This is a genomic window from Vibrio sp. R15-SG3-ISO1A (assembly GCF_059833955.1).
This window is the reverse complement of sequence record NZ_JCBDGH010000096.1, coordinates 1-57,671: the sequence shown is the minus strand read 5'-3', so window position 1 is coordinate 57,671 and position 57,671 is coordinate 1. Positions and strand designations below refer to the sequence as shown.

Here is a 57,671-nt window from a genome sequence, read left to right as displayed (position 1 = left end):
CTGCGCCCCTTCAAACCGAGAGTTCTAGAGTCACTTCTCAGTGCCATGTAACTACTGGCGCACCTTTCAGATAAATATGCTCCGTTGCTCGCAGTGATTCTCAACACCACTATGCGGGATATAATCGGTCGCTATACTGCCTCTAACCTATTCATTTATCTTGAATTTGTCCTATAAAAAAACCCGAACAAGTTCGGGTTTTGGTTACAAAAACTGTTAGAAGTAAAAATAGTAAGGAATCTTGCTAACAGCCAGCTATGCGTAACGCCAGGACTGCTCTTCGCTTAACGGATCGGCGGCCAAACCAAGAATGTTAAGTGAAGAAACAAAATGGGCGACCTCGCGGTCGCCCTTATCGTTCTTATTAGCCTTTCACACCACCGGCGGTTAATCCTCCGACCAACCAGCGCTGCGCAAGTAAGAATACGATGGTTATTGGTAATGCGGACAACACTGCTGCCGCGGCAAAATCACCCCAGAGGTAGTTTTGCGGGTAGAGATATTGCTGCATACCAACCGCTAACGTGTAAGAGTTTACATCAGAAAGTAGTAACGACGCCACCGGAACTTCACCCACAACCATGATAAACGAGAGGATGAACACCACTGCAAGAATCGGCACAGACAATGGCAGTAGAACCAACCGGAACGCTTGCCATGGCGTTGCACCGTCAAGCGCTGCCGCTTCTTCTAGCGAGCCATCAATGGTTTCAAAGTAGCCTTTGATGGTCCAAACATGCAATGCGATACCACCGAGATAAGAGAAGATCAAACCACCGTGAGTATTCAAGCCCAAGAATGGGATGTACTGGCCGAGCTTATCAAACAGAGCGTAGAGTGCCACCAGCGCCAAAACAGCTGGGAACATTTGGAAGATCATCATCGCTTTCAAGATGGTGTTCTTACCTTTGAACTTCATTCGGGCAAAGGCGTACGCCGAAGTGGTCGATAGACACACAATCAAAATAGATGAAATGCCCGCCACTTTGACCGAGTTCCACAGCCAGGTTAACACTGGGAACGGTGGTGGTGTCACGCTACCATCTGCGTTGGTGACCGAGAAACCCAGTGCGAGTTTCCAGTGCTCCAACGATGGATTATCTGGAATAATGCTACCCGTTGCGAAGTTACCTTCACGGAATGAGATGGCAACGATCATCAACAGCGGGAAGATAATTAGCGATAGGAACGCCCACATTGCAATGTGTGTTGCCCAAACGCGGTATTTTAATGACTTACCTTGTACCATAGCCATAATAAGCCTCCTTAATCTTGAGCAACTTTCGTGACACGTAGGTTGAGTAGCGCAAGTGCACCCACCAATAGGAAAATAAGCGTCGCGATGGCACTCGCCAGACCGAAGTCTTGACCGCCTGCACCTTCAAACGCGATGCGGTACGTGTAGTTCACCAGTAGGTCGGTGTAGCCCGCCGGCTCGGAGGTACCAATCATGTTTGGCCCACCTTGCGTCAACAGCTGAATCAATACAAAGTTATTGAAGTTAAAAGCAAAACTTGCGATGAGCAGCGGTGTCAACGGCTTGATCATCAGTGGCAGGGTAATCTTGGTAAAGTTCGAGATGAAATTGGAACCATCAATCGCAGACGCTTCGTAAAGATCGTCTGGAATCGCTTTCAATAGACCCATACACAAGATCATCATGTAAGGGAAACCAAGCCAGGTGTTGACGATAAGAATCATCATCTTCGCCATAATCGGGTCTGAGAACCAAGATGGGCTGATGCCGAAGAAGGCTTCCAGAACCATGTTCACTTCACCAAAGCTTTGGTTAAACAAACCTTTGAAAATCAGGATAGAGATAAAGGCAGGCACCGCATAAGGCAAGATAAGCAGCACACGGTAAATCGCGCGGCCTCGCAATGCTTCCCACTGAACAATGCTGGCGAGGATCAAGCCGATGATGACGGTTAAGCCCACGCTCACCGCTGAAAAGACAACTGTCCAGATGAAAATACTGATAAACGGTTCTTTGATGCCGTCGTCTTTCCAGACACGCTCAAAGTTGTCAGTCCCTATGGTGACGATAAAGCCAGGCGAGACGGTATTACCGATAAACTGCCCCTGCTCATCCACCGGCTGATAGAAGCCGACATCCATGTTCGGGCGTAGCATTTCACCAGTGCGGTTGTTGTACAACGCCTCGCCATCCTCTTGCAGGGTGTATAGAGGAACCACGGCAGCAAACTTACGTAAACCGCTCATGCGGATGTCTTCACCGCTCGGTAAATGCAAGTCTAAGCCATTGAGCACCGGGCGGTTTTGAATAATGGTTTTGATCGCTTCAGGTTCGCCATCTACATTGGTGACAGGCGTGAGATCCATGTCCGTTGTGGTGACATTGGCCAAATCAAACTCTTGCGTCACGAGCAGCTGTTCGCCATCTTCAATCGCGATTTTATGCCCTGTTCCCGTGTTGTAGAGAGAGAAGGAGTAGCTCTGACCACTTTGGTAGGTTCGATCAAGCAGAACCGTTTGCGCACGGTCGAAGGACAATTGGTTTTTCGCACTGTAGTTTGTAAATGCAAGACCGATTGTGTACGCCAAAGGAAAAAGAATGAAAAGGATCATCCCCGCGATACCTGGATAGATATAACGGTGGGCGTAGGTCTTTTTACTACCAAAGATAAACAGTGCGAGCGCGGTAAGAATAACTGTGAGCAGCGCAAACGCCATCTCACCACGAGAATACATTAGAATGGTTGCGTATCCGTTAACGATACCGACACTGCCTAGCAACGCCCATTTGATGAATACGTTTTTACTTGTAGGCAAGCTCGTTGTGGGTGATGCCATGGCATCTGTACCTTGAACTGACTGCATATGAGAACCTGCTAGCGATAAACAAAAAAGAGAAATGAAGGAGGGGTTACCCCCTCCTCAAAAGGTCGAACAATTACTTAGTCATTTGTTTCTCTGCGTCTGCAAGTGCTGCATCCACAGTTTGACGGCCATCAACGATGTTGATGATCGCATTTTTCGCGCTGCCCCAGAAAGCGTTCATCTGAGGGATGTTTGGCATGATTTCGCCGTTCATTGCGTTGTCCATTGTCGCTGCAATGCGTTGGTCAGAATCAAGCTCACGTTGGAACGAGTTCAACGCTACCGCACCCAGTGGCTTGTCATCGTTCACTTTGCGTAGACCATCGTTGGTCAGTAAGTAGTTTTCAATGAACTCAACCGCAAGGTCTTTGTTTGGTGACGCTGTGCTGATACCTGCAGTCAATACACCAACGAATGGCTTAGACGATTGACCTTGGAATTTAGGTAGTGTGGCTACGCCGTAGTTGATGCCTGACTTCTCAACGTTACCCCATGCCCAAGGACCGTTGATGGTCATCGCAACATTACCTTGGTTAAACGCAGACTCAGACACAGAGTAATCCATATCAGAAGAGATCACGCCTTTGTCGACTAGGCCTTTAACAAAGTTCATCGCGTCTTTTACGCCTTCGTTCGCGATACCCGCGTCTTTCACGTCGTAACCCGCTGAACCGTATTTGAATGCGTAACCGCCATCAGCCGCCATAAGTGGCCATGTGAAGTACGGTTCTTTTAGGTTCCACATGATCGCTTTCTTGCCGTTTTTCTTCAGCTCAGCGTCTAGTGCTTCCACTTCTTCCCACGTTTTTGGAGGGTTAGGAACCAAATCTTTGTTGTAGATAAGAGACAAAGACTCAACGGCGATTGGGTAACCGATAAGTTTACCGTCGTACTTCACTGCATCCCACGCGAAATCAACGATGCCGTCTTTGATTGCTTGAGAAGGCTTGATTTCAGCAAGAAGACCCGCTTCTGCGTAACCACCAAAGCGGTCGTGCGCCCAGAACACAATATCAGGGCCATCGCCAGTAGAAGCCGTTTGAGGGAACTTGTCTTGCAGTGCATCTGGGTGAGCGACTGTCACCTTGATACCCGTATCCTCTTCAAACTTTTTACCAACTTCAGCAAGTCCGTTATAACCTTTATCGCCGTTGATCCAGATGGTAAGTTGACCTTCTTCGATAGCAGCACTTGCACCGAATGAGCCAAGAGCAACAAGAGTACCGAGTGCTACTGCGCTTAGGGCGTTTTTCATGTTCATATCCTTTTTATATTTGTGTTGTAGGGCGTCACCAGAGGATTCGCCGTATTTCGACATATATTTTTAGCCATCGTGACAAGTAACTCATCCTCCTGCTCCCTACGCCCTCCGTATTATGGCCTATTTTCGTGATCACCATCGACGAAGGTTGGCGACCCAAATCACAAAACCAATCAGTAATGTGATCAGATTCATGCTTACCGCAAGCAATAATTTGAACTCGATCTCGCTACGCCTTTTCCTCCCCCCTAAGCCTCCTCCCCCTCTACTCCCCCTACAATTAATTGTGTCGGGAGGATGTCGGCGTGATCGGTTTCTCGCAAACTACAGACATCCAAGAGTGGATGGTAAGAACCCTTTCCAGCGACGTGTTTTTACGCAATAGCTGGTTGCAATGCCGCAGGGTTTGCTGTGATGGTGCAAGCACGTGATTGTTCAGGAAACTGATTTGATACGGGGGAGACGCTTGTTTCACACGGGGGAAGCAAACCTTAATTGGCTTGATGGGTGATGTGAGCGACTCCGTCACCCATTTTTTCTTACACTCAAGTTCACCTTACCTGAATTCCTACTATTATTGCTTGCCAGATAATTCATATAATGTTGAGCAGTAAAACAAAAATATTGATCGAGGACGAGCTAGATGGCGAGTGTCACGTTAAAAAATGTATGTAAAGCTTACGGTGACGTACTTATTTCAAAGAACGTTGATTTGGAAATCCAAGAGGGCGAGTTTGTTGTCTTCGTGGGTCCATCAGGTTGTGGTAAATCCACCTTATTGCGTTGTATCGCCGGTTTAGAAGACATCACCTCCGGTGATCTGTACATCGGTGATGAGCGAATGAACGAGGTTGAGCCTTCTAAGCGCGGCGTGGGCATGGTATTCCAGTCTTACGCGCTCTACCCACACTTAAACCTTTACGACAACATGTCTTTTGGTCTCAAACTGGCAAAAGCGAACAAAGCAGAAATTGATAAGCGCGTCGAGCACGCAGCAGAGATCCTGCAATTGAGCCACCTGTTAGAGCGCCAACCGAAAGCGCTTTCCGGTGGTCAGCGCCAACGCGTGGCTATTGGTCGTACGCTGGTCTCTCAGCCTAACGTGTTCTTGCTTGATGAACCGCTGTCTAACCTTGATGCCGCGCTGCGTGTTCAGATGCGCTCTGAGATTACCAAGTTGCAACGTAAGCTTGGCTGCACCATGATCTATGTAACGCACGACCAAGTCGAAGCGATGACCATGGCCGACAAGATTGTGGTCCTCGATGGTGGTTATGTATCGCAAGTTGGTCAACCACTTGAGCTTTACCATTACCCACAAAACCGTTTTGTCGCTGGCTTTATCGGCTCACCAAAAATGAACTTCATGAGCGTCTTTATCGAAGAAGTGGAAAAAGAGCGCGTGATGGTTCAACTTGCTAACGGCACCACATTCTGGATTCCAGTCGATGGGACGACCGTCAATCGAGGTGAGCGTATGTCACTGGGGGTTCGCCCTGAGCACTTGTTGCCTGCCGGTGAGGGTGACGCCGTGATTGAAGGTGAAGTCAACATCGTTGAGAAACTGGGTAACGAAACCCAAGTCTACATGCACATCGACGCTGCGGATGCGGACATGATTTACCGTCAACCAGACACGTTGGATGTTGATCCGGGAGATACCATAGCGGTTGGCATCCCTGCGCATCGCTGCCATCTGTTCCACAGTGATGGCCGAGCCTGTCGCCGTCTTCACCAAGAAGCGGGCGTAGCGCTCCCTAGCGCTTAAAACCGAGATACCGTTTATTGTCCTTCTGCCCAGCCTTCATCGCTGGGCTTTTTTATGCCTGCCTCACAGCTTCTAACCCAATAATTTACATTATTGCAATTAATTTCATATATTCTTGGTGTGGGTATTATACTTACTCAGTTGTATGACTATACTGTTCAATAGTTGGCTAGTGAGAAGAATAAAATGGAAAAGCAAGTTTCCGACATCCGTCGGACTCTGTTGTGTATCATCGCGATTGCAATGGGGCTCAACCTATTGTTGGTCGCGTATGTCACCACACAATACGGCGCACTCAAACGTGTTGAAGCGATGGTGGTCGAACAGACGCCTCAGCATTTCGATATGGCCCGTAAGCTCACCGAGATAGAAAGCAGCATTGGTTACCTTGGCTTCATCCACCACTTTAAAAACTACGTCCTCAGACGCGATGACAGCTACTATCACGCGGCCATTGCCAGTTACGAGCAATCACATCAGTTGCTCAGTGAACTAGCGCAGATGCAAACTACCAATGACTTCTCAACCGAAATTCAGATCCTCTCCAACACTTTAAATGAATACAAAGCCAACCTTGACCTCGCCCGCTCGCTACCCTACACCCTAACCAGTGCGGAAGTGGATGAGATCGTGGCGGTGAATGATATCGCTGCGGCGACCGCGCTTAAATCAATGCAAGACTCGCTGGAACCACACTTAGAAAAATCCGCTGTCGAAGCAGAGAAGGATGTCTATCAATCCATTCGCTACACGTTAGCCTTCAATATGCTGATGATCCCCATCATATTGGGCGCAAGCTTGTATATCTTTAAGACTTCTCGACGCTCGTATCGTTTGGCTCATGAACTCAATGCGATCTTTGATGTGTCGCCTGATGGGATGCTCTACATTGAAGACAACGGTCAAATCCTCTACGCCAACAAGAAGGCTTGCCAGCTGTTTCAATACAGTTTTGAAGAGCTCACCCAACGTAAAGTCGAAGATTTGGTTTCGCCCGAGCTTAGAGAGAAACACAAGCAATACCGTATCGACTTTATGAACAAAGCCAAACATCGCCGCATGGAGCAGCACCGCTCAAACATTCAGGGGATGTCTAAGACGGGCAAGCAGCTAGATTTGGCAGTGGCGATTGCCTCTGGCAGTGACATCAACCACAACCGAGCCGTGTGTATCGTCCGAGACTTGCAACCAACGCTCGACCTCAAGCAGCGCGCCGAAAAAGATCACCTCACTCAACTCTACAACCGCAGTGTGATGGACGATATGTTGCGCAAAGAGCTACAAAGAAGTCACCGCACTTGCGACCCTCTCTCCGTGTTTCTGATTGATTTGGATAATTTCAAAGCGGTCAACGACCACAAGGGGCATGGGGTGGGCGATCAAGTCCTCAGACAAACCGCGCAATTTCTTCTCAATCATACTCGCGCCTATGACCATGTAGGCCGCTGGGGTGGCGATGAGTTTATTGTCCTTTGCCCGAACTTAACGCCGGCAGACGGTAAGCACTACGCTGAGAGACTACGTGACGCGTTTAACCAGCTTGAGTTCAGTCAGCACCATGACATTACGCTGAGTATCGGTATTGTCACGTCCGATGAGCAGACCCATTACAACTCGAAAAACCTGTTTACCGCAGCGGACAACGCGCTCTACCGTTCAAAAAACGAGGGCAAAAATCGCGTCTACCACATAGAAGATGCCGCGGGTTGGCTGGCAAAATGACAAACGAAAGGCGCCTAGTGGCGCCTTTCATCTTATATATCCTAGCTGCGTTTTACTCGCTATCGCGCGGCTCTATCGGTTCTTGAGACTTATCCACTGCCACATAGCCGTACTCTTCAATGCGTTTTTTCGCCGCGCTGCTGGTGAGATAGTCGACAAAGGCTTGGCTCTCGTCATCAATCGATTCCGTCTTGTACAAAATGATGAAAGGACGAGCCAGCTCATATTGGCCACTGGCAATATTGTCGTTGTTGGATTCAGTGCCTTCAAACTGAATCGCTTTGACCGAGTTATCAATCGATCCCGTCGAAATAAAACCAATCGCCTGTTTATTGTGGTTAACGATGGTTTTCACCATGCTGTTGCTGTTCACCACCAAATTGTTCGGGCTGATATTAGACACCAAGCGGCCTTTGATCACTTTGGTAAGGCCAAGCAGACTTTCAAAACTGTAACGCGAGCCTGACGAGTCTTCTCGGGTCACCACAGCGATACGTTGATCCGGGCCTCCGACTTCTTTCCAGTTGGTGATCTTGCCTTTGTAGATATCAAACAACTGATCGCGCGTGACGTTTTTCACTGGGTTCGCTTGGTTGACCACGACCGCTAAGCCGTCATAGGCGATGGTTAATACAGACAGCGACGCATCGAGCTCGCTTTCCGTCAAATAGCGCGAACTCATCCCCAAATCGGCGACGCCTTTTTTCACTAGCGTGATCCCAGCGGTCGAACCAACACCTTGCACCGCAATGTAAGTCTCGGGGTGGGCTTTGTTGTAATCCTCTGCCAAAACATCCATGACACGCGCGACAGAAGTCGAGCCAGAAATATTGACCTCAGCAGACCACGCAGAAAAGGCCACGACTGTTGACATCAAAGTGGTCAACGCAATGCGAAACATAACTTTCTCCAAACAATTAGGCAGATAACAGCCGCTATCATATTTCGATAAGATGACAATTTTGTGAAAATCGATTCAGGCGCACTGTATTCGTAATCGGTCTATGCTTAAGTACTTACTACACAGAGTGCGCATGCATGAGACTTCACGTCATGGAGTGAGAATGGGACTAGTCAGTTTGCTACAAAAACAAGCCCAAAGGCGCGCGGAAATGATCTGTAAGCATCGCAATCAAAGCTTACCCGCTGAATTTGGCAAAGCCAGCTATGAAATGGCTGGGCAAGGTGTGGTGTTCATCAAACAATTCTTTTTACTCGATTCCAACCACTGCGAATATATGTCACCGGTAGCGAAAGTGGATTGGAATGACGACCTCGGCGCTTGGCAGCTCTTTATGCTGTCAGAGGAAGACTCTGACCAAGAGAGTTGGACTCCCTACCCCTATCTTCCCCCTAGCCTCGACCTCACTGCCATCATGCGAGAAGTCGATAAAGATCCTAAAGCCGTATTTTGGGACTAAAAAAGGGAGCCGAGGCTCCCTTAACAACACGTATCGTGCTCTTTGAGTTTACGACGCCGGGCTCTCTTGCGTTTCAGGCGCGGCGACCACATCCGCAAAGACTTGAGTCGGTTTGGCAACTAGGCTTCGCGTCTCCTGATTTACCTCATTGAGCACCACTTCAAGCACATCGCCCAATCGATAAATCACCTCGTTGTCGATGCTCACTGTACCTTGTTCGCCATCGCACGCTAGACGCTCTTTGTTAGCCAGGATCAATGAGCCTGGAATAAACGCTGCTGCGCCATTTTCTAGCAGTCTCACGCGTAGCCCAGCGCGGGAAACATCGAAGATCTCTGCATGGAAAGGTGTCGCTTTTTCCACCTCTGACGCTAATGTGCGCGCATACAACCAATCACCCACATTACGCTCAGCAATTTTATGATGCTTACGGTGCAGCGCAAGCTCTTCACCCACGGTTTCGTCTGCCGTTTGTACCGGCGCTTTCCCAAGGATGTGAGCCTTAAGCATACGATGGTTAATCATGTCGCCGTACTTACGAATCGGTGAGGTCCACGTGGCGTATAAGTTTAAGCCCATCGCATAGTGCGGAAGAGGTTGATTGCCGATTTCGCTGTAAGCTTGGTATTTACGAATGCGGTTATCTAGGTAAGAGGTCTCTTGTGCCGCCAACCAGCGACGCAACTCAGCAAAACCTTCTAAGGTCGCAATAGACTCTGCCGTAAAGGGTAGCTCACCTTCTGGGTTAACCAAGTTTACCACGTCAGCGATCTTCTCTGGCTTGAAGCCGGCGTGGGTGTTGAATACACCTGAATCAAAGCTCGCTTGCAGCGTTCGACCCGCACAAATGTTGGCGGTGATCATCGCTTCTTCCACTAAACGGTTCGCGCAGCGGCGCATATCCGCATGAATGGCAACCACATCGTTGTCTTCACTCAACTCGAAGCGGTAGTCAGGACGGTCGGGGAACACAACCGCGTGCGTCTCACGCCATTGCGCACGTGCCAATGAGAACTGGTAGAGATCTTGAACCACTTGCGCAATGGTCTCATCCGGTTGCCAATTGTCGCAGTGGCCGGTCTCTAACCAATCAGATAGCTGGTCATACACCAAACGCGCATGAGACTGAATGTGCGCGGCAAAGAACTGAATGTCATCACAGATCACGCCATCTTTACTTACCGTCACACGGCAGCACAGCGCTGGGCGCTGCTCGCCTTCAATCAATGAGCAGAGATCATCGGCAAGATCACGCGGCAACATTGGGATGTTGCGCCCGGGCAGGTAAATGGTAAAACCACGCTCACGCGCGACTTTATCCATGTCACTATCTGGAGTGATGTACGCGGTAGGATCGGCAATCGCGATCGTCAATTCAAAATCGCCCGATTCCGTTTTCTTCGCGTACAACGCATCGTCCATATCTTTGGTCGACGCGCCATCAATCGTCACAAACGGAACGTCAGTCATATCGACACGTTCAAGGTCAGCGTCGTCTTTAAGTTCCCAGTGGTCGATACCCGCGGGCTCACTGTTTGGCAAGTCGTTTTGCGCCAACGTCACCCACCACGGCGCAATTTTGTCGTCTGCATCGGTGATTTTTTGTGAGATCTCAACAAAAAAGCCATTGTCACCCTTAAGCGGATGACGGATTAAATGAGCAACAACCCAGTCGCCCTCTTTCAAATCATCGCTTTTAATGCCTTTGCACGTTTTCGCTTTCAGAGACAGCTTTTTCAGCTGAGGATGATCCGGGGCAACGTTCAGTTTGCCTTTGAACCATTTCACACGGCCGATGAAGCGCGTTAAACCTTGCTCCAATAGCTCTTCCGGTTCAGCGACTTCGCGCTCCTTTTCAGTACGAATGATGGCTTTGACTTTATCCCCATGCAGACATTTTTTCATGTACGGTGGTGGAATAAAGAAGCTGGTCTTGCTGTCGACTTCGAGAAAGCCGAACCCTTTCTCGGTGGCTTTAATCGTGCCTTCTTTTTTCGGAAGGGTTTCTTGGATTTGCTGCTTTAGCTGAGCGAGTAGCGGATTGTCTTGGAACATGGATACATTTCTAAGCAAAAAAATTGCGCACACTATAACATTGCCGCCTCGACCAAACCACCTCACGCCGATGACAAGCGAGCAAAAGCCGCGCAAAGCGCTGAAAAAGGCAGCGATGATGACGCTTTCATGAACACCCAGTTCAGTTTTGAGAACTTTTTGTGATGAAACTCAAGTTTTTCTGGCTTTTGTTATGTTTTTCAGGAATAATTCGCACCCTTGTTTACGTCCCTAGTGGCTTGATGCGATTTACGACTCATCCGCATCTGAACGGAATCAGCTCTTTCTGGATTGATATTGGAATTGGTAGAGCTCATGGGACCTTTAGTTGAATTAATATAGTAGGATCCCAATGACAGATTCTGTAATCAAGTTTAGTGACTTGTCACTGAACGACGCCATCCTATCCGCTCTAGACGGAATGGGCTTTGTATCTCCAACTCCTATCCAAGCAGCAGCAATCCCTCACCTGATGGAAGGCTCTGACGCACTAGGTAAAGCACAAACCGGTACCGGTAAAACAGCCGCTTTCTCTCTACCTTTGTTGAACAAACTTGACCTTGCTCAGCGCAAGCCTCAAGCGATCGTTCTTGCTCCTACCCGTGAACTGGCTATCCAGGTTGCAGCGGAAGTGAAAAACCTCGGTAAAAACATCCAAGGTCTAAAGGTATTGGAAATCTACGGTGGTACGTCCATCGTTGACCAAATGCGAGCGCTTAAAAATGGCGCGCACATCATCGTCGGTACTCCAGGTCGTGTTCAAGATCTGATTAACCGCGACCGTCTGCACCTCGATGAAGTACACACCTTTGTCCTTGATGAAGCAGATGAAATGCTTAACATGGGCTTTGTTGACGATGTAACAGCTATCATGGAGCACGCGCCTTCATCTGCACAGCGCGTTCTTTTCTCTGCGACTATGCCTCCAATGTTGAAAAACATCGTTGAGCGTTTCCTTCGTGAACCTGTGATGATCGACGTCGCGGGTAAGAACCACACCGTTGATAAAGTAGAGCAGCAATTCTGGGTCGTGAAAGGCGTAGAAAAAGACGAAGCGATGTCTCGCATGCTTGAAACAGAAGAGACAGATGCCTCTATCGTGTTCGTTCGTACTCGTCAAGATACTGAGCGTTTGGCTGACTGGTTGTCTGCACGTGGCTTTAAAGCGGCGGCACTGCACGGTGACATCCCTCAATCATTGCGTGAGCGCACCGTAGATCACATCAAACAAGGTGTGATTGATATTCTGGTTGCGACAGACGTTGTCGCTCGTGGTCTTGATGTACCACGTATCACACACGTATTTAACTACGACATCCCATTCGATGTTGAGTCCTACATCCACCGTATCGGCCGTACTGGTCGTGCTGGACGTAAAGGTAAAGCGATCCTGCTTGTGCGCACTAACCAAATGCGCATGCTACGCACCATTGAGCGCGTGACTAAATCTTCTATGGAAGAGATTCAACTGCCACTGCGTGACCAAGTTGCCCAAGCGCGCCTTGTAAAACTTGGTGAAGAACTTGCTGGTGAGAAAGAGCACAAGTCTCTGGACAAATTTGCGGAACTGGTTGAACAGCTTCAAACCACGCTAGAGATTGACGCAAGCACGCTAGCGGCTATCTTACTGAAACGTCAGCAAGGCAAACGCCCGCTATTCTACATTGGTGAAGATCCAATGGTTGAAGCGATTGAGCGTGACAAGCAACGTCGTAAAGAGCGCCGTGAAGGTGGCCGTGATGGTCGTCGCGAAGGTGGTCGTGAGCGCAACTTTAACACCCAAGATTGGGATACTTACCAATTGCAAGTGGGTCGCGAGCAAGGCGTACAAGTGAAAGACATCGTTGGCGCATTGGCGAACGAGTTGGGTCTAACTAAAGGCTCTATCGGTGCGATCAAGCTGGCTCAAGGCGAAACGTACGTTCAGTTGCCAAAAGCGATGTCTTCTGACACGGCAAGCAAACTTCGCAAGCTGCGTATTCGTCAAAAGCAAGTGGATGCAGTGGTCTGTGATTTTGACGACTTCCGCGAGCCTCGTGGACGTCGTGACGGTGGTCGCCGTGAAGGCGGACGTCGCGAAGGTGGCTTTGGTGGTCACCGTGGTCGTGATGGCAACCGCGAAGGTGGTTACCGTGGCAACCGTGAAGGTGGTCGTGGTCATCGCGAAGGCGGCCGTGATGGTGAACGTCGCTTCGACCGTAACCGTGGTGGTGATCACCGTGGTAACTACCGTGGCGAACGCGGCCATGGTAAAGCACGCCACTCTGAAGCTTAATCTTCATTGGTTAAATAAGAAAAAGGTACGCATTGCGTACCTTTTTTTGTGTCTTTTGTTGTTAGGATTGGACCGTTTGACCTGGCAATCAGGCCGTTCGACCAAAAATGTATTTATCCATCATGGCCACCATTTTGCCAATTTCTGGTTTCGTAATGGTGTCATTCGCGCCAAGTGCCAGTGCTTTTGCTCGGTTGTCCTCACTCATCAAAGAAGAGAACATCACGATGGGGATCGATTGATACGCTTCGCTCTCTCGAAGGCGTTTAACTAAGTGCATGCCATCCATACGAGGCATCTCTACATCCGTCACCACACCATCGATCAACTCGTTGACCGGTAAGTTTTCCTCTTTCGCCACTTCAATCAAATTCATCAGCTTGTCGTGTGCTTCACCACCATCTTTACAAGCAATGATGTTGTAGCCAGATGAACTCAAGGTATCTTGGATTAGAGAGCGGATAAAAGCAGAGTCATCGACCACCATGATGGTTTTGCCATTACGTTTGGTGATCATCCGTTGGTTCATATCGACGCTCTTATCTTCTTTCACGTCGTATTTATCCATAGACAATTCTGGGTTAATGTCGGCAATGATTTTTTCAAAGTCGAGGATCATGATGAGGTTGCCATCTTTACGGACCACCGCAACAACGCAGTCTTGTTCGCCCGCTTCTAAAAACTGGCTTGGTGACTCAACGTCATTCCACGAAATACGGTGAATGCGACTGATACTGTCAATCAAAAACCCATTGGTCATATTGTTGAAGTCAGTGACAATAACAAACTTTCGAGCGAGATCTGGGTTGGTCGGGACACCGAGCCAGCCAGCCAAATCCACCAGCGGGGTCAAAATATCACGTGATGAAAATACGCCCACCATATGCGGCTGTGCGTTGGGGTAATCGGTGGTTTCCGGAACCTGAATCACTTCGCGTACTTTGGCGACGTTGATACCGTAATAACACGTTTTGGTTTTACCATTTGGGAGCTGTTTTTCTAAATGAAATTCAATGATTTCCAGCTCATTGGTACCGCTCTCAGTGAGTATCGTACTGCTAGATACGCTCATAATGACTTATTGCCTGCTCTCAACTTGAAGATATACGCCTTTTTAACCGCTATTCACGCTTTTGTAAATTGCCACCCCGTAGGTTCGACGTAGGAATAACCAAGTTTGCGTCGATTCCGTGACGAATAGCGAGGTCTGTGCGTTGTGGTACTTTTAGTGTAGACAGGATTGTCAGCATGATCACTGAAAAATCATCACGCTAATCAATCCGAATCTGCCTGAGTAAAAAGTCGGCACTATGAGAGCGACAACTTTTTCACTGTGTGACGCTCGACCAAGGTCGGCTCTAGTTGCACGACTTGGCTCTCCTCGACGCTGTGTTCAAGACGCTGCAATAGTGCCTCGACCGCCGCTTTGCCGAGTCGATACTTAGGTTGGTGGATAGTGGTTAAAGCGGGTGTCATAAAGCGCGCGATATGAATATCGTCATACCCGATGATAGAGAGCTGATCCGGAATTTTGATCCCTAATTCGGCTGCAGCGTTAATCACGCCAAGTGCCATCATGTCATTGCAGACAAAAATCGCACTGGGCAGCGGCCCTTTCTCGACCATCTTATGCAGAGCGTTGTAACCGCCTTCACACTCAAAGTCGCCTTCGATGATCCAGTTCGCTTTGAACTCATTGCCCGCTTCGTTCATCGCGCGTTTATACCCTTCGTAGCGCATCTGCGCTTGGTGTTTTGCCAGTGGCCCAGTAATACACCCCACCTGAGTGTGGCCACAATCAATCAAATATTTCGCCGCTAAATAGCCGCCGCGCAAAGAGTTGTCTTGAATCTTGTCGCTGGTAAACAGCATCGGGCCCCAATCCATGACGACAACGGGGATGTCTGGGTATTTGTCAAAGATATCGATGCGCTCGCCTTCAAGCGACGAGCACATCAAAATCAGCCCATCGACACGCTTTTGCAGCAGAGTATTGATGGATTGACGCATCCGCTCATGATCGCCTTCGGTGTTGCACAAGATCAGGTTATAGCCTTGATGATAACAGCTGCGCTCTACGCCCTTGACCACCTCACCAAAAAATGGGTTCGTCGAGGTCGTCACCAGCATACCGATGGTGTTCGTACGATTGACTTTAAGACTGCGCGCAAGCGCCGATGGCGTGTAATTGAGCTGAGAAGCGGCTTGATTCACGCGCTCGGAGATCGCCTCACTCACAAACCGCGATTGGTTGATCACATGGCTAACCGTAGAGGTTGAGACCCCTGCCAGTTTGGCAATATCTTTCATGGTCGCCATATCATCGTCTCCTTACTACAGCGATATTATGGCTGCCGACCCGGCAGCCATCTAAACAAGCTAGACTCGCTCAGCAAGAAACGCCTCCACTTCTTGACGACTAGGAATCGACGTTTGCGCGCCAAACCGTGTCACGGAGAGCGCCGCTGCTGCATGAGCGAACCTAATCGAAGATTCTAGAGGCAAATCCTCTAATAAGCCAGTGACCAAGGCACCATTAAAGGTATCCCCTGCGGCTGTGGTATCCACAGCCTCAACACGAAAACCTGGGATAAGTTCCCCCCGTCCATTTTGACTGAGCCATACACCCTTAGCACCCAGCGTAATGAGCACGATCTCAATGCCTTTCTGGTGCAAAGCATTCGCGGCTTGCTGCGCTGAGGCATCATCGGTCACCGTGATACCCGTCAGCACTTGCGCTTCGGTCTCATTTGGGGTGATGACATCCACACACGCCAGTAACTCATCGCTGAGCACCTGCGCAGGGGCTGGGTTTAAAATGACATTGGTACGCGCTTCTTTGGCAATGCGGGCGGCTTTCTCAATGCCGCACATTGGGGTTTCCAATTGCATTAATAGATAGTGAGCTTGACGAATCGCTTGGCAATCTTCGTTGTCTATCGCCTCTGCAATCAGCTTCGCGTTTGCTTCCGCTGAGATGCAAATGCTGTTTTCACCGCTGTCAGCCACTTGGATCATCGCAATCCCAGTCGGACAGTTAGGTTGCATTTTCACGCCAGAGATGGCGATTTTATCTAACTTAAAGCTCTCACGGATGTTAATTCCAAACGCATCATCGCCGACACACGCGATAAATCCGACATCTGCATTGAGCCGAGCGGCAGCCACCGCTTGGTTGGCGCCCTTGCCACCAGGAATGACTTGATAATGTCGACCGTGCAGCGTCTCACCTGGACGCGGGAAAGAAGGCACCTGAAGAACATGGTCAGCGTTAACACTACCCAATACCACTAACTTATTCATAGAAAATTCCTCGGTTCGAGTGAACCTTGTTTCGAGTTACGCTAAATACCTTTTCACTCACAAGGATGACTCTCGCTCGGTTTTATCAAGACTAAGCCTTGTGAGTGCAAAGATATTCGCCCTCCTACTCCCCTTCAGGCAAAGGAAGTAGGAAGGCACGCACGATAACCATGCGTTATTTCATGACGTGATTACTTAGTCACCACTTTCAACGGTACTGGGATGTAAGCTTCAACACTTTCCCCTTTCAGCACTTTCGCTGCGGTCTCGATGCCCAATGCACCAATCAGATCCGGTTGCTGAGCAATGGTTGCCGCCAATTTGCCACGGTTAACCGCTGCAATACCGTCGTCTGTGCCATCAAAACCAACGATCATCACCTCTTTACCCGATGCTTCGACCGCGCGCAGTGCACCCAGTGCCATCTCATCGTTTTGGGCGAAGACGGCTTGTACATCCGGGTTTGCTGCCAGCAAGTTTTCCATTACGTTCAAACCTTTAGTACGGTCGAAATCCGCTGGCTGACTGGCCAACAGTTCCATTTCGCTGCCTTTCACCGCGTTCATGAAACCCTCACCACGCTCGCGCGCTGCAGAAGTACCTGCGATACCTTCAAGCTGAATCACTTTGGCTTTCATGCCCACTTTTTCAACGATGTAGTTACCTGCAAGCTCGCCCCCTACAACGTTATCTGACGCAATGTGACTGACAACCTCACCACGGCTTGCACCGCGGTCAAGCGTCAGCACAGGGATATTGCTGCGGTTGGCCATACGAATCGCGTTCGATACAGCATCAGAATCGGTTGGGTTGATTAAGATCGCTTTGACGCCACGTACCGTAAGATCTTCCACGTTGGAGAGCTCTTTACTTGGGTCATTTTGCGAGTCCAGAACGATCAGCTCGTAACCCAACTCTTTCGCCTTCGCTTCCGCGCCATCTTTCATGGTGACAAAAAATGGGTTATTCAACGTTGAGAGGACAATCGCCATCGTGTCTTGCGCATGAGCGGTAACAGACACAGTGGATGACAGCAGAGCAGCAGAGATAAGAGTTGCTAGTTTTTTCATTGTTTTAGTCCTTTATGTAGGGGGAGACTCGAAGTGTGACCACGACGAGTCAGAGTTAACCTAATTACTTGTTTTTGTTATCGACCAGTACCGCAAGTAGAATCACTACGGCCTTAGCGATCATTTGGTAGTAAGAGGAGACATCGAGCAAGTTCAGCGCATTGTTCAAGAAACCAATGATCAGCGCGCCAATCAAGGTGCCCATGATTCGCCCTTTACCACCCATTAAGCTGGTACCACCCAATACCACCGCTGCGATGGCATCCAGCTCATAGCCCATACCTGCCGTCGGTTGCGCTGACGACAAGCGAGAAGTGATGATGATCCCTGCCAGTGCCGCCAACAGACCACAGATGGCGTACACTCCGATTTTCACGCGGTCGACGTTAATGCCCGATAAACGTGTGGCCGACTCATTACCGCCCAGCGCGTAGACGTAACGACCAAAACGAGTGTGATTGAGTAGATACCACGTCGCTGCAAATACCACGACCATTAACCAGACCGGAACAGGGATCCCTAAGGCGTAGCCCGTACCAAACCAAGCGAACGCATCGGCGGTATCGGTAAAGCCCGTTGAAATAGGACGACCATCGGTGTACACCATAGTGACACCACGCAGAAGGGTCATGGTGACTAAGGTTGCGATAAACGCCTGCACCTTACCTTTGGCAATGATGATCCCACTGATCGCGCCCAGCGCCGCCCCCGCCAGCAGTGCGGTTGGCACGGCGATCAGTACCGGAACTTCCAGTGCAATCATGCTCGCGGCAAAAGCACCACATAAGGCCAGCACAGAGCCGACGCTCAAATCGATGCCCGCGGTTAAAATCACCAGCGTCATCCCCACCGCAATGATCGCATTGACCGAGGTTTGGCGAAGAATATTTAAAATGTTATCAAGGGTGAAAAAGTTCGGGTTTAAGAACGACACCACGACAATCAAAAACAGCAGGGCAATCAAAGATTTCTGCTCGATTAACCACTCTTTGCTCAGCAGCTTTTTGCTGTGGCTAGGGTTCGCTTTAGTTAGGGTTTTGCTGCTCATGCTGCATCCTCAATACGCTTTTTACCGACGGCACACGCCAGTAGTGTTTCCTGGTCTGCCTCTTTGGCATCAAATTCGCCGCTAATTCGGCCCTCGTGCATCACTAAAATGCGATCACTCATTCCGAGCACTTCTGGCATTTCCGACGACACTAAGATGATGCTCATCCCATCGGCTTTAAATTTATTAATCAGTTGATAGATCTCTTTCTTGGCGCCGACATCCACGCCGCGTGTTGGCTCATCGAGAATCAGCACTTTAGGCTTGGTCATCAAGCCTTTCGCAATCGCTACTTTTTGCTGATTGCCCCCCGATAAGTTGCCAATAATCTGCTCTCGACTTGGCGTCTTGATGTTAAACAGATGAATAAAATCATCGACGGCAATCACTTCATCGCTATGTTGAATACGCCCGCCCTTGGTGAGCTTATCCAGTGAACAGAGCGACATGTTCTCTTTGACAGAAAGCCCAAGCACCAGTCCATCGCCTTTACGATCTTCAGAGATGTAGGCAATACCATTCGCCAGCGCATCTTGTGGGTTTTCTGGGTTCACCGTTTTGCCATTGAGATTGATCACGCCCCGCTCACTTGGCAGCGCACCGTAGATCACTTTCATCAGCTCGGTACGTCCAGCGCCCATCAGGCCAGAAACGCCCAAGATTTCACCTTGGTTTAAGGTAAAGCTGACATCTGAAACACCCGAACCGGTCAGGCCAATCACTTCCAAACAGACCTTGCCATGCGTGACTGCGATGCGTGGGTACTGCTCGTCCAATTTGCGTCCGACCATCATCTCAATCAGGCCATCTTCATCGGTATCAGACACCGGACATTCACCAATGAACTTGCCATCACGCAGCACGGTAATGTCATCACAAATCTGGAAAATTTCCTTGAGGCGATGGGAGATATAGACAATGCCGCAACCCTGATCGCGCAGTTCATTGATCACCGCAAACAGCGATTCCGTTTCGGTATCGGTCAAGGCATCGGTCGGCTCATCCATAATGATGACTTTGGATTCGAATGAGAGCGCTTTGGCGATTTCCACCATTTGCTGCTCACCCAAGCTCAACTCGCCCAACAACTGCTTCGAGCTGTGTTTCACGTTCAAGCGGCGCAACAATTTATCCGCTTCCGCGTACATGGTGTCCCACTGAATGCGCCCCAACGCAGAGGTAAATTCGCGGCCTAAGAAGATGTTTTCCGCAATCGTCAACTCAGGGATCAGGTTCAGCTCTTGGTGAATAATGCTGATACCTGCTTGTTGTGAGTCCCTTGGTCCTTTAAAAGCCGCGGGTTGGCCCTGATAGTGGATGGTTCCGCTATCTTTGGTGTAGATGCCGGTCAGGACTTTCATCAAGGTTGATTTACCTGCTCCGTTCTCCCCCATCAGCGCCATCACTCGGCCTGGGTACACATTGAGACTGGCGCTATCTAGGGCTTTGACCCCAGGAAACGCTTTGTCGATGTCACTCAGTTGTAAGATAGCTTGAGACATAATTGTTCCTGTCTTTGTGCAGCGTCACCGCGTCACACGATGTCGCCAACGTCATGATGGTTAAAACACGACGCCCGATTGGAAGATAACATTGGCATACGGTGTACATTCGCCCGTACGCACAATCGCACGACTGCGCTCGCTACGCTGTTTAAACGCTTCATGAGAGAGGGTGTGCACTTCGATTATCTTACCTGACGTGCAACGCTCCTCATCGATCAACGCCATCAATGCTCGATGATGCTCAGGGCTGACTTCGGCAAACTCTTGCGCCACAATCACTCCTTCAATCTGCGCTTCACTTAGCCAGACACGCACCGTATCTAAAAAGCTGGGCACGCCATAAGTCAGCGCCAAATCGATGCGCTGCACCGACTCTGGAATAGGCAAACCGGCATCACACACGGTGATTTCATCGGTATGGCCGAGTGTCGCCGCTAGGTGGGACAACTCCGCATTCAGTAGGGAACTTTTTTTCATGTAGGGAACCTTTTTCTCGTTCATCGTTTCGCTGGCCGTGGGCTTCTCTTACCGGAAACAGCGCGATCACATCGCGTTAATACCCCTGTCGCTGATTGAAGCGCTGTTTAAAACACCTAGCTTTAATCAACCTTGTAAATGCCATCGAAACGTTTCGATGAAATAATAGAACGCTCAGTGATGAATGCGATACCTCTGCGTTGAGAGTGTGAGAATGATCGATAGAAACGAGCAACACGCCGACAAAAAAGTGATCGCATTCACTTTCAAGACGGTCGGATCAGATACGTTTTATCGATGCGATGAATAGATAAGTATAAAAAGTGACCGAGAATAAAAGAGAAAAGGCACGACCCATCGTTGACTCACATCAATGACTGGCCGCGCCCTAATGAGAGGGGAATGCGTTTAAACGCGCTCCTCAAGTGCAATGTTGTTGTTTGCCCAAAGTAGCGCTTGCAAACGGTTTTTTGCGTTGATTTTCTTGAAGATATTGTGCAAGTGGGTCTTCACCGTGTTCTCACTGACGAACAATTCATCGGCGATCTGTAAGTTAGATGCCCCATGCCCAAGTAGCCGCATGATCTCTTTTTCTCGCTTGGTCAAACTGGCGTAGGATTGCGACGTGGTCACGGTGTTAGCACAGCGAAAGTGTTCGATGTAATCCTGGGCCAGTTTACGAGACAGCCACATCTCATCTTGCATGATCTTTTCCATGCCTTTGAGAAGCAGCGATAAATCGTCATCGTTATAAAATACGCCCACCAAGTTGCGCCACTTGAAGAGTTGCGTAGAAGGCACCTCTTGTGGGCAGTTAATCACGATCTCACGCGACACATGGTCATTGTTCGTTTTTGCTTGGCTGTACAGTTCAAACTTTTCTTCGTCGATGTACTGAAAATCGAAGAGTACAAAATCACCTAACAAGCTGCTATCGAAGTGCCCCGACTGCAAATCTTCCATGGTGACAATGTTCACTTTGAGGTGTAATCCCTGCTCAAGAGAATCTCGAAACAGTTTTGATTGCATACTTACGTCTGATAAAAGCGTAATTTGGTAGTGATGTCCATTTGTCATAGTAATAGTCCTAGCTCAACCCATTCACAATTTAAAACTATCGTTTAGCACAGATTAGTCAACGTGGATGATTGAGACATTCCTCAAGTTTTATACGCAATTACTCCAATATTCAGATGTTTATATTGATTATCTCATTTTTAAGAATCGAAACAGATCGATTTTAACCATGTGATCTTTCTCTCAAGTGCCATTTCAGCGTGCCAGAAAGTAGCAATAAAACCAAAAAGAGTAGACCTGAGCTCCCTCCACCACCGCCACTTGATGGAGAGGACGTCGTTTCAGTGCTGTAGACCAAACGACGCTGGCCATTGCTTGTCACCACATAGGTTTTTGGCGTTTCTTGCCCGTTAATGACCCGCTCGATCCAATCCTGATAATCGTACACATCGGTAAAAACCGAAGTCACACTCACCGATTGATCACCACACTGAGAAGGACCAAAACTGGTGATCCCCACCTGAACAAACTCGACGCCATTGTCCCAATAGACAGGGCCTCCGGAATCGCCACTGCACGTCGAGTTTCGGTAACCGGCTGAGATCTCACCACTGAAACAGAGTTGTTTGCTGGTAATATTACTGCCAAACTCGCTACGGCAAGTGGCGGTGGAGACGTAGTCCAGCGTCGTATCTCGCGCTAGCGTGCCGCCATCTGCACCGCCTTCGATCAAGCCATGCCCGACGGCTTTAAAGGTATCGCTTTCACCAAAGCTATTGTTGACTGTTGAATTGATAAGATAGGTGTAGTCACTTGCACTGACCGCCGTTTCGAGCTTAATGATGGCAATGTCATTTGGCCAAAGCGCCGCTTCACTGTTTTGGTAGTTATCGGGGTAATAGAACTCGCTTGCGCGCGCTTGTTCTGCGTTGAGAAAATCATCCTCATCATCAAGCCCCGGCGCGACGACGGTGTAGAGCATTAAATCATCATCACCATAAATGCAGTGCGCCGCCGTTAACACGTAACGACTGTTGATGAGCGTCGCGCCGCAAAATGAGGAAGGCTGATAGACGCTGTCCGTTTTATAAAACAAGCTGGCAAAGGTGGGGTAATCCGTTAAATCGGTCGTCGTGCCATTGACAATATACGGCGAGACTTCTGCGGCACTTACACAGGCGGTGGACGCCATGAGAGCCCACCCTGCTACTATCCATCGACCCATCATTCTCATCCCTCACGACACTCTACTCAATAAGTTTAGTTTACGAGTGTCACTTGTGAGAAGATCGGCGCCGTTTATGCGTGACGACGTTGACCAAGCAGAACAAGTGCCAATAAGGAGAAGAGGCCAAGGCTACCGCCGCCACCACTCGAGCTGGTCGTCGTGGAAATACCTAGCGCGCTGTTTCGGGCCTCATCGGTAATCGTCACCTTGGGTGTCTCATTACCATTTAACACCGAATCTATCCAATCAGCATGGTGAGACACTTCAGTGAACACCGAGTTAGGCTCAATACCTGTAAAGCCACAACCAGCCGCTGGTCCAAAACTGGTAATACCGACCTGTTTCGTGTTCCAAAACAGAGGGCCACCTGAGTCACCTTGGCATGTCGCGTTGTCATAAACAACCGTCGCGGCACCGGTCATACATAAGTTGTCACTGGTATCGACACCGGTATACACATTGCAATCTTCGTTCGCCACATAAGCCAATTGAGTCTCTTGCAATGAATCACTATCGTCGACGCCTGTCTCAGTGTTGCCGTGTCCGATCGCGAAAAACTGCTCTGACACATTGCGGTAAGTCAACTCGTCTGACACCGTTGCTCTGTCTGTGTAGTCAGAAACAATGGTGATGGGCGTAGCCAGCTTAAGTATCGCAATATCATTGGCCAATGTGTCATCGTTGTAGCTATCAGGATAGTAATACTCATTGACCATGACCCGATCAATCACATCGTCTGGAAAGTCACTTTCGTATTGGAGTTGCGGGACAACCGATGTGAATCGCTGACTATCGCTATCACCGTAGATACAGTGCGCTGCGGTAAGTACGTACTGACTACTTAGCAGTGTAGCCCCACAATAAGGACTGGTGCTGTAAGCACCATCATAATCAATCCGGTCATAAAACAGGCTGACGAAAGACGGATATTTCGTCACACTAATATCTGAACCATTAACGATATAAGGAGTAATGTCGGCGGCATAGAGCGGGGTCGCGAGCGTGACACCCAATAAGAGAAATACGTTTTTCATTCAATACATCCTTGAAACAGCAGCCTTGATTCTACCCAATTATTGATACAAAAAAACCTCTCCGCAGAGAGGCTTATGCACAATATCTATCATTTAACCATGATTAACCGCGATAGTATCTCTGAGGGACAAACGGCATTTTTTCAACGGTCATGGGCAGTTTTTTACCGCGAACCTCGGCAAACAGAGTGGTGCCGATGCTGGCCAGATCGGCGCGGACATACGCCATAGAGACGGGCTTGCCGGCATTCGGGCCTGCGGTGCCGCTGGTGACGATGCCGATTTTGTTGTCTGATTCATCAAATAACTCTGTGCCTTCACGAACTGGCGCTTTGGTTTGACCCACAAGACCGACGCGCTTGCGCGAGACATCTTTCGATTCAATTTGACCAAGAATAATGTCGGCCCCTGGGAAGCCCCCTTCTCGCTCACCGCCGATGCGACGCACTTTCTGGATGCCCCAAAGCAAACTAGCCTCAACCGGTGTCGTGGTCGGGTCAAGGTCATGGCCATATAGACATAGGCCACACTCTAAGCGCAGAGAATCGCGCGCGCCTAAGCCAATCCATTCTACCTCATCTTCCGCCGTTAAACGGGTCGCCAACTCTTCCGCGTGTGAGTTCGGCACCGAGATTTCAAATCCGTCTTCGCCAGTGTAGCCGCTTCGGCTGATCACGCACTCCACACCCAGTAAGTTGAGGCGTTTGACATCCATAAAGACCATATTCGCTACATCAGGGTTCAATCTTGCCAATACGTCCACCGCTTGCGGGCCTTGAATCGCAAGTAAGGCGCGATCTTCAATCACCTCCAGCTCCACACCCGATGGCAAATGTGATTGCAAGTGATCGATGTCTTGCTGTTTGCATGCTGCGTTAACCACGACAAACAAGTGATCGCCTAAATTGGCCACCATTAAGTCATCCATAATGCCGCCGTTGTCGTTGGTAAAAAACGCGTAGCGCTGATTGCCTACAGGCAAATCAATGATATCGACAGGAACCAAAGACTCAAGGAAGGCCGCTGCCCCTTCACCATGCAATCGCAATTGTCCCATGTGGGACACATCAAAAAGTCCGGCAGCGTCTCGGGTATGAAGATGCTCTTTCTTAACGCCGAGTTTGTATTGCACAGGCATATCATAGCCAGCGAACGGCACCATCTTTGCGCCCGCTTCAACATGCAGAGTATGAAGAGGGGTTTTCAGTAATTCTTGAGTCATTGTTGTCTCCATGTGATCCGGTCCGTTTTCCTTGAGAGGAAACCTTGTTTCCAATAATAAACACGACGATGGCGAGAATGCACCCTAAATAAGAGCGTGAGAAGTGAAAGTGTGACATTTAACATTAAATTCACAACAAGGCATCATCAATAAAAACGCCGCCTTGAGCAAGATTCGATCAAAGCGGCGTTATTCTACGCATAAACAACCCAAAAGCAAACGTTTGCTTTCACTATAAGAAATTTACATTTGATTCACGTTATTTGGCTGTCACCCACAAAATATGCGCGTCTTGCTCACTGGTTGAGATCAACATGTGGCCCATATTGGCGTCATAATAGACGCTGTCACCCACTGTCAACTCAATCGGTTCATAAAACTCTGAGTAGAACCGAACCGTGCCCGATAAGATCAATAGAAACTCTTCACCATCATGACGAACCCAGTCACTGTACTCTTCAAAACGCCTCGCGTGGACGCGGCTTTTGAAAGGCATCATCTTTTTATTGGACAATTGAGTAGCCAGCAATTCGTGTTCATACGTCTGCGTGGGGTGCGGTTTGCCGTGCCCAACTCGGGTGACATCTCTTCGCCCTGTTGCGACCTTTTTTCTAGGTGGCTCAAAGAGTTGTGGCATATCTATCGCCAACCCCGATGCCAACTTTTGCATCGCTTGGAAAGTCGGTGATATTTGCTCGTTCTCAATTTTACTAAGCGTTGAACGCGCGAGCCCAGTGCGTTGACTGGCTTCCTCAAGCGTGATGCCTAACTTGCTACGAATCTCTTTGATGCGCTCGCCTAACTTAAGCGGCTCGATGTTTTGATCACCCGCTTCCTTCGCTAGGGTGATGGACGGGTACTCATCGTAGATATCTTCTGACATGTTTCCCTCAGTCATACTTTCTTCACTTCCTATTTGGATTTCATTGTGCCCCAAGGTCGTACAACTGGAAAGGTGAGGATAGGAAATATAGTGTGCACTCGTTAACAAAAACCGCAAGCGTGTTTCCAATAGGAAATTTTTGGTTGATTGTTGATGCAACTACCGCTATGTTACCAACTTGTTAGTTGTCGAGATGCATTTTTACCCCAGTGTTTCGCGCCATTTTTGCGACCAAGTTGGGTTTTCCCCTCTCTTTTCGGGGCATGGATTTACACAAAATTTAGTCAGCACGCTGACGACTCAATTGGAAGGTCATCGACTATGAACAACACCTATCACAATCATCGCTTAGAGAATTTTTTCTCAACTCAACTCAGTGCCACCGACGATGCCGTCTTTGCAGGCATCCAAGCAGAGCTGTCTCGACAAAACGAACAAATCGAGTTGATCGCTTCAGAAAACATTGTGTCAAAAGCGGTGATGCAGGCTCAAGGCACCTGCCTAACCAACAAATACGCAGAAGGTTACCCAGGTCGCCGCTACTACGGTGGCTGTGAGCATGTCGATACGGTCGAGGCCATCGCTATCGAACGCGCTAAAAAGCTTTTTCAGTGTGAATACGCAAACGTTCAACCTCACTCTGGCGCACAAGCAAACGGCGCCGTCATGCTCGCACTGCTGCAACCGGGCGACACCATTTTAGGCATGTCTCTTGATGCCGGCGGCCACCTCACACACGGCGCAAAACCTGCGCTATCGGGTAAATGGTTCAACGCTGTGCAATATGGGGTGGATCGCGACACGCTCGAAATCAATTACGACGATGTCCGAGCACTGGCAAAAGCGCATCAACCGAAGCTTATCATCGCCGGTGGCAGCGCCATTCCTCGTACGATTGATTTTGCCCAGTTTCGCGCGATTGCTGACGAAGTCGGCGCTTTACTGATGGTCGATATGGCACACATCGCCGGCCTTATCGCCACTGGCGCGCACCCAAGCCCTCTTCCCTATGCTGATGTCGTCACCACAACGACGCACAAAACCCTACGCGGCCCGCGTGGTGGCATGATTTTGACCAATGATGAAAGCATCATCAAAAAGATTAACTCTGCTGTCTTCCCTGGGCTACAAGGCGGACCGTTGATGCATGTTATTGCAGCGAAAGCGGTCGCGTTTGGTGAAGCACTCGGGCCTGAGTTTAAGACTTATATCAATTCGGTGATCAGCAACGCAAAAGTTCTTGCTGAGGTGTTGCAAACTCGCGGGTGTGACATTGTGACAGGCGGAACGGACACGCATTTGATGCTCGTCGACCTAAGACCAAAAGGGTTAAAGGGCAACAAAGCAGAAGAAGCGCTTGAGCGTGCCGGGATCACATGTAACAAAAATGGCATCCCATTCGATTCTGAGAAGCCTATGATTACATCGGGCATTCGATTGGGAACGCCTGCGGGAACCAGCCGCGGCTTTGGCGCTGAAGAATTCAAACTTATCGGACAATGGATTGGTGATGTTCTGGACGGGTTAGTGGATAACCCTGAAGGAAATACAGAAGTAGAGCAACGCGTTCGCAAAGAAGTGAAAGCCTTGTGTCATCGCTTCCCACTGTACCAATAATCAATTTTATCTTAGTTATTTTGGAGATTAAGCAATGGACAAAACACTGAAGTTTGCAGATAGCCATGAGTGGGTACGTGACAACGGTGATGGCACTGTAACTATCGGTATTTCTGAGCACGCTCAAGAAATGCTTGGCGACGTGGTCTTCGTCGACCTACCGGAAGTAGAAGACGAGATTGAAGCCGGCGACAGTTTCTCGTTGGTTGAATCGGTTAAGGCCGCTTCTGATATTTACGCGCCGATCACCGGTGAAATCATCGAAATCAACGAAGAGCTCGAAGACAGCCCAGAGCTAATCAACGAAGAACCGTATGAAGGCGGCTGGATCGTCAAAGTGAAGATGTCTGATCCTTCTGAGCTAAATGACCTAAAAGACGCCGAAGAATACCTAAACTCAATCGAAGACGAGTAATAAGCACAACAGCAAAGCTGCCCCCAATTTGGGAGGCAGCTTTTTTTCACGGTTCGCTCAGCGAACTTTGGAGCAGGTAAAGGACAATGACTGAATTACTTCAAAGCCTCAGCACACAAAATGAGTTCGTTGCTCGCCACAACGGCCCAAACACACAAGACCAACAAACCATGTTGGCGGCCATCAATTCCACCAGTTTAGATGCTCTGATTGAGGAAACGGTGCCGCCGCAGATTCGTCTAGAGCAGCCACTAAGCTTGGCCCCAGCCAAGAGCGAAGCGGATATGCTGAGCGCCATGCGCCAGTTCGCCGATCAAAACCAAGTCAAACGCACCTTCATTGGTCAAGGCTACTACAACACCTTCACACCCAACGTGATTCTGCGTAACGTGATGGAAAACCCAGGTTGGTACACGGCCTACACGCCCTATCAGCCGGAAATCTCACAAGGCCGTTTGGAATCTCTGCTCAACTTCCAACAGATGGTGATGGATCTAACCGCAATGGACATCGCGAACGCCTCCCTTCTGGATGAAGCAACTGCAGCAGCAGAAGCGATGACGCTGTGTAAACGCGCCGGCAAGAGCAAGAGCAACGTCTTTTTTGTTGCCGATGATGTGCACCCTCAAACGATTGAAGTCGTCAAAACGCGTGCAAAATACATCGGCTTTGATGTCACCATAGGGTCATTGGACTCTCTCCCAGAACAAGACGTATTCGGTGCCTTGGTTCAATACCCGGGAACAACTGGCGAAGTGCGCGATTTGAGCGACGTGATCGCCAAAGCGCAAGCCAACAAAACACTGGTTGCGGTTGCGACCGACCTACTCGCGTGCGCACTGCTTAAGCCAGCGGGCGAAATGGGCGCAGACGTGGTGATTGGTTCAGCGCAACGTTTTGGCGTACCTATGGGTTACGGCGGCCCACACGCAGCGTTTATGGCGACGCGTGACAAACACAAGCGCACCATGCCAGGACGCGTGATTGGCGTATCGATTGATGCCAACGGCAACCAAGCCCTGCGTATGGCGATGCAAACCCGTGAGCAACATATCCGCCGCGAAAAAGCGACATCGAACATCTGTACCGCGCAAGCACTGCTGGCCAATATGGCGTCGTTCTACGCGGTTTACCACGGCGCGGAAGGTCTACGTACCATCGCACGCCGCACGCATCACATGACAGCAATTTTAGCCGCTGGCCTGACCAAATCTGGCTTCGAGCTGGCGCACAACAGCTTCTTCGATACCATCACCATCAATTCAGGCAGCCAAACAGAGGCGTTGTATGCTAAAGCACAAGCGGCAGACATCAACCTGCGCCTGATCGCAGATAAAGCGCAATTGGGCGTGAGTTTTGATGAAACCACCACCACTGATGACATCGCCGCGCTATTTGACGTGTTTGGTGTGAAAGAAGAGATCAACGGACTGTCGTCAGAAATCAGTGGCAACGAGTTCGCCGCGATTCCTGAAACACTACGCCGCACGTCAGCGTACCTAACGCATCCTGTCTTCAACACGCATCACAGCGAAACGCAGATGATGCGTTACCTCAAGCAACTTGAGAACAAAGACTTCTCATTGACACACGGCATGATCCCGCTCGGCAGCTGTACCATGAAGCTTAACGCCGCAGCCGAGATGATTCCTGTCACTTGGCCTGAGTTCGGCGCTCTTCACCCGTTCGCGCCACTAGAGCAAGCCGCAGGCTATGCGGCATTGGCGAAAGATCTGAAAGAGAAGCTGTGTGAAATCACGGGTTATGATGATTTTTCACTGCAGCCTAACTCTGGTGCATCGGGTGAGTACGCGGGTCTGATTGCCATCCAGCGTTACCATGAGAGCCGTGGCGAAGGTCACCGCAATGTGTGTCTCATCCCAAGCTCAGCGCACGGCACCAACCCGGCGACAGCCTCAATGGTGTCGATGAAAGTTGTGGTGGTGAAATGTGATGAAGACGGCAACATCGATTTGACCGATCTCGCGGACAAAATTGAAAAGCACGCTGACAACCTCTCTAGCATCATGATCACCTACCCGTCCACACACGGCGTGTACGAAGAGCAAGTGAAGCAGGTGTGTGAAATGGTCCACGCGGCGGGCGGCCAAGTCTACCTAGACGGTGCCAACATGAACGCGCAGGTAGGTTTGACCTCACCGGGCTTGATTGGCTCTGATGTCTCTCACCTCAACCTACACAAAACCTTCTGTATCCCGCATGGTGGCGGTGGCCCGGGTATGGGACCAATTGGTGTGAAGTCGCACCTCGCGCCTTTCTTGCCGGGACACATTGAAAACGGTGTTGAAGGTAAAGAGTTTGCCGTCTCTGCGGCGGATCTTGGCAGTGCATCTATCTTGCCTATCTCTTGGGCCTACATCGCAATGATGGGCGAAGCTGGCCTCACTGAAGCGACTAAGGTGGCGATTTTGAACGCCAACTATGTAATGGAGCGCCTACGCCCTCACTACCCTGTGCTTTATCGCGGCAAGAACGGTCGAGTAGCGCATGAGTGCATCATCGACATCCGCCCGCTAAAAGAAGATATCGGCATCAGTGAAGAAGACATCGCGAAGCGTTTGATGGACTACGGTTTCCACGCGCCAACCATGTCGTTCCCAGTCGCCGGCACCTTGATGGTTGAACCAACGGAGTCTGAAGATCTGGCTGAGTTGGATCGTTTCTGCGATGCGATGATTGCCATCCGCGAAGAGATGAACGCCGTAAAAGAAGGCGCTTGGCCACTCGACAACAACCCACTGGTCAACGCACCGCACACACAAGTGGATTTGGCGAGCGAACATTGGGATCGCCCATATTCACGCGAAGTGGGCTGCTTCCCATCCAGCGCGACTAAGCAATGGAAATACTGGCCAACCGTCAACCGTGTCGACAACGTCTACGGTGACCGCAACTTGATCTGCTCTTGCCCGAGTATTGAGAGTTATGAAGGGTAAGTGACGTAGGTTGAACAGCCCGCTATTTTGTTGGATGTTCTAGTTAAATCTAAAGCGAACCGAGTAAGGTTCGCTTTTTTGTTGGTTTAGAATCCGTAAATCTCGGTGAAATTGTGATTTGCTCGGGAGCAAACAATTGAACAAAAGCGTGTTACAAAGTTGACTCTAACGTGAGCTGGTTACATGAGATAAAGTATCTCAAACATATATTACCAAGGCTTTTTTGTATATTTCTGAATAGCCTTGCCGTAATGCATCGCAGAAATTTACAGCTACCAGTACTAAAAGAACGGATAACTTTTAGTCGTGCAAAAGCTCATTAACAAGATATGAATGAGTAAAAGCACTAAGTAGGAATGGAGAAAATCCGAGCTAACAACACAAAACATGCGTTGGTCAGCAACCTCCCCCAACCAAAACAGGGAGCCTATAAGCTCCTCGTTCTTCCCATCCATCACCCTACAGCAAATTAAACGCCAGTGTCCCAACAATGGCACAGGGCACGGACGCGTAGGCGATTTCAACGATATACTTCTCGAACCATCTCATCGGTTTATTGGCCTCTTTTTCAGTGGTGGTAGGTCTGCGTTTATCATGAAGTTACTTTTACCCATTATTGTCGCGCCACTGTTGGTGGCGTGTGCTGAGCAATCGGTCGCTCACTTGAGCTGCCCTGATATCAAACCCGATGACACGGCGCATCAATGGCACAGTCCGTTTGATGATTTGCAGGGTTGGGGAAGTCATTTTGGCTACCCGCACTCTGCGATGATAGTCCAAGATCCGATGGACTCAAGCAATAATGTACTGCGATTAGAATTGCGAGACGGCGATCAATTTCGTACGCGCTCTGGGTCCGCCTATCGCGCGGAAGTGTACGAGCGCTATAAAGCACCGTTCAATCAGCCAATACACTATCGATTTAAAGTGCTGATCACTGACCAATGGCAGTACGACGATGTGCGCGCTTTAATTGCGCAGTGGCATGCCACGCCAGATCGTCATTTGAATGAAATCAGCCGCAGCCCAAACCTTGGGATTGAACTGCGTAATGACCGCTTTTTGATTCGCTCCCAAACCAGTCAACTGGCGGTGAACACCGACAACAAACACGGCATGACGAGAACTCAGCACTACCTCAGCGCGCCTATCAAGAAGAATCGCTGGTATCAGTTTGATGTCAAGGTGAAGTGGACGCCTAACTCTGACGGCTACCTTGTCATTACTATCAATGAGGAACGCGTCATGAACCACCACGGGCCAACCAGTTATGTCGATTGTCTCGGCCCCTATTTTAAGACGGGCATTTACCGCGACCACAGCCCCAACACCTTTGCTCTGCTGCTGGATGACTACTCACGAACCTTGATTGAGCAATCAAACACGGATTTGGAATAAGCCATATTCCAAATCTACGATCCTTATCTACTAAAATTCCGCTCAAACCGACTTTTCTATCATTAGTCGTTGCTCCTACGCGTTAAACCATGCTCAATCTTGAGCATGGTTTCGACGCAACTGCACGCATTGGAAGCCGTGCCATTGTGAAAGTTACTTTCACAATTCGGAAATTTGGAAGCCAAATTTCCGTTAAACTCATGTCTTATTTATACTTGCTTACACTAAACTGCGACTTTCCCTCAGCCGTTCTCACTTTACCTGACCTGCATCATAGAAGTGCTCTACTCTGCCTTTTCGTCTTTTGAAAGATAATTACAAGCCCATCCACTTTTTAGTAGGTTATTTATCTCTGCACGAGTTAATTGTCATTCAATATGACTTTACCCTTCCCCCAAGGAACACGCTTTTGCAGAGATCTTGATTTTCAGATTCAGCGATTTTTTCTATCAGTTGGTGATTTTACTGATATCGACTGAATCCAAACGGAGCAAACGATGACTAAAAAGTGGTTTACTGAGTCGGTTGACGCTACAAAAGAGGTGCTTGAAACCTCCATTGAGCAAGGCTTAACAGCGCAAGACGTCGCGAACCGACAATCACAATACGGTAAAAATGAACTGCAAGAGCAAGCCGGAAAATCCGCGCTAGAACTTTTCCTTCACCAGTTCAAAAACCCTCTAATCTTTATCCTCGGTATTGGCGCGATCGTGTCCTTTTTTACCGGACACCTCGTCGATGCCATTGCGATCACGGTGATCATCTTCATCAATGCCATCATCGCGTTTTGGCAAGAGTTCAAAGCGCAAAAAGGGATGGAAGCCCTGCGCGAGATGGCGGCGCCTACCGCACAAGTGAAACGTGACGGCCAGTGGATGGATATTCCGGCCAAAGAAATCGTGCCGGGAGATATCCTAAAAATCAGCACCGGTGACATTCTTGCCGCCGATGTACGCATTATCGAAGCCAACCGCTTGTCGATTGATGAAGCGGCGCTCACCGGTGAATCGGAACCTGTCGATAAGAAAGTCGAGGTGATCGATGATGCCACCGTTGGTCTTGGCGATCAGCGCAATATGGGCTTTATGACCACCATCGTCACGTCAGGTAATGGCTTAGGTATTGTGGTCAACACGGGTATGAAAACCGAAGTGGGCCACATTGCCGATATGATGGCGAACACCGAAGAGACCAAAACCCCAATGCAAGAGCGCATGGATACCATCGCAAAAATCTTGATGGTCGCGGCGCTCGCCGTCGTGGCTGTGGTGTGTGGTATTGGTCTCTATCACGGTATGCCGTGGCTTGAAATTCTTAACACGGGTATTTCGCTCTCGGTCGCAGCAATTCCAGAAGGTCTGCCAACGGTTATCTCGATTGTATTGACCATGGGCTCCACGCAAATGGTGAAGAACAACGCACTGGCTAAACAGCTCTCTGCGATTGAAACGCTGGGCTCGACTACCGTCATCTGTTCAGACAAAACCGGCACGCTGACTCAAAACCAAATGCAGGTAATGAAAGCTTACGATGTGAGCGGCCGCTATTGGGAAGTGAGTGGTAAAGGCTTCAGCCCTGAAGGTGAATTCAAACCACTCGGTCACCATATTGATGCCAAGCAAAGCCCGGAAATGATGAAAGGCTTAGTCGTCGCGACCCTGTGTAACGACGCCGAATACCTCAAGGATGGTGACCAGTCTAAAGTGCGCGGTAACCCAACCGAAGGCGCCTTGATCGTCGCGGCCGCCAAAGCGGGCCTAGAGCAATCTGAAATGCTGAGCACGGGCGGTTACTCTATTGTTGAAAAGTTCCCGTTTGATTCAGCGCGCAAAATGGCGTCTGTGATTGTTCGAAGCCCTGAAGGTAAGCACTTCCTCGCCATTAAAGGCGCACCCGATGTAGTGTTGAACCACTCCGCTGGTTTTATGGTGGATGGTCAATATGTGTCTAAGCTGCCAGTGAGTGCGACAGTTGGTAACTGTGCCCTAAAGACTGATGCTGCGGATTGCATCGTGGCCAACTATGAGGCGGCGATTCAAGATTTTGCCCATCAAGCACTGCGCACGTTGGCGGTCGGTTACAAAGAGTTAAGCGATGACGATCTCAAACGCGATCACAACGAGCTTGAGCAAGAGGTCATTCTGCTAGGTCTTTACGGCATCATGGATCCACCTCGCCCTGAAGTGCGCGCTGCGGTAGACAGCTGCTTCGATGCAGGCGTTCGCACCGTGATGATCACCGGCGACCACGCATTGACCGCCGCCGCCATTGCACGTGAGATCGGCATTATTCGCAGCGAGAAAGACCGCGTCGTCACCGGCGCCGAGCTCGATGTGATGGACGATGACGAATTGCGCCGTATCTGCCCACAAGTGGCCGTGTTTGCTCGCGTGACGCCTGAGCACAAACTGCGCATCGTTCAAGCTCAGCAGTTCAACAATGAAGTCGCCGCGATGACAGGTGATGGGGTCAATGACGCCCCAGCCTTGCGCCGTGCTGACATCGGTGTTGCGATGGGAATCACAGGCACCTCGGTCGCCAAAGATTCCGGTGATTTGATTCTGCTGGATGACAACTTCAGCACCATAGTGAAAGCGGTGCGTCAAGGTCGCCAAATCTTCGATAACCTACGCAAGTTCATTCGCCAGGCGCTAACGGCGAACGTCGGTGAAGTATCGGTGATCCTATTTGCTTTTCTGATGATGGGACCAGAGGCGATTTTGCCGCTCACACCACTGATGATCTTGTGGATTAACTTGGTCTCAGATGGCCTACCAGCACTGGCTCTGGGGGTTGATCCAGAAGAAAAAGATTTAATGGAACGCAAACCTCGCAAGCGTAACGAGAGCTTCTTCAGCGACCACTTAGGCACTCGCATTGTCACCCGTGGCTTGGCCCTTGGCGCAATGAGCTACTTAGCGTTTAACTGGGCGCTAGACAATGGGTTTAGTGCAAACTACGCACAGACCATGGCCTTTGCGATGCTGGTGTTTGCTCAGCTGTGGCACCTATTTGACTCGCGCTCATTCACCACCTTGTTCCGCAAGAACCCACTGACCAACAAGTCGCTGCTTGGCGCCGTTGCTATCTCAGCCACGCTGTCGCTTAGTGTCATCTACACCGGTATTGGTCAGCTGATCTTCAGCACTGAAGCCTTGCAAGGTGGTCACCTATTTGGCGTCATCATGGCCGCCTCTCTGCCTACCTTGATTCTGTCGGCGATTAAAGAAGTGACGAAGACCAAACTCGTCTAAGCCCTGCGCCGCCACTCAAACGGCTCGACCCTGTCTAGAGAAATTCAGGCACGGTCGAGCCGTTTTTTTCTGGTACTTATCCCTTTTTATACCAACGACTTAAGCATGAATGGTCGCTCTCATGATGTGTTGAGGGCCGGCAGAACCACCTAAATAGATCTTGCCAGTATCGACAAAGCCGCTTTTGAGATAGCAGGCTTGCGCGCCGGGATTTTTGCAGTTCACCGTGAGGTAAATCGTCTCAAACTGCGGATAGTTGGCGACGAGATACGGCATCAATGCGCGAATCGCTGCTTTGCCATACCCTTTACCTTGATGAGCGGCGTCGATGGCAAACGCTCTGAGCCCCATTGCGTGATCGGGACAAAAGTCGTAGCGGCGACGATAGGCGATATCGAGTTTGAAAAAGCCAACTACGTTATCGCCGGCTAAAATCACATGCCGATGCGTGGTTGAGCAATGATCGGAGAGAAATTCCTCGGCGGTCCCCGCAAACTTCACTTGCGCTTGAGGTAGCGTGACCCCTCTTACGCCCTCAATGGTCCGTTCGCTGAGCGTCTCAATACGAATCATGATTGCGCCTCCAACACGGAGCGCACGAGGGTAACTGTATTGTGTGCATCGCGATAATCCACGGCTATGGGATAAACGTTATCCTCAATGCGTAACACCAAAGAAGGGAACCCATTCGCGCCAATCTGGCGAGAAAAACGAATCTCATCCAGCAAAGACTGGTTGAGCTGCACACTGCGATAGTCCTCTTCAAAGCGCGTCATATCCAGCCCAGCCTGGCTGGCGAGTGCAAGTAACACCTCATCATCACTGGGATTTTTCGCCTCAAGATAATAGGCGCGTTGAATCGCGTTGATCATCACCAATTCGGCGTCTTGCTTGCGCGCCGCCATGGCAGCGCGACATGCAGGGTACGTTGAGCGCCTTGGCGTGTTGCTGGTCCAAAAATCGTAGTTAAATGGCGTGCCGAGCAAGTTTTCAATTTTGCGCCAGTAAGAGGCAATTTGCTCTCGCATCGCCATTGGCATCGGCTCATCACTGTCTGGTGCTAAACCGCCAACCACGTACTGCACGCTAACCGTACCTGAGAGTTGCTGTTTGACTTGCTGCCATACGGGTTGATAGCCCCAACACCATGAGCACATCGGATCGTAAACATAATAGAGAATGGGCGCGCTTTGCATCTGAAGGTTCCTGAAATCCATATTCACCTTCAGTGTATCAGCCTCAGTGATGAATGCCTAAAAGGTATCCTGTATGTTGGCCAAGAGGGTGATTTGTTTGTCACAGCCTAAGCGGCAGTGATAGAGTGGCGGCTATGCGTGTAATGCCGCACAGATGTCAACAAGATAGACCAAGAGATAACCAATATGATTAATGACGACACAATTATCGCCAGCCTAGAAGAACTTGAAGCCTTTTTGATCGCCGTTGAAAACGGCACGCTTGGCCTACAGGGTGTCGCCGGTATCGCCCTTGCGACCAGCAACGCAGACGGTCGCCGATTTGTCGCAGTGCTCGATGACAACCATCAATTGATTCTGGGCCGCTGGGTCACGGAAGATGTGTTCCAAAATGGTCAAGAGTTAGTCAGAAGCGGCACTGGCCGTAAACACTAAACCGAAAAGGGCTGACAATGCGTCAGCCCTTTTTGATGTCGTTCAGATTGAGATGAACGCTAACGATGCAAGAGGTTAACTACGCCGCTTTCGGCGCGTTGTAATTGCCTAGCAACGCGTCATAAAACTCACTGTCGTTCAGCACGCCCACTAAGCGCCCTTCTTCCATCAATAAGATAGGCTGCCCGCTGCGTTGTTTCAGTTCAATCGCTTCTCGCATCCCAATGTCAGGGCTGGTGACCACCACGGTCGAGGCATTCACGGAGTCGAAATCACCCTTGCTGGCATCCCAATACAGCAAAGAGAGCGAGGAGTCAGGCGCAAGTTCAAGGCGCTCGCCTTGTTGACTCACCCACAGCGCGTCACTGCCGCACACTTGCCATTGGTTGGCGTTGTGCTTCAACTCTTCCACCGGCTGCATCAAGGAGCGCCCTTTCAATACATTAAGAGGATTGGTGTGCGCAACAAAATCTCGTACGTAGTCGTTCTCTGGCGTCAGAATGATTGCTTCTGGTTTACCGTGCTGGATCAGCTTGCCTGACTCCATAATCGCAATGTTGTTGCCGATTTTAAGTGCTTCATCGAGATCGTGACTGACAAACAAGATGGTTTTATTCAGTTTCTTCTGCAACAAAATCAGTTCATCTTGCAACTGAGCACGGATGAGCGGATCAAGCGCGGAAAACGGCTCATCCATCAGTAAAATATCACTGTCCATCGCAAAGGCGCGCGCAAGACCGACACGTTGCTGCATCCCCCCTGAGAGCTCATGCGGGAACTTATCTTCCCACTCGGCTAAGCCCACCATCTCGAGCTGCTCGCGCGCTTTGGCTCTTCGCTCAGCTTTTCCTTGCCCTTGCAACTCAAGACCAAAGGCGACGTTGTCCAATACGGTGAGCCAAGGCATCAGGGCGAACTTTTGAAACACCATAGAGACACGATGCGTACGCAAATGGCGCAGTGTCTGTTCATCACAGTTAGCGAGATCCACTTGTGAATCACCATCTTTGATGGTCAATGAGCCACGAGAGATCGTATTAAGCCCATTGACCGCGCGAAGCAGGCTGGATTTGCCCGAGCCAGAGAGGCCCATCAAGACACAAATTTCGCCTTCATCGACCGACAAAGAGACATTATCGACCCCCACCACTTGCGAGGTTTGGTCAATGATCTCTTGGCGTGATAGTCCTTTGTCGAGTAAATCAAGGGCCAGTTGTGGTTTGTCACCAAACACCACATCAAGATTGTTAATCGTAATCGCTTTCATGATTAGGCTTCCTTCTGGTTCGGTGATTTACACAGTCGATCAAGGATGATAGCGACCAATACGATGGCAAGACCGGCTTCAAAACCTTGCGAGATGTTCACCGTATTAAGCGCACGCACTACAGGTTTCCCTAAACCGTCTGCCCCAACCAGCGCGGCAATCACCACCATCGACAAAGACAACATAATGCACTGTGTCACGCCCGCCATAATGCTTGGCATGGCCGCAGGCAGTTCCACTTTAAACAGCAGTTTCATGCGCGTGGCACCAAACGCTTTACCGGCTTCGACCAGCTCTTCCGGTACTTTAGTGATGCCGAGGTAAGTCAAACGAATCGGCGCGGCAATGGCGAAGATGATGGTTGAAATCAGCCCCGGGACAATACCCAAACCAAACAGAACCAGCGTGGGGATCAAATAAACAAACGTGGGTACGGTTTGCATTAAGTCGAGAATCGGTCTGAGCAGGGTGTAGAGCCAACGACGGTGCGCCGCCATAATGCCCAGAGGCACGCCAATTAATACAGAAATCGTTGTCGCAGCAAAGACTAAAACAAAGGTTTCTAGCATCTCTTGCCAGTAGCCAAGATTGAGAATCGTCAGCAACGCGCCAATAATGAATAACACCAGCGGAAGACTACGATGCAGATACCAAGCAATGGCCGCCGTCATTAAGATCGGCATCGCAGGTGGCATCCATTTAAAAATGTCTACAACAAACAGAATAATGGTTTCAAGAAAGAGAGAAATCGCATCAAACAGCCCAGCAGCGTTAAATGTTAGCCAATCAACCCCTGCTTCCATCCACTCACCCAATGGGATTTTGTTGTCAGTAATAAAATTCACAATATAACCTTGATGTTGCGGGTGGGCAGTGCCCACCCATTTGAATTACGCTTTTGAATCAATGTAGTTTTTCACCGCTGAAGCCGCGTCTTTACCGTCGATGGTCTTCACGCCTTCTAGCCACTTTTCAACTTGCTCTGGGTTGGCTTTCAACCACTGCTGAGCTGCAATTGAAGGTTTAACATTTTGATTCAAGATGGCTTCCATCAACTGGTTTTCCATCTCAAGGCTAAACTCAAGGTTTTTCAGTAGTTGGCCAACGTTGCCACATTCAGACAAGTAGTTCGCTCGCACGTTGGTGTACACGTTCGCACCGCCGTAGTTCGGGCCAAAGAAGTCATCGCCGCCCGCGAGGTATTCCATCTCAATATTGCTGTTCATTGGGTGCGGTGCCCAACCAAGGTAGACAATCCACTGATTGCGGCGTACAGCGCGTGCCACTTGAGACACCATGCCGGCCTCGCTGGATTCAACCAGGCTGAACGATTTCAGGCCAAATGCATCGCTATCTATCATGGATTGGATTAGGCGGTTGCCGTCATTTCCTGGCTCAATGCCATAAATGCGGTCGCGGAATTTGTCGGCGTTTTTCGCGATATCAGCGAAGTCTTTAACCCCCGCTTCATAGACGTATTTCGGTACTGCTAGCGTGTACTTCGCACCCTCTAGGTTGGCACGTACGGTTTCCACTGTGCCAGCCTCACGGTATTTAGCGATATCTCCCTCCATCGTTGGCATCCAGTTGCCAAGGAAGATATCGATATCACCGTTTGCCATCGATGAGTAAGTGACGGGTACAGAGAGCAGATCCGTCTTAGTTTGGTAACCCAGACCTTTCAGTACTTCAGACGTGACTGCGGTGGTCGCGGTAATGTCCGTCCAACCGACATCGGCGAAACGCACGGTTTCACACTGATTGGCATACGCATTGATCGCTAAACTCGACAGGGCGAGTGTTGAGAAGGTTTTCGTCATCATAGACATGTTGATTTCCTTTTTACTAACTTTCTGTTTTTACTAACTGCTTATTATGTTGACCGGCCGCAACGTGCCGGTCCGTGCTCGCTTTTTGCGAGTCTTTCCTTCGCTTTACTTAATGATGTGCGCACGTTTGGGCGCATGAATTCGCTGTTTTTCTTGCCATTTCGGTGCAACCCACACAGGTTGGTTGTCTGGCTCAAGCAGAGGCTTGCCCAGAATCATATCCGCTGCACGCTCAGCCACCATGATTGTGGGCGCGTTGAGGTTGCCATTAGGAATGGTCGGGAAGATGGATGAGTCCACAACACGCAAACTCTCCACGCCACGAACTCGACAGCTTTCATCCAATACCGCCATCGGGTCATCGTCTGCGCCCATTTTGCAGCTGCACGACGGGTGGTACGCACTCTCTACGTTCTGTTTCACCCACTCGTCAATCGCCTCATCACTGGTGACGTCGCTGCCGGGTTGAATCTCTTCACCGCGAAACGCATCCATCGCTGGCTGGTTGAGAATTTCTCGTGTCAGGCGAATGCAATCTCGCCAGTCCTGCTTGTCTTGCTCAGTCGAGATGTAGTTGAACTCAATCTGCGGCTTATCGTGCGGATTCGCCGACGTGATCGCCACGCGACCACGACTTTCAGGCTTATTGGGGCCAACATGCACTTGAAAACCGTGGCCATCAAACGCCGCGCGTCCGTCGTAACGCATCGCTGCAGGCAAAAAGTGATATTGAATATTGGGCCACTTCAACCCTTCACGTGAACGAATAAAGGCGCACGACTCAAAATGGTTGGTGGCCCCTAAACCTTTGCGCGTCAGGATCCACTCAGCGCCGATCATGCCCTTACTGATTAAGCCAAGTTTGCTGTTAAGGGTAATGGGCTGGGTGCAGTGATATTGGAAGTAGACCTCTAAGTGATCTTGCAGGTTTTCACCCACACCCGGTAGATCATGTTTGACCTCGACACCCGCCGCCTCAAGCACCGCTTTAGGTCCAATGCCGGACAGTTGCAGCAATTGCACCGAGCCAATGGAACCGGCACTTGAGACGATCTCTTTACTCGCCATTGCTTGCATAACCTGACCCGACTTTTCATACTCCACGCCAATGGCACGGCCGTTATCGAGCAGCACTTTGCGCGCAACGACGCCTTTAATCAGAGTCAAGTTTGAACGCTTACGGGCACGCTTTAGGTAGGCGTTAGACGTAGAAGCGCGAACCCCTTTGTCTACCGTCATGTCCATCGCACCAAAACCTTCTTGCTGATAGCCATTGTAATCGTCGGTTTCGGGATAGCCCGCTTCCACGCCAGCATCAATAAAGGCGCGGTATAGCGGATTGAGTTCCATATTGTTGCCACCACAGGTGCCAAGCGGCCCATCGCCGCCTCGGTAGGCATCTGCGCCGCCCTGCCAAGATTCCGCTCGGCGGAAATAGGGCAGACAGGCTTGGTAGTTCCAACCCTCGGCGCCGTGTTCCTGCCACTGGTCAAAGTCACAGGCGTGACCGCGCACATACACCATGCCATTGATGGATGAGCTACCACCCAACACTTTGCCCCTTGGGCAGTGCAGTTGTCGGCCATCTAAGCCTTGCTCAGGCGTCGTTTCAAATTGCCATGCGTATTTTTCACTGTTCATGGGGTAAGAGAGCGCCGTTGGCATCTGGATAAAAATGCTCTTATCGCTGCCCCCGGCCTCAAGCAGCAGCACTTGGTGCTCACCGCTTTCGGTCAATCTGTCCGCCAGTACACAGCCCGCTGAACCAGCGCCCACAATGATGTAGTCGTAACGAGTTGTCATTGTCTGCCTCCCGTTACGCGTATGGGCTTTCGTAGCCGCCAAGTTCCACCAAAATACTCTTGGTTTGGGTATAGTGGCGCAGGGTTTCTGGGCCATTTTCACGACCAAGACCAGAGAGCTTGTAGCCGCCCACTGGCATTTCTGCCGGGGAATCGCCCCAAGTGTTGACCCAGCAAATACCCGCTTGCATCTGATGAATCACTCGATGCGCTCGAGACAGGTTTTGAGTAAAGACACCCGCTGCCAAGCCATAGTCGGTGTTGTTCGCACGCGCGATCACCTCGTCTTCATCGCTAAAGGTGAGCACGGACATGACAGGGCCAAAGATTTCCTGCTGCACGTGAGGCATGTCATCATCGCAATCAATAAACACTGTTGGCTGAACGAAATTGCCGTTTGCTAGCGCGCCATCTTTCACCGCCTCACCGCCAGTCAATAAGGTCGCGCCGCTCTGCTTGGCACTTTCAATCGCTGCGAGCACTTTTTGTTGATGCTCTTTAGAAATAAGCGCGCCAATCTGGGTCGCCTTATCCATAGGATCGCCAACCACCAGTTTCTCGGTTCGCGCTTTAAGTTGTTCAATAAACGCGGGGTATAAGGACTCATGCACAAACACACGAGTGCCGTGAGTACACACTTCGCCTTGGGTATAAAAATTTGCCACCATCGCTGCCGACACCGCATCGTCAAGCTTGGCATCATCAAAAATGATCAGCGGTGACTTACCACCAAGTTCCATGGTGACGTGCTTGAGCGTACGCGCACTGTCTGCCATCACTTTCTTGCCCGTACCCGACTCACCAGTAAACGACACCTTGGCGATATCAGGATGTGCGGTCAGCATTTGACCAACGCGATGGTCCCCTTGCAAGACGTTGAAGACGCCATCAGGCAGCCCTGCTTCAGTGAATATCTCAGCCAGTTTCAGCGCGGTCAGCGGTGTCTCTTCCGACGGTTTGAAAATCATCGCATTCCCTGCGGCGAGTGCGGGTGCGGATTTCCACATAGCGATCTGAATCGGGTAGTTCCACGCGCCAATCCCTGCGCAAATGCCCAGCGGCTCGCGACGTGTGTAGAAGAACTGTGATTCACTCAGCGGCTGCTGCTCACCTTGAAGCGCAGGAGCAAGCCCGGCAAAGTATTCGATCACGTCTGCGCCGGTGACGATGTCCACTTCCAGCGCTTCTTGCAAAGGTTTACCCGTATCCGACACTTCGAGTGCGGCGAGTTCATCATTGCGCTCACGCAGCAGCGCCACCGCTTTGAGCAAAATGCGGCTGCGCTCAATGGCACTCATCGCTGACCAAACAGCAAAGCCTTTCTTCGCCGATTCAATCGCAAGCGCGAGATCGGCTTCGCTGGCTTGACCTATGGTCGCCAAAGGTTCACCCGTTGCCGGGTTGTAGGTGGTAAATGTTTCACCAGACGTTGCCTGGTGGGCTTTACCGTCGATAAATAGTGATTTCATATCCATGTAAAGTCTGACTTAAATTATTTTTGTGAGTAAAACGTGAGTTGTTTATCGAGATAATCGTTGATGATTTGGCGCGCCATATCGGCGTCTATACCTTGCGGGTTGAGCGTCCCGCGAATCCAAATCCCATCGATCAACGCAGCGATACCGTGCGCGACCACCTCCACCTGTTCGGCAGAGAACAGCGCCTTGAGTTCGATCTTCAAATGAGAGAGCAAGCGCTTCTCATTGACTTGCTGAAGACGTTTGAGCTGAGCGTCGTGCATTGAGTATGACCAGAAAGCCAGCCAGGTTTTGGCCACCTTATTCTCTGCTTGATAACCGACAAAGTTGCCATCAATGATGGCGTTGATGCGTTCAACGTGGGCGTCTTTTGGCAACACCTTGAGTTTCTCGGTGATGGTGGTTGAGAGCTGACGCAAAATCTCACGCATCGTCTCCTCTAACAGGCCATGTTTACCGCCGAAATAGTGGTTGATGATGCCCGTCGACACACCCGCTTCTTTGCTGATCAGCGAGATACTCGCCGCGTGTAATCCTACGCGGTCAATCACCGTCATGGTGGCCTGCACCAATTGCGGTTTTCGAATTTGTGGCATCCCAACTTTCGGCATCAAACGGCTCCATTTATTTTTTATTGAACGTTCAGTTAAATATAAAATGCCTGAAAATTAGTTCGAACTCAAATGATTTTTCATTAACGTAAAGAATCAATCCTGATTGAGAGGCGAAAACGGGTGAGAAGAAATCCGTAAAAACGACACAGAATTGCTACATTTTGGCGACAATAAATGCCTTCAAATAACTGAAAGTTATAGATATGGCGTGACACCAGCGTCAAGTGCGCGACTTAACAGTGAGAGGAGAACAACGAGTAAGGTTTACACACATGAGCAGCACAAGATAAAAATTATGTGCTCGAAATATTGTTAATTAGCCCACTAAACAAAGTGCACAACACTAAACTTGGCTTGTGGCAACAATGTGCTGTGTTGGGCTCAGGCGCTATACCACCGCCAACAGCTTTTTGAGCAAGGTTTCCGCATTAGTCGGTTTGACGATGTAATCTACCGCGCCCAATTTGAGGCACTCGACAAAACTGTGTTTATCGGTATTGCTGGTCAGCATAATGATGGGCACATGTTTAAGTGGCTCGAGCTGTTTAAACGCTTTTAATGTCTCAACACCGTTCATCACAGGCATATCAATGTCGAGTAGTACGGCACTGGGTGGGAACACTTTGGCTTTCATAATCGCTTCAGCGCCATTCGAGGCCGTTTCCACCCGAAATCCTTTCGGTTGCAAAATCGTGGTGATGATTTTAAGCATCATTTTCTGATCATCGGCGACAATCACCAAAGGCTCTGTTTCTTTGGTTTTCGGCTTAGCACTTCTTACCTGAGCGCCGAGATCACTGAAGTAGACCTCATTATGGTTCTTAAATTCATCTAAGCCCTGCTTCATACGCCCGCTGGTCTCGTCGCCTTCTAGGCTTTCATGGCGCTCACCTAATTCATTGAGATCCCTTGCCAAATCATCCAAAAGACCACCCTGAATGCCTTTCTCATCATTGATCGATCCTTCGATACCATCGAGTTGCAGCGACACGTCGAACATATCTCGGCGCGAATCCTCTATCTCTTGCTCCAATTCGCTGACTTTGATCTGCTGCATCAGCGCTTCGGACGTGAGATCCAACAGCAAACGCACCTTGTTCATGTCATAAACAGGATTGATCGTGTCGTAGAGAAAAAAGCGCTTCGACATGCACTCTTGGTAGGCTTGCTCACGGTACTCTCGATTACAAAACAACACCGACAAATGAGGGTATTTCATGATGTTCGACAGCGCACTGTGTGAATCAAGCAACTGGTACAAATCAATCGCAAACTTAGGGTCTTCAAAGGCGTAGATGAACATGAAGGCAGTGTGCTGACCACGCGCAAACTCAATAAACTCTTTTTGGTCCTCTTTTAAATTGGAAAAGACCAGTTCACTGGCCCGACCACGCAGAACCTCCTCCATTAAGTCACGAATTTCATGTGACTCATAAAACACCACAACGGTAATCGATTTATCCATATCTTTTCTCGGCCCTTAAATCAGTGAAACTAAAGAATGCCCAAGGTGTTCAATTGCTGCTCTATCTGCGTCAGCTCCGTCTTAATCTGCTCGATGTTGTGCGCTGCTAAATCAACGTCTTGATTGTTCAGCTCTATCTGTTTAAACAGTTCACTCACATAAGCCGCGCCACTTGAAGCCGAAGAGCCTTTCGCGGCGTGCGCCAAGCTTTTGATCTTATTATAGTTCAAAGCAGAGATGGCCGACTCAAGATCGGCCACTTCCGTTTGAATACTTTCCCAATACATGGTGAGGATCTCACTGATGATCGCTTTGTCATCGGTCCCAATCACCTCAACTAAGGTCTCTAGTCTCAGACCCTTTTCCATCCCCTCTTCCGTTTCCCCTTCCTGCGTATCAGGAGCGCTGGCTTGCGCGGCACTGATCTGTTTCAGCCAATGCGCCAGTTTGCTCTTCAATAAACCAATTTCGACCGGTTTGGAGATGTAGTCGCTCATGCCCGCTTTGAGGCAGGTGTCCGCTTCTCCCACTAAGGCGTTAGCGGTGATCGCGATAATGGGGATCGGTGCTTGAGATCGCTGTGCTTCACGCTGCCTGATCTGAGCCGTGAGCTCGTAGCCATCCATATTGGGCATATGGCAATCGGTCAAAATTAAGTCGTAAGCACCGCTTTCCCACATATCTAGACCTTCGACCCCATCATTGGCGATATCATGGGCGATCCCGAGATTGTCTAACTGACGGCCAATCACCATCTGGTTGGTTTTGTTATCTTCAGCCACCAGCACACGTACCCCTTCGGTGGCAAGTTGGGTGAGCATCGACGCACTCGCGCCATGCGCGCTTTCTAAACTCTCTTCTGGCCATTGAAAATCCGGACTCACCAGACCGCAAAGCACGCCAATGCCATGAATCAACTCACTCGGTTTAAGCGGATGCCCTGCAATCACGAACAGATAAGGATTCACATACCCTTTTGATTTGATTGGATCTTCTTCGATCATTAAACGCAGCGCGCCATCGCTGTCAATTTGAGCGTCAAAGAGCGGATCGCAGATCAAAATAGGCTTTTTGTCGCCCTCACGGCGAGTGACGGGTTGCCACTCTTGTGGGCTCGATAGCACCGTCATGTCTGTTACGCCTAACTGCACTAAGCTGTGTTCACAGCCATCTTGGAACGGCGCTTTACTTAAGCCAATCACAATCGGCTGATTCGCCAACATCACATTGCTAAATTCTGGCGTACGGTCAATCACCTCGGGAATAGGAATCGTGAGCGAGAACGTACTGCCGACCCCTACTTCACTGCGCACCGCCACTTCACCGCCCATTAACTCAACAAAAGATTTGGTGATGCTCAGGCCAAGCCCTGTCCCGCCATATTTACGAGTGGTCGAGGTGTCCGCTTGCTGGAAGGGAGTAAAGAGCGATTGCAATTGGGTTTCACTGATGCCGATGCCGTTGTCACTCACCTCGATGTGCAGCAAAGATTGAGTGTGGTCAAAGCGGCTCACCAACTTCACTAATCCTCGTTTGTCCTCGTAGTGGGAAAACTTGATCGCGTTGCCCGTTAGGTTAAGGATAATTTGTCGGATGCGTAGGGAGTCAATAGCAATGCTTTGTGGGATAGACAAGTCTGGCTCCAACACCAGATCGACGTTTTTGTCCGACGCGTTGACCCAAAGATTCGCAGCGGTTTTTTCCATGATTTCAAGCAGCGAATTAGGCGTCCACTCAATTTCGATTTGGCCTGACTCAATTTTAGAGAAATCGAGTATGTCGTTGATGATATCAAGCAGGGCAAATGAAGAATCACGCACTGTGGTCGCCATGCGTTTTTGGTCGGCGTTGAGTGGGGTTTGTCTCAGCAGTTCAATCATGCCGATCACGCCGTTCATCGGGGTGCGTATTTCATGGCTCATGGTCGCAAGAAATGCCGACTTCGCCTCGTTAGCCCGCTGGGCAGCGAGCGTCTCTTTTTCTAACTCGGTTAGGATGCGTTTCTGCTCGGTAATGTCGATGTTGATACCAAACATCTTGACCGGTTTGTTGTCGTCATCATACACGATAGCCGCCGCCACCTTCGCCCAGCGTACATCGCGCTGTCCTTTGCGACGAAAACGAAATTCCGACTCGATCGCTAAATCAAACTGCATCGCGTCTTGAATCTCTTTCTCTATCGCATCAATGTCCTCTTCCAACACGCGGTCACGCCAGTCAACGTAGGTGAGTGGGAGCCCCTCTTCGACGCCATAAAGATCATAGGTACTCGGATCCCAGCGCAATTCATCCGTCTCAATGTTGTACGCCCAGTTACAAATCCCACCCGCTTCTGACGCGATGTTGATTCCGCGAATCAACTCTTCGCGTTGATCGCGTGCGTCACGCAGCTCCTGTTCAAAGGTCTTGCGTTCCGTGATGTCTTCAATAATGGAGATATAATATTTGGGCTGCCCTTCGTCATCTCTCACCAAAGAGATGTTGAGATTTGCCCAGAAAACGCTTCTATCTTTGCGGATATAGCGCTTATCTAGGGTATAAAAGTCTGAATTGCCTTCTAGCAAGTCCTTTAAATAGCCTTTGCTTAAAGAGAGATCTTCATGATAGGTAATGTCCACCACATTCAGTTCAAGCAACTCCTGTTCGGAGTACCCTAAACTGGCACAGATACGCTGGTTGACTTCCAGCATTTTTCCATCCAGCGCAACACGAGCAATCCCGACGGCGGCTTGGTCGAAAGCGGTACGATAAATGGTCTCTCGTTCTTTTAGCTGTTTTTGCAGGCTTAATTGCTCATCTTTGATCGCTTGCTGCTCGGTGATATCGCGTATTGCAGCGACAAACAAGCTCTCGTTTTCCAATCTCGCTTCGCCCACTGAGATTTCAACAATGATGATGGCCCCGCTTTTGTGTTGCGCCTTGACGGTTCGCAGTTGACCGATAAATTGACGGATCTCTTGGTCAAAATAGCATTGGCGCGCTTCGTCGTCTTTCAAAGTGGTTTGCGGTAGGAGCACTGCGATAGGTTGACCTATCATTTCGTGCTGCTTGCGACCAAACATCAACTCCAACGAGTGGTTTACGTCAATAATGATCCCTTTGTCATTCATGACTATCGAACCATCGATGGCGGTATCAAACACGGTTCTTAAACGCTTGGCGGCTTCGCGAGATTCTCTGGTACTCTCTTCGATACGCCTTTCAAGCTCAAGCCTAGCGATCTCGTCATCTTTCTTAATTTCCGTAATGTCGTTGTGCACCAGAATAAAGTGGGTCACCTTGCCTTCATCATCAAAGACGGGGTCAACACTGAGGTTATTAATGAAGGTAGTGAGATTTTTCCGGTAATTGATCATCACACAGGTACAGCTTTTGCCGTGCTCGATCGCTTCCATCACGCGCTGCTTAGAAGAACGCTCTGTTTCTGCTCCCCAGAGCACTTGATAATGTTGATCGATCAGTTCGTCTGCTCGGTAACCAGTGAGAAATTCAATCGCTTGGTTGACGAAGATGATCGGCATTGAGGTTTGTCTGGCATCGGCAATCATGATGCCAGAAGCCATCGCGTTCATCGCCGTGCGTTGCAACTCGACTAGCTGCTGCTTCTCGCTCACTTCACTGAGCAATCCATCCCGCTCATACAGTTTTTCTTTCAGTTCCAGTAACGCGTTGTTGATCGAGCTGACTTCATCTTTTCCTTGGCGCTTTTCAATCTCTGGCTCCAAGTTACCATTGGCGATTTCCAGTATGGCTTGAGTCACCTTTTGCAAAGGGCGCGTCAATATGCGCGAGGAGAGATACCAGAGTGAGATAATCAATATCAACGCGACAAAGAATATCCACTTGCCCAGTTTCATCAGCTCAGCGTATTCGTTGTAGGCGATATTTTTGTCGACCCGGATCAAGGTCGACCAATTCGGAACCGGCACGTCGGTCTCACTACTGAAGTGCGCAAAAGCCGTGAACTGCTCGATGCCTTTGCGTGCATGAGTTGAAATGACTGTCCCCGTCAAACCAGCAATCGCACGTTTTGCTCCTTCGACCCCCTCATTGACCAAATTGAGCTGGCCCAGGACCGAAAAGTCGCGCTCATAAGTGGTGGTTTGTTGGACAAGCGGGTCGTAATCAACAATCACGTTGCCTTGTTCATCCAGTAGGGTGAGCTCGGCATAAGGTAAGCCTTTTTGCGCCAGCAGTTGGTAGGCTTTCTCAAAACGCTGCTCAACAATAGTAAAATCCAAGATATTCAGCCAATAGCCAATCAGGGTGCCTTGGGTGTCGTAGATTTTCGAGCCGATCAGGAGATCAAACTGCTGCTCATTGGTGTCGATGATGCGCTTGGTTGGGCCGAAGAAAAACACATCCCCGACGGCGTGCTCGGCGCTAGAAATCGCTTTAAACCAGTTGGATTCCACCACCTCTGATTTGGAAATATTGTTGCTGAAAATCGTTTTTCCTAAATGGTTGCGGCTATTTTCTGCAATCATTTCTCCATTGAGATCCATGATACCGATGCGCCGATAGACTGAATAGTTCTTGATAAGTCGATTAAGCGAGGCCAAAAATTCCGGATCTGTGACATCATATTTAAGCTCGGCTTCATTTTCCAACTCACCCAGCACTAAAGGAAAAATCGACGCGTCGTGATAGCGCTCCATTAAGTTTTGCTCAATCAAATAGGTCAGGAACTTAGCTTCCCGCTCTAAGCCGTTGGAAGTGTATTGCTTGAGCAGCCCATCACTTTTACTCAGCATTAGATAGGTCGCGGACATCATGAAAAGTCCAACAATCATCAGTCCTATTGGCAATTGCTTTGAAAGTTTCATTTTCTGTCCTTAGGCTATTAGAGTTATTGTTTGCGGTGCTCAGTCCATAATCCCACTTGGCCACGATTGACTCTCGCCACTGCCTGCTCACTAGGTTCAGGGCGAGCTAAACCAAACCCTTGACCGATATCGCAGCCCAAACGCTGTATCGCTTGCAGCGTTTTATTGTCTTCAATCCCCTCTGCCACGACTTTGAGACCAAAGTCTTGGGCGAGGCCAATACAGCGCTGACATACGGCCAGTGATTTTTCATTCTCTAGCACATCAAACACAAAGCTCCTGTCAATTTTGAGCTCGTTAAAGGGTAGAGAGTGCAGCTGGGTGAGGGTTGCATAGCCGGTACCAAAATCATCAATAGAGACGCCAAAATTGAGCATCCGCAAGCGAAGTAACGACACATGCACGCTTTGTGGATCGTTTGAAATCAAGGTTTCGGTCAGTTCGCACACGATGCGATGATTGCTGATGCGAAACTCTGCCGCTTTGTCCGACAACCATTGCGGAAAGTGCTCATCTTCCAGCACTTGGCTAGAGACATTGAGTGATAAGGTGAGATGGTCATACGCGCTGCCTAACTGAGAAAAAGCGTGCATGGCGGCGTTGATCACTTGCAAGGTGAGCCGCATCATCAAACAGCTGTTTTCCGCAGTCGAAATAAAGCGGCCGGGCAGAATCAAGGTGTTCTCATCGGGTTCGATTCGCGCCAAGGCTTCAAAGCCCATCAACTGCATGGTGTCTAATGAGTATTGTGGCTGAAAATACGCTTTTACATGTTTGTTATCGAGATGCATTGCCAACGCTTGCGGCGTTAACGGCTCACTCTCGAGCGGTTGATCGTGCACATCGCAGCCCGGTTTACGATGCAGGTAGTGGCGAATCATCGCAGCCGTGATGGGCTTGGACGATACGCCTAAAATACGCAGATGGTAGCTTTCGGTGAGCGTGCGCGTAGAGCGAATCAACGCATCGTCTTCACCACTAATGATGACGATGTCGCCGCGAAATCGTTCATTACTCAACTTTTGCAGTAAATAGAGTCCATCCGAATCGGGCATATTAATGTCACAAAAGATAAGATCGATGTGCGCCCCAGCCACTACGTCATACGCTTGCGCCCCATTCCCTGCCTCATGAATATCAAAGCGCCCCAACGCATTAAGCGTGGACGCTAACATGGTGCGGATAATGGGCTGATCATCAACAATCAGAATGGATTTGGTCACAAACACTTCGCCTTTGAGAACGATATCTAAACGAAAGTATAGTAAACAATTACCGTGATGATGCTTTAGTTAATAATTGATCATGCTGATATATCAGCCTTTATTTTAGAAAGGGCTGATATAGATTTGTGATAGTGAACAGAGAGAATAACTCGCTAAGCGCGAGGGAGAGCCAGCGAGGAAATGGCGTGTCTTGTGAGTCTAGGGGGCAAGGACTGAAATCAAAATGCTGTAGAGCGTGTACAATCTGTTTCATTCACGCAAGATGATCCCAGCCCTCAATTCTTAGTTAGGCGTCAACATTAACTTAATGCACGTCTCTCACCAAGCGAACCCAATTATCAATTGAGATGTAATCCGTGGCCATCTCAGAAGCAAGCTCATAGTCGGCAGGTATACCGCTTTTGGGATCACTACGTTGTGCGCCGGCGCCATGCCAATCGTAGTATTGAGTAGAATCAGAATTTTTCTTACTCCATGCCTGCGCAAAAGAAACGTAGACCGCCGTGTGTTTAAAGTCACCTTGAGTGGTATTCGTCCAAAAATAGTACGAATCATTGCTTGACTCAAACTGAGTTGGTGTCACATCAAAATAAGTCGTGTTGATCGCGGGTAGATCTTTCTTTTCGTAGTCAACCAGAGATTGAAGCTCTTTTGCGTTAGGTAAACGCCAATCACTATACCCTGCCAAAGTGGCGTTTTCGGCGTACTCCAGTGCGTCAACCCAGTTCATCCTTTCGCCACTGTCACTTTTCGCCCACATCAAGCCAGTCGAGCGATCTGTAACGGTACCATCTTGATTATCAACGTAATCCATTTCATAGAGAGTCGTTGTGCCACGAACTGCGCGTACGTAGTTACCTGGTACAAACATATTATCGGAGTCCTGAATTTCTGACCCATCAAAAAACAACCCTGTTTCATAGGATTTGATATGTCCATCGGCAAAATTGAAGCCGAAGCCACCCTGCAGCCCTCCATGAGTGGTGAAATTTTGTACTGCCCCTTTGTTATACACGGTGCTAGACCAAAATGCACCGGCAAAAGGCAAACGCTTATCGTATTCAAAATCGAAGTATTCGGTATCGATATAAGGTTGGCTAACTGCACCGCTCTCGGGCTTCATTAATTCACCATCGAAGTTGGCGAGAGAATAAAGTTCTTTTATGGTAGGAAGGCGCCAATCATCATAGCCGCCGAGGGTCATTGATTCCACGACCGCTGCTGAGTCAGCTAGGTTTCTTCTCGTTGTGTCGTGATCTTGTTGCCACATTAACCCGGTATTCAAATCGGTCACTGTACCATCACCATTGTCTTGATATCGCAAGGGCACGCCTTCATAAGACGCATCTTGGCCTAAATACAAACTGTCACTCGAAGCAGCCAATGGTTTTCCGTTAGTATCAAAATGACCCGTTTGCCCTGTATCTGGTAACTTGGGGAAATCGTCTTGGGCGAGAAGCGGGAATGCTGTCGCAGTCATCAATCCTAAAAGCACTGCTTTACTAAGAACCTTTAACATCTAAATCACCTAATTAGTATTGAGTTGATAAGCCACAGTATTCCCTCAAGCCCAAACTCGATCGTCCTAAAACATAAGTTTGGACGCTATTTTTAGAACTTTTTATATTTTTCCAATATGATATGCGCGAAGAAATAACGGACAGCTTGCCGAAACAAAAACCTTTGTTGTCAACGAGGAAAAGTGAGAGTGGTAGAATTCAATATGACATGGAACCTCGGGGTCATTGCACTGACTCTCTCGGCATTTACCGTCCTCAAGATGCTGAGGCAACCTCAATTCCATCGTGGATATGTGATTATTACGATCTGGTTATTTGTCTTACTCGCTCCATTTACTAGCCACATGCTGGATTTGATAAACGATCACGGTCCACACTTAATGGCTCCGTGGCTTAATCCAGCATTAAACTTATTGCATGGCCCAATCATGCTCATCTATACACAACAGCTAATCAGCAAAGAGTATTGGCCATCGTACAAGTACGTATTTCACATGATCCCTTTCCTGCTCTTCTACGCACTATTCACGCTCTATCAGCCAGACGCCGTTGTTCTACCTGGGTCAAGTTCCAGCTTGTTGGATAAACTGAACTTCATCACTGCTAAACCGGATGTCGTCGAGGGAATGTTGGCGTTTTTTGGTCAATGCAATCTGATCATCTTTATGATCTATTCGGCTTGGACCATTCGCATACTTCGCAAACATAATAGAAATTTATCCACTTATTTCTCCCAGCAAGGGTCGACGATCAGTTTGATTTGGATTTACGTCATTCCCTCACTGTTTGCTTTTTTGGTCTTGCTCAATATCATCAATGAGTCAGGTGATACCTCGTTGCTTGATCCGATGGACGCTCATCTGCTCTCATATCTAACCTTTATTATCGTGTTGTGCGTCTTTGGAGTAGAACAACCTCCGTTACACCAAACTTTGGGTTGGGAGCAACAAGATGAAAGGCAAACCTCATCTCGTAGTGATAATGTCAACGCCCCAACATACGCCCCAGAAGATCTGCAAAAGCTCAATGTACTAATGGCAACGGAAAAGCTCTACTTAAATCCGGACCTGACGATATATCAGCTTTCTCACTCACTTGGGATGCCGAGGCGAGAAGTATCGTCACTTTTAAACAATGGATTGAATAAGAATTTTTTTCAATTCATCAATGAATGGAGGGTGGATGAAGTAAAGCGTCAGCTACAAGATCCGCATACTCGCCGATTCACCTTATTGGATATCGCGCTTAACTGCGGTTTCAAATCAAAATCATCGTTCAACAGCATTTTCAAACAATGCACAGGTATGACACCCTCCGCATATAGAAAGAAAAACGATGATTCTGCCTTGTAATGGCGAGCGCCTTGTCATTTTTTCATCATCTTCGCCAGATCGGCAAAAGGATTGTAGGTCGCGCTTTGGTGATCATCTTCACCAGGCTGGACTTCGCTGCCATAGCGATCGTGCTCTAGGTATTTACTGTGCTCATGATCGTGGCAGTAGAGACAAAGCAGCTCCCAATTGCTGCCATCTTCCGGGTTGTTAGTGTGGTCGTGATCTTTGTGGTGCACGGTGAGTTCACGAAGATTGGAGTAAACAAACTCTCGGGCACAACGGCCGCATACCCAAGGATAAAGTTTCAGCGCTTTTTCACGATAGCCCGCTTCTTTGCGCGCATAACCGGCGCTGGTTCCGTAGTAATCTGATGACATGTGTGTGTCTCGGTGGAAAAAGAACGTGTTGATGGTATCACGCGGACACTGATGAGACAGTGATTTAAACTTGATCGTGCTTCTCAAACCCACCAATTATCCACTTTGCATTTAAATGTAGAGACTATCTAATCGATGATTGGATTGCTCACATTTGTACCGAGTTTCTCACTCTTGCCATTTTGAAAAGCGCTCTAGAAGATAATCGATCGCTAACCTTGCTCTCAATGGCAGGAAGTGACGGTTCTGATAAACAATCCAGCTACTATTACCACTTCCCCAATAAGGCTCCAGAATAGGGACTAATCGACCGGATGAAAGGGCATCGTTAAAACTACTTTTGGGTAGATACGCGATGCCTAATCCTTCGCTGCAAGCCTGTAAAACAGTGTGGACATTGTTGCTTTTCCATCTCCCCTGAACTTTGACGCCATCTAAGGGCTTTCCATCCTTTTCAAACAACCAGACATCCTTATTGGCAATGATGCAGCTATGCTGCTTTAGCTGCTCTGGATGAATAGGCAGACCATGTTCATCAATATAGTGCTGGCTGGCTGCTGCTGCCATGGGTCGATCAACGAGTTTTCTCGCGACCAAACCCGAATCACTCAACCGTCCATAACGGATGGCAAAGTCAAAACCATCTTCAATAAAATTGACCATACGGGTGTTGAAGTTAATTTCTACGGTGAGATTGGGATGCAGTTTCGCGAATTCCATCAGAGCAGGAGCGACATAGTTTTCAGAAAATGCGCCAGCGGCACTAACGCGCAACATACCACTTAACTGAGTTTGCTGTGTCGTAAGCTGTTCGTTCGCTTGTTGGAGCCCAATCACTAGCTCTTTGCATTGCTGGTAATACGCTCGACCGGCCTCAGTTAAGCTCACCATCCGTGTTGAACGAGCTAACAACGCCACACCCAGTCGTTCCTCTAATTTCGTCACTTGGCGGCTAACGTGACTCGTACTGCAACCTAATTGGGGTATTGCGCCCATTTCTACGAAAAGTTCCATGACATTGGTTAAGTTACTGTATTTGTTGGTTTTTATTGCAAGCTAGGGCGTGTTGATCTTTGCTGTACATTTCGTATTCAGCAATACATCGGTAGCCACATTAACATGAATGCCAGAGATAACATGCTGACATAATTCCTTTCTAGCTTGTCATATATACTTGAAATAGCTCGATAATGCTTAATTCTCGCAAAGGCATTTTCAACCAGGTGACGATACTTGTATAGACACCAATCCATACTGCCTTTGTCTATATCTTGCCCGTAATTGCGTTTAGCAATTACCGTTTCTCCGCCATATTCCTTAACAAAAGTACGGAAAGGTTCGCTGTCATATCCTTTATCACAAACGATGGTATTAACTTCATCGAGTTGTTCAACTAAGCTTTTGGCATGCACTATATCGTGCCGTTGGCCTTCTGATAAATCAAAGCAAATCGGCAGGCCACCACTATCCACAGCTAAGTGAATTTTGGTTGAGTTGCCCCCGCGGCTTTTTCCTATTTGCTCTGAGCTTTCAGTAGCTGCACCTGTGTACTATGTTGATGCGCTCGAACTATAGAACCATCGACAAAGACCCATTCAAAATCAGCCATGCTAGATAAGCTTTTGAAAAGGTAATTTAAAACCCCTTTCCTTGACCAAAGATTAAATCGTCTGTAAACGGTACTCCACTCTCCGAACTCAGAGGGTAGATCTCGCCAAGGAATACCTGTTCTCATTCGATAAAGTATTCCTTCAAAGGTCATTCGATGCTCAGTTTTATCGTAAATGCGACCTGTACTTTTCATCACTTGAAGTAGCAGTTCCCATCGCATATCAGTTAGTATTGTTCTTGGCATGGTATCGATTATGGTTTTACTTTTGGCGAAGCAAATTATAACTCTTTACCATGCTGTTCAAAAATCACGCACGAAAGATCAACACGCCCTAACCAGTTCACGATTTTCTTTTCGTACTTTAGCGATCGTAGATCTACTACACCCGAGCAATGTCTGTATCTGTGACCAACTCTTTCCCTCTCCCAAAAGAAGAGAGATGTTAGATCTTAGTTGCTCATCGGGTTTACGTCCTTGATACCTCCCTAGAGCTTTCGCTTTTTCTATTCCCTGAGTTTGGCGCTTGCGGCGAGTCTCATAATCATCTCGAGCCATCGCTGCAGCTAAATCGATCATAAATTCAGTAAGTACTTTCGAGATCATGGAGCCGTCAGAATTATCATGGAGAACGGGATGAGTCATCGGTTGATTAAGGGGTCTGAAGCCCAATGGAACGAAAACGTACGCTAAGCTTCTTACCCCGCTGAGCGCTCACTTGCCAACTTCTTAGCAACCCGTATTACTGTACGACCTGAAACATTGGTAAGTTTGGCGGTATCACTGATACTCAGCTTGTTGACTACTCGTAGCTGATAGATTTTTTCGTGTAGTTCTGAATCGGCTTGCCGCCCTCTGTATTTCCCTTCCTCTTTGGCTTTCTTTATTCCTTCAGCCTGACGGCGGCGGCGATCTTGGTAAT

Annotated in this window: 45 protein-coding genes and 1 pseudogene (1 of these 46 running past the window's edge); 12 read left to right on the top strand and 34 right to left on the bottom strand. The window is 49.1% G+C overall.

Annotated features, from left to right (window positions below):
• A protein-coding gene (locus AC6R0L_RS17475; protein WP_334551531.1) for a hypothetical protein crosses the window boundary here: on the top strand, positions 1-28 show its 3' portion. 218 nt of this gene lie to the left of the window's left edge; only the last 28 of its 246 coding nucleotides appear in the window; its start codon lies off the left edge, out of view; its stop codon occupies positions 26-28.
• A gap of 336 nt (positions 29-364) precedes the next feature.
• On the opposite strand, the gene malG is transcribed toward AC6R0L_RS17475, so the two are convergent.
• The 3 genes from malG to malE form a co-directional block, all read right to left on the bottom strand.
• Positions 365-1,255: a maltose ABC transporter permease MalG gene (gene malG, locus AC6R0L_RS17470; protein WP_334551530.1), complete on the bottom strand. Its 891-nt coding sequence runs from the start codon at positions 1,253-1,255 to the stop codon at positions 365-367.
• 11 nt (positions 1,256-1,266) lie between these two features.
• Positions 1,267-2,841, bottom strand: a complete 1,575-nt coding sequence (gene malF, locus AC6R0L_RS17465) for a maltose ABC transporter permease MalF (RefSeq protein ID WP_500629967.1) — start codon at positions 2,839-2,841, stop codon at positions 1,267-1,269.
• A 73-nt stretch (positions 2,842-2,914) separates the two neighbouring features.
• The gene (gene malE / locus AC6R0L_RS17460) at positions 2,915-4,096 is read right to left on the bottom strand and encodes a maltose/maltodextrin ABC transporter substrate-binding protein MalE (protein WP_334551527.1); all 1,182 of its coding nucleotides are present in this window, start codon (positions 4,094-4,096) and stop codon (positions 2,915-2,917) included.
• A 649-nt stretch (positions 4,097-4,745) separates the two neighbouring features.
• On the opposite strand from malE, the gene malK reads away from it, so the two are divergent.
• Entirely contained in the window at positions 4,746-5,870 is a 1,125-nt protein-coding gene (malK, locus tag AC6R0L_RS17455; RefSeq protein ID WP_500629966.1) for a maltose/maltodextrin ABC transporter ATP-binding protein MalK, read from the top strand.
• Positions 5,871-6,056: 186 nt separating this feature from the next.
• Positions 6,057-7,592 (top strand): GGDEF domain-containing protein, encoded by a 1,536-nt coding sequence (locus AC6R0L_RS17450; protein WP_500629965.1) that lies wholly within the window; start codon positions 6,057-6,059, stop codon positions 7,590-7,592.
• A gap of 52 nt (positions 7,593-7,644) precedes the next feature.
• On the opposite strand, the gene AC6R0L_RS17445 is transcribed toward AC6R0L_RS17450, so the two are convergent.
• On the bottom strand, positions 7,645-8,493 hold the full coding sequence (locus AC6R0L_RS17445; protein WP_500629964.1) for a phosphate ABC transporter substrate-binding protein: 849 nt from the start codon (positions 8,491-8,493) through the stop codon (positions 7,645-7,647).
• 163 nt (positions 8,494-8,656) lie between these two features.
• Between AC6R0L_RS17445 and AC6R0L_RS17440 the strand changes: the two genes are divergently transcribed.
• Positions 8,657-9,013, top strand: a complete 357-nt coding sequence (locus AC6R0L_RS17440; RefSeq protein ID WP_500629963.1) for a DUF3024 domain-containing protein — start codon at positions 8,657-8,659, stop codon at positions 9,011-9,013.
• A 48-nt stretch (positions 9,014-9,061) separates the two neighbouring features.
• On the opposite strand, the gene rnb is transcribed toward AC6R0L_RS17440, so the two are convergent.
• Positions 9,062-11,068 carry an exoribonuclease II gene (gene rnb, locus AC6R0L_RS17435; RefSeq protein WP_500629962.1) on the bottom strand — a complete coding sequence of 669 codons (2,007 nt, stop codon included), beginning with the start codon at positions 11,066-11,068 and terminating at the stop codon, positions 9,062-9,064.
• Between the two features lie 352 nt (positions 11,069-11,420).
• Here rnb and AC6R0L_RS17430 point away from each other — a divergent pair, with 352 nt between their 5' ends.
• Positions 11,421-13,343 carry a DEAD/DEAH box helicase gene (locus AC6R0L_RS17430; protein ID WP_487901641.1) on the top strand — a complete coding sequence of 641 codons (1,923 nt, stop codon included), beginning with the start codon at positions 11,421-11,423 and terminating at the stop codon, positions 13,341-13,343.
• An 88-nt stretch (positions 13,344-13,431) separates the two neighbouring features.
• On the opposite strand, the gene AC6R0L_RS17425 is transcribed toward AC6R0L_RS17430, so the two are convergent.
• The 12 genes from AC6R0L_RS17425 to AC6R0L_RS17370 all read right to left on the bottom strand — a co-directional run bounded on the left by AC6R0L_RS17425 (position 13,432) and on the right by AC6R0L_RS17370 (position 26,130).
• Positions 13,432-14,415: a chemotaxis protein gene (locus tag AC6R0L_RS17425; protein WP_500625541.1), complete on the bottom strand. Its 984-nt coding sequence runs from the start codon at positions 14,413-14,415 to the stop codon at positions 13,432-13,434.
• 236 nt (positions 14,416-14,651) lie between these two features.
• Positions 14,652-15,662, bottom strand: a complete 1,011-nt coding sequence (locus AC6R0L_RS17420; protein WP_500629961.1) for a substrate-binding domain-containing protein — start codon at positions 15,660-15,662, stop codon at positions 14,652-14,654.
• 60 nt (positions 15,663-15,722) lie between these two features.
• Positions 15,723-16,646 carry a ribokinase gene (gene rbsK / locus AC6R0L_RS17415; RefSeq protein ID WP_500629960.1) on the bottom strand — a complete coding sequence of 308 codons (924 nt, stop codon included), beginning with the start codon at positions 16,644-16,646 and terminating at the stop codon, positions 15,723-15,725.
• A gap of 191 nt (positions 16,647-16,837) precedes the next feature.
• Entirely contained in the window at positions 16,838-17,716 is an 879-nt protein-coding gene (gene rbsB / locus AC6R0L_RS17410; RefSeq protein WP_500629959.1) for a ribose ABC transporter substrate-binding protein RbsB, read from the bottom strand.
• 64 nt (positions 17,717-17,780) lie between these two features.
• Complete coding sequence (rbsC, locus tag AC6R0L_RS17405; RefSeq protein WP_500629958.1) at positions 17,781-18,764, bottom strand: ribose ABC transporter permease; 984 nt, start codon at positions 18,762-18,764, stop codon at positions 17,781-17,783.
• Positions 18,761-20,266 (bottom strand): ribose ABC transporter ATP-binding protein RbsA, encoded by a 1,506-nt coding sequence (gene rbsA, locus AC6R0L_RS17400; RefSeq protein ID WP_500629957.1) that lies wholly within the window; start codon positions 20,264-20,266, stop codon positions 18,761-18,763. The genes rbsC and rbsA overlap by 4 nt, the downstream gene beginning before the upstream one ends.
• A gap of 60 nt (positions 20,267-20,326) precedes the next feature.
• Positions 20,327-20,746 (bottom strand): D-ribose pyranase, encoded by a 420-nt coding sequence (rbsD, locus tag AC6R0L_RS17395; protein WP_500629956.1) that lies wholly within the window; start codon positions 20,744-20,746, stop codon positions 20,327-20,329.
• A 408-nt stretch (positions 20,747-21,154) separates the two neighbouring features.
• The gene (locus AC6R0L_RS17390) at positions 21,155-21,823 is read right to left on the bottom strand and encodes a LuxR C-terminal-related transcriptional regulator (protein WP_500625536.1); all 669 of its coding nucleotides are present in this window, start codon (positions 21,821-21,823) and stop codon (positions 21,155-21,157) included.
• A 163-nt stretch (positions 21,824-21,986) separates the two neighbouring features.
• Entirely contained in the window at positions 21,987-22,988 is a 1,002-nt protein-coding gene (locus AC6R0L_RS17385; RefSeq protein WP_500630006.1) for a S1 family peptidase, read from the bottom strand.
• Between the two features lie 74 nt (positions 22,989-23,062).
• Positions 23,063-24,025 carry a S1 family peptidase gene (locus tag AC6R0L_RS17380; RefSeq protein ID WP_500629955.1) on the bottom strand — a complete coding sequence of 321 codons (963 nt, stop codon included), beginning with the start codon at positions 24,023-24,025 and terminating at the stop codon, positions 23,063-23,065.
• A gap of 103 nt (positions 24,026-24,128) precedes the next feature.
• The gene (gene gcvT, locus AC6R0L_RS17375; RefSeq protein ID WP_500629954.1) at positions 24,129-25,247 is read right to left on the bottom strand and encodes a glycine cleavage system aminomethyltransferase GcvT; all 1,119 of its coding nucleotides are present in this window, start codon (positions 25,245-25,247) and stop codon (positions 24,129-24,131) included.
• A 259-nt stretch (positions 25,248-25,506) separates the two neighbouring features.
• The gene (locus AC6R0L_RS17370) at positions 25,507-26,130 is read right to left on the bottom strand and encodes a helix-turn-helix domain-containing protein (RefSeq protein ID WP_334551502.1); all 624 of its coding nucleotides are present in this window, start codon (positions 26,128-26,130) and stop codon (positions 25,507-25,509) included.
• A 321-nt stretch (positions 26,131-26,451) separates the two neighbouring features.
• Between AC6R0L_RS17370 and AC6R0L_RS17365 the strand changes: the two genes are divergently transcribed.
• The 5 genes from AC6R0L_RS17365 to AC6R0L_RS17345 all read left to right on the top strand — a co-directional run bounded on the left by AC6R0L_RS17365 (position 26,452) and on the right by AC6R0L_RS17345 (position 35,771).
• A complete protein-coding gene (locus AC6R0L_RS17365; RefSeq protein ID WP_500629953.1) occupies positions 26,452-27,747 on the top strand; it encodes a serine hydroxymethyltransferase in 1,296 nt (431 codons plus the stop codon).
• 34 nt (positions 27,748-27,781) lie between these two features.
• Complete coding sequence (gcvH, locus tag AC6R0L_RS17360) at positions 27,782-28,162, top strand: glycine cleavage system protein GcvH (protein WP_334551500.1); 381 nt, start codon at positions 27,782-27,784, stop codon at positions 28,160-28,162.
• A gap of 86 nt (positions 28,163-28,248) precedes the next feature.
• Positions 28,249-31,119, top strand: coding sequence for an aminomethyl-transferring glycine dehydrogenase (gene gcvP / locus AC6R0L_RS17355; RefSeq protein ID WP_500629952.1), 2,871 nt, complete (start codon positions 28,249-28,251; stop codon positions 31,117-31,119).
• Positions 31,120-31,713: 594 nt separating this feature from the next.
• Complete coding sequence (locus tag AC6R0L_RS17350; protein ID WP_500629951.1) at positions 31,714-32,517, top strand: polysaccharide lyase family 20 protein; 804 nt, start codon at positions 31,714-31,716, stop codon at positions 32,515-32,517.
• A gap of 497 nt (positions 32,518-33,014) precedes the next feature.
• A complete protein-coding gene (locus AC6R0L_RS17345; RefSeq protein ID WP_500629950.1) occupies positions 33,015-35,771 on the top strand; it encodes a cation-translocating P-type ATPase in 2,757 nt (918 codons plus the stop codon).
• 99 nt (positions 35,772-35,870) lie between these two features.
• Here the strand turns inward: AC6R0L_RS17345 and AC6R0L_RS17340 are convergent, their stop codons facing one another.
• The gene (locus tag AC6R0L_RS17340) at positions 35,871-36,344 is read right to left on the bottom strand and encodes a GNAT family N-acetyltransferase (protein WP_487903307.1); all 474 of its coding nucleotides are present in this window, start codon (positions 36,342-36,344) and stop codon (positions 35,871-35,873) included.
• Positions 36,341-36,967: a DsbA family protein gene (locus tag AC6R0L_RS17335; RefSeq protein WP_500629949.1), complete on the bottom strand. Its 627-nt coding sequence runs from the start codon at positions 36,965-36,967 to the stop codon at positions 36,341-36,343. The genes AC6R0L_RS17340 and AC6R0L_RS17335 overlap by 4 nt, the downstream gene beginning before the upstream one ends.
• A 186-nt stretch (positions 36,968-37,153) precedes the next feature.
• On the opposite strand from AC6R0L_RS17335, the gene AC6R0L_RS17330 reads away from it, so the two are divergent.
• Positions 37,154-37,402, top strand: a complete 249-nt coding sequence (locus AC6R0L_RS17330) for a hypothetical protein (RefSeq protein ID WP_334553381.1) — start codon at positions 37,154-37,156, stop codon at positions 37,400-37,402.
• A gap of 79 nt (positions 37,403-37,481) precedes the next feature.
• Here the strand turns inward: AC6R0L_RS17330 and choV are convergent, their stop codons facing one another.
• The 10 genes from choV to AC6R0L_RS17280 form a co-directional block, all read right to left on the bottom strand.
• Positions 37,482-38,669 (bottom strand): choline ABC transporter ATP-binding protein, encoded by a 1,188-nt coding sequence (gene choV, locus AC6R0L_RS17325; protein ID WP_500629948.1) that lies wholly within the window; start codon positions 38,667-38,669, stop codon positions 37,482-37,484.
• Between the two features lie 2 nt (positions 38,670-38,671).
• Positions 38,672-39,514: a choline ABC transporter permease subunit gene (choW, locus tag AC6R0L_RS17320; protein WP_334553378.1), complete on the bottom strand. Its 843-nt coding sequence runs from the start codon at positions 39,512-39,514 to the stop codon at positions 38,672-38,674.
• Between the two features lie 45 nt (positions 39,515-39,559).
• Positions 39,560-40,498, bottom strand: coding sequence for a choline ABC transporter substrate-binding protein (locus AC6R0L_RS17315; protein ID WP_334568207.1), 939 nt, complete (start codon positions 40,496-40,498; stop codon positions 39,560-39,562).
• Positions 40,499-40,603: 105 nt separating this feature from the next.
• On the bottom strand, positions 40,604-42,301 hold the full coding sequence (gene betA / locus AC6R0L_RS17310; RefSeq protein WP_500629947.1) for a choline dehydrogenase: 1,698 nt from the start codon (positions 42,299-42,301) through the stop codon (positions 40,604-40,606).
• A 13-nt stretch (positions 42,302-42,314) separates the two neighbouring features.
• A complete protein-coding gene (betB, locus tag AC6R0L_RS17305) occupies positions 42,315-43,775 on the bottom strand; it encodes a betaine-aldehyde dehydrogenase (protein ID WP_500629946.1) in 1,461 nt (486 codons plus the stop codon).
• Positions 43,776-43,792: 17 nt separating this feature from the next.
• Positions 43,793-44,389 carry a transcriptional regulator BetI gene (betI, locus tag AC6R0L_RS17300; RefSeq protein ID WP_487903301.1) on the bottom strand — a complete coding sequence of 199 codons (597 nt, stop codon included), beginning with the start codon at positions 44,387-44,389 and terminating at the stop codon, positions 43,793-43,795.
• A 391-nt stretch (positions 44,390-44,780) separates the two neighbouring features.
• Positions 44,781-45,857 (bottom strand): response regulator, encoded by a 1,077-nt coding sequence (locus AC6R0L_RS17295; RefSeq protein ID WP_500629945.1) that lies wholly within the window; start codon positions 45,855-45,857, stop codon positions 44,781-44,783.
• Between the two features lie 29 nt (positions 45,858-45,886).
• Positions 45,887-50,683, bottom strand: a complete 4,797-nt coding sequence (locus AC6R0L_RS17290; protein ID WP_500629944.1) for a PAS domain S-box protein — start codon at positions 50,681-50,683, stop codon at positions 45,887-45,889.
• Positions 50,684-50,706: 23 nt separating this feature from the next.
• Complete coding sequence (locus AC6R0L_RS17285) at positions 50,707-51,906, bottom strand: EAL domain-containing response regulator (RefSeq protein WP_500625516.1); 1,200 nt, start codon at positions 51,904-51,906, stop codon at positions 50,707-50,709.
• Between the two features lie 307 nt (positions 51,907-52,213).
• The gene (locus AC6R0L_RS17280; protein WP_500629943.1) at positions 52,214-53,428 is read right to left on the bottom strand and encodes an Lcl C-terminal domain-containing protein; all 1,215 of its coding nucleotides are present in this window, start codon (positions 53,426-53,428) and stop codon (positions 52,214-52,216) included.
• A 189-nt stretch (positions 53,429-53,617) separates the two neighbouring features.
• Here AC6R0L_RS17280 and AC6R0L_RS17275 point away from each other — a divergent pair, with 189 nt between their 5' ends.
• Positions 53,618-54,781, top strand: coding sequence for a helix-turn-helix transcriptional regulator (locus AC6R0L_RS17275; protein WP_500629942.1), 1,164 nt, complete (start codon positions 53,618-53,620; stop codon positions 54,779-54,781).
• A gap of 14 nt (positions 54,782-54,795) precedes the next feature.
• Here AC6R0L_RS17275 and AC6R0L_RS17270 read toward each other — a convergent pair whose 3' ends face one another.
• The 5 genes and pseudogenes from AC6R0L_RS17270 to AC6R0L_RS17250 form a co-directional block, all read right to left on the bottom strand.
• Complete coding sequence (locus tag AC6R0L_RS17270; RefSeq protein WP_500629941.1) at positions 54,796-55,140, bottom strand: YajD family HNH nuclease; 345 nt, start codon at positions 55,138-55,140, stop codon at positions 54,796-54,798.
• Positions 55,141-55,308: 168 nt separating this feature from the next.
• Entirely contained in the window at positions 55,309-56,154 is an 846-nt protein-coding gene (locus AC6R0L_RS17265; protein WP_500629940.1) for a LysR family transcriptional regulator, read from the bottom strand.
• 77 nt (positions 56,155-56,231) lie between these two features.
• Positions 56,232-56,995, bottom strand: a protein-coding gene (locus AC6R0L_RS17260; RefSeq protein WP_500629939.1) for an IS5 family transposase whose coding sequence is annotated in 2 segments (ribosomal slippage) — positions 56,232-56,687 and positions 56,690-56,995 — 762 coding nt in all. Because the reading frame shifts where the segments join, the coding sequence is not laid out codon by codon here.
• Between the two features lie 78 nt (positions 56,996-57,073).
• Positions 57,074-57,307, bottom strand: a complete 234-nt coding sequence (locus AC6R0L_RS17255) for a helix-turn-helix domain-containing protein (RefSeq protein WP_500630005.1) — start codon at positions 57,305-57,307, stop codon at positions 57,074-57,076.
• 140 nt (positions 57,308-57,447) lie between these two features.
• A pseudogene (locus AC6R0L_RS17250) lies at positions 57,448-57,671 on the bottom strand (recombinase family protein); the annotation flags it as partial.

Bases quoted from the DNA above. Each gene is read 5' to 3' on its own strand.
- malG (WP_334551530.1), bottom strand. From the start codon at position 1,255: ATGGCTATGGTACAAGGTAAGTCATTAAAATACCGCGTTTGGGCAACA.
- malF (WP_500629967.1), bottom strand. From the start codon at position 2,841: ATGCAGTCAGTTCAAGGTACAGATGCCATGGCATCACCCACAACGAGC.
- malE (WP_334551527.1), bottom strand. From the start codon at position 4,096: ATGAAAAACGCCCTAAGCGCAGTAGCACTCGGTACTCTTGTTGCTCTT.
- malK (WP_500629966.1), top strand. From the start codon at position 4,746: ATGGCGAGTGTCACGTTAAAAAATGTATGTAAAGCTTACGGTGACGTA.
- AC6R0L_RS17450 (WP_500629965.1), top strand. From the start codon at position 6,057: ATGGAAAAGCAAGTTTCCGACATCCGTCGGACTCTGTTGTGTATCATC.
- AC6R0L_RS17445 (WP_500629964.1), bottom strand. From the start codon at position 8,493: ATGTTTCGCATTGCGTTGACCACTTTGATGTCAACAGTCGTGGCCTTT.
- AC6R0L_RS17440 (WP_500629963.1), top strand. From the start codon at position 8,657: ATGGGACTAGTCAGTTTGCTACAAAAACAAGCCCAAAGGCGCGCGGAA.
- rnb (WP_500629962.1), bottom strand. From the start codon at position 11,068: ATGTTCCAAGACAATCCGCTACTCGCTCAGCTAAAGCAGCAAATCCAA.
- AC6R0L_RS17430 (WP_487901641.1), top strand. From the start codon at position 11,421: ATGACAGATTCTGTAATCAAGTTTAGTGACTTGTCACTGAACGACGCC.
- AC6R0L_RS17425 (WP_500625541.1), bottom strand. From the start codon at position 14,415: ATGAGCGTATCTAGCAGTACGATACTCACTGAGAGCGGTACCAATGAG.
- AC6R0L_RS17420 (WP_500629961.1), bottom strand. From the start codon at position 15,662: ATGGCGACCATGAAAGATATTGCCAAACTGGCAGGGGTCTCAACCTCT.
- rbsK (WP_500629960.1), bottom strand. From the start codon at position 16,646: ATGAATAAGTTAGTGGTATTGGGTAGTGTTAACGCTGACCATGTTCTT.
- rbsB (WP_500629959.1), bottom strand. From the start codon at position 17,716: ATGAAAAAACTAGCAACTCTTATCTCTGCTGCTCTGCTGTCATCCACT.
- rbsC (WP_500629958.1), bottom strand. From the start codon at position 18,764: ATGAGCAGCAAAACCCTAACTAAAGCGAACCCTAGCCACAGCAAAAAG.
- rbsA (WP_500629957.1), bottom strand. From the start codon at position 20,266: ATGTCTCAAGCTATCTTACAACTGAGTGACATCGACAAAGCGTTTCCT.
- rbsD (WP_500629956.1), bottom strand. From the start codon at position 20,746: ATGAAAAAAAGTTCCCTACTGAATGCGGAGTTGTCCCACCTAGCGGCG.
- AC6R0L_RS17390 (WP_500625536.1), bottom strand. From the start codon at position 21,823: ATGACAAATGGACATCACTACCAAATTACGCTTTTATCAGACGTAAGT.
- AC6R0L_RS17385 (WP_500630006.1), bottom strand. From the start codon at position 22,988: ATGGGTCGATGGATAGTAGCAGGGTGGGCTCTCATGGCGTCCACCGCC.
- AC6R0L_RS17380 (WP_500629955.1), bottom strand. From the start codon at position 24,025: ATGAAAAACGTATTTCTCTTATTGGGTGTCACGCTCGCGACCCCGCTC.
- gcvT (WP_500629954.1), bottom strand. From the start codon at position 25,247: ATGACTCAAGAATTACTGAAAACCCCTCTTCATACTCTGCATGTTGAA.
- AC6R0L_RS17370 (WP_334551502.1), bottom strand. From the start codon at position 26,130: ATGTCAGAAGATATCTACGATGAGTACCCGTCCATCACCCTAGCGAAG.
- AC6R0L_RS17365 (WP_500629953.1), top strand. From the start codon at position 26,452: ATGAACAACACCTATCACAATCATCGCTTAGAGAATTTTTTCTCAACT.
- gcvH (WP_334551500.1), top strand. From the start codon at position 27,782: ATGGACAAAACACTGAAGTTTGCAGATAGCCATGAGTGGGTACGTGAC.
- gcvP (WP_500629952.1), top strand. From the start codon at position 28,249: ATGACTGAATTACTTCAAAGCCTCAGCACACAAAATGAGTTCGTTGCT.
- AC6R0L_RS17350 (WP_500629951.1), top strand. From the start codon at position 31,714: ATGAAGTTACTTTTACCCATTATTGTCGCGCCACTGTTGGTGGCGTGT.
- AC6R0L_RS17345 (WP_500629950.1), top strand. From the start codon at position 33,015: ATGACTAAAAAGTGGTTTACTGAGTCGGTTGACGCTACAAAAGAGGTG.
- AC6R0L_RS17340 (WP_487903307.1), bottom strand. From the start codon at position 36,344: ATGATTCGTATTGAGACGCTCAGCGAACGGACCATTGAGGGCGTAAGA.
- AC6R0L_RS17335 (WP_500629949.1), bottom strand. From the start codon at position 36,967: ATGCAAAGCGCGCCCATTCTCTATTATGTTTACGATCCGATGTGCTCA.
- AC6R0L_RS17330 (WP_334553381.1), top strand. From the start codon at position 37,154: ATGATTAATGACGACACAATTATCGCCAGCCTAGAAGAACTTGAAGCC.
- choV (WP_500629948.1), bottom strand. From the start codon at position 38,669: ATGAAAGCGATTACGATTAACAATCTTGATGTGGTGTTTGGTGACAAA.
- AC6R0L_RS17315 (WP_334568207.1), bottom strand. From the start codon at position 40,498: ATGTCTATGATGACGAAAACCTTCTCAACACTCGCCCTGTCGAGTTTA.
- betA (WP_500629947.1), bottom strand. From the start codon at position 42,301: ATGACAACTCGTTACGACTACATCATTGTGGGCGCTGGTTCAGCGGGC.
- betB (WP_500629946.1), bottom strand. From the start codon at position 43,775: ATGGATATGAAATCACTATTTATCGACGGTAAAGCCCACCAGGCAACG.
- betI (WP_487903301.1), bottom strand. From the start codon at position 44,389: ATGCCGAAAGTTGGGATGCCACAAATTCGAAAACCGCAATTGGTGCAG.
- AC6R0L_RS17295 (WP_500629945.1), bottom strand. From the start codon at position 45,857: ATGGATAAATCGATTACCGTTGTGGTGTTTTATGAGTCACATGAAATT.
- AC6R0L_RS17290 (WP_500629944.1), bottom strand. From the start codon at position 50,683: ATGAAACTTTCAAAGCAATTGCCAATAGGACTGATGATTGTTGGACTT.
- AC6R0L_RS17280 (WP_500629943.1), bottom strand. From the start codon at position 53,428: ATGTTAAAGGTTCTTAGTAAAGCAGTGCTTTTAGGATTGATGACTGCG.
- AC6R0L_RS17270 (WP_500629941.1), bottom strand. From the start codon at position 55,140: ATGTCATCAGATTACTACGGAACCAGCGCCGGTTATGCGCGCAAAGAA.
- AC6R0L_RS17265 (WP_500629940.1), bottom strand. From the start codon at position 56,154: ATGGAACTTTTCGTAGAAATGGGCGCAATACCCCAATTAGGTTGCAGT.
- AC6R0L_RS17255 (WP_500630005.1), bottom strand. From the start codon at position 57,307: ATGGCTCGAGATGATTATGAGACTCGCCGCAAGCGCCAAACTCAGGGA.